Annotated in this window: 45 protein-coding genes and 2 riboswitches (1 of these 47 only partly in view); of the genes, 21 read left to right on the forward strand and 24 right to left on the reverse strand. The window is 61.1% G+C overall.

Annotated features, from left to right (window positions below):
- Positions 1 to 3,393 carry the 5' portion of a methionine synthase gene (gene metH / locus CAF74_RS04870; RefSeq protein ID WP_085745491.1) on the reverse strand. The gene continues 318 nt to the left of window position 1, outside the view, so only the first 3,393 of its 3,711 coding nucleotides appear in the window; it begins with the start codon at positions 3,391 to 3,393; its stop codon lies beyond the left edge, outside the window.
- 158 nt (positions 3,394 to 3,551) lie between these two features.
- On the opposite strand from metH, the gene CAF74_RS04875 reads away from it, so the two are divergent.
- The 3 genes from CAF74_RS04875 (at position 3,552) to nfuA (ending at position 7,583) form a co-directional block, all read left to right on the forward strand.
- On the forward strand, positions 3,552 to 5,846 hold the full coding sequence (locus CAF74_RS04875) for a fatty acid cis/trans isomerase (protein WP_085745492.1): 2,295 nt from the start codon (positions 3,552 to 3,554) through the stop codon (positions 5,844 to 5,846).
- Between the two features lie 59 nt (positions 5,847 to 5,905).
- The gene (locus tag CAF74_RS04880; RefSeq protein WP_085745493.1) at positions 5,906 to 6,907 is read left to right on the forward strand and encodes an acyltransferase; all 1,002 of its coding nucleotides are present in this window, start codon (positions 5,906 to 5,908) and stop codon (positions 6,905 to 6,907) included.
- A gap of 91 nt (positions 6,908 to 6,998) precedes the next feature.
- Positions 6,999 to 7,583, forward strand: a complete 585-nt coding sequence (nfuA, locus tag CAF74_RS04885) for a Fe-S biogenesis protein NfuA (protein ID WP_007959519.1) — start codon at positions 6,999 to 7,001, stop codon at positions 7,581 to 7,583.
- 119 nt (positions 7,584 to 7,702) lie between these two features.
- Here the strand turns inward: nfuA and cobM are convergent, their stop codons facing one another.
- The 4 genes from cobM to CAF74_RS04905 form a co-directional block, all read right to left on the reverse strand.
- Positions 7,703 to 8,449, reverse strand: coding sequence for a precorrin-4 C(11)-methyltransferase (gene cobM, locus CAF74_RS04890; RefSeq protein ID WP_085745494.1), 747 nt, complete (start codon positions 8,447 to 8,449; stop codon positions 7,703 to 7,705).
- A gap of 91 nt (positions 8,450 to 8,540) precedes the next feature.
- On the reverse strand, positions 8,541 to 8,954 hold the full coding sequence (locus tag CAF74_RS04895) for a cobalamin biosynthesis protein (protein ID WP_085745495.1): 414 nt from the start codon (positions 8,952 to 8,954) through the stop codon (positions 8,541 to 8,543).
- Positions 8,951 to 9,652 carry a CbtA family protein gene (locus tag CAF74_RS04900; RefSeq protein ID WP_085745496.1) on the reverse strand — a complete coding sequence of 234 codons (702 nt, stop codon included), beginning with the start codon at positions 9,650 to 9,652 and terminating at the stop codon, positions 8,951 to 8,953. Before CAF74_RS04900 ends, CAF74_RS04895 begins: the two co-directional genes overlap by 4 nt.
- Positions 9,653 to 9,663: 11 nt before the next feature.
- A complete protein-coding gene (locus CAF74_RS04905) occupies positions 9,664 to 9,861 on the reverse strand; it encodes a CbtB domain-containing protein (RefSeq protein ID WP_007959524.1) in 198 nt (65 codons plus the stop codon).
- A gap of 120 nt (positions 9,862 to 9,981) precedes the next feature.
- Positions 9,982 to 10,204: riboswitch (cobalamin riboswitch) on the reverse strand.
- A 932-nt stretch (positions 10,205 to 11,136) separates the two neighbouring features.
- Positions 11,137 to 11,347: riboswitch (cobalamin riboswitch) on the forward strand.
- Positions 11,348 to 11,445: 98 nt separating this feature from the next.
- Between CAF74_RS04905 and cobW the strand changes: the two genes are divergently transcribed.
- The 6 genes from cobW to CAF74_RS04935 all read left to right on the forward strand — a co-directional run bounded on the left by cobW (position 11,446) and on the right by CAF74_RS04935 (position 21,658).
- Positions 11,446 to 12,519: a cobalamin biosynthesis protein CobW gene (cobW, locus tag CAF74_RS04910; RefSeq protein ID WP_064381326.1), complete on the forward strand. Its 1,074-nt coding sequence runs from the start codon at positions 11,446 to 11,448 to the stop codon at positions 12,517 to 12,519.
- Positions 12,520 to 12,522: 3 nt separating this feature from the next.
- A complete protein-coding gene (cobN, locus tag CAF74_RS04915) occupies positions 12,523 to 16,404 on the forward strand; it encodes a cobaltochelatase subunit CobN (RefSeq protein ID WP_085745497.1) in 3,882 nt (1,293 codons plus the stop codon).
- A gap of 8 nt (positions 16,405 to 16,412) precedes the next feature.
- Entirely contained in the window at positions 16,413 to 17,414 is a 1,002-nt protein-coding gene (locus tag CAF74_RS04920) for an ATP-binding protein (RefSeq protein ID WP_085745498.1), read from the forward strand.
- Entirely contained in the window at positions 17,396 to 18,079 is a 684-nt protein-coding gene (locus CAF74_RS04925; RefSeq protein WP_176240476.1) for a VWA domain-containing protein, read from the forward strand. The genes CAF74_RS04920 and CAF74_RS04925 overlap by 19 nt, the downstream gene beginning before the upstream one ends.
- A 40-nt stretch (positions 18,080 to 18,119) precedes the next feature.
- Positions 18,120 to 19,766 (forward strand): phospholipase D-like domain-containing protein, encoded by a 1,647-nt coding sequence (locus CAF74_RS04930; RefSeq protein WP_085745500.1) that lies wholly within the window; start codon positions 18,120 to 18,122, stop codon positions 19,764 to 19,766.
- Between the two features lie 335 nt (positions 19,767 to 20,101).
- Positions 20,102 to 21,658 carry a TerC family protein gene (locus CAF74_RS04935; protein WP_007960262.1) on the forward strand — a complete coding sequence of 519 codons (1,557 nt, stop codon included), beginning with the start codon at positions 20,102 to 20,104 and terminating at the stop codon, positions 21,656 to 21,658.
- A gap of 5 nt (positions 21,659 to 21,663) precedes the next feature.
- Here CAF74_RS04935 and CAF74_RS04940 read toward each other — a convergent pair whose 3' ends face one another.
- The 6 genes from CAF74_RS04940 to CAF74_RS04960 all read right to left on the reverse strand — a co-directional run bounded on the left by CAF74_RS04940 (position 21,664) and on the right by CAF74_RS04960 (position 29,699).
- Positions 21,664 to 22,740, reverse strand: coding sequence for a GGDEF domain-containing protein (locus CAF74_RS04940; protein ID WP_007960261.1), 1,077 nt, complete (start codon positions 22,738 to 22,740; stop codon positions 21,664 to 21,666).
- The gene (locus CAF74_RS04945) at positions 22,724 to 23,602 is read right to left on the reverse strand and encodes a DUF4434 family protein (RefSeq protein ID WP_085745501.1); all 879 of its coding nucleotides are present in this window, start codon (positions 23,600 to 23,602) and stop codon (positions 22,724 to 22,726) included. Before CAF74_RS04945 ends, CAF74_RS04940 begins: the two co-directional genes overlap by 17 nt.
- Positions 23,602 to 26,760, reverse strand: coding sequence for a phage receptor (locus CAF74_RS04950; protein WP_085745502.1), 3,159 nt, complete (start codon positions 26,758 to 26,760; stop codon positions 23,602 to 23,604). The genes CAF74_RS04945 and CAF74_RS04950 overlap by 1 nt, the downstream gene beginning before the upstream one ends.
- Positions 26,757 to 28,931: a cyclic di-3',5'-guanylate-activated glycosyltransferase NrfB gene (gene nrfB, locus CAF74_RS04955; protein ID WP_085745503.1), complete on the reverse strand. Its 2,175-nt coding sequence runs from the start codon at positions 28,929 to 28,931 to the stop codon at positions 26,757 to 26,759. The genes CAF74_RS04950 and nrfB overlap by 4 nt, the downstream gene beginning before the upstream one ends.
- Positions 28,928 to 29,092 (reverse strand): hypothetical protein, encoded by a 165-nt coding sequence (locus CAF74_RS28915; protein ID WP_158247720.1) that lies wholly within the window; start codon positions 29,090 to 29,092, stop codon positions 28,928 to 28,930. Before CAF74_RS28915 ends, nrfB begins: the two co-directional genes overlap by 4 nt.
- Positions 29,093 to 29,267: 175 nt before the next feature.
- Positions 29,268 to 29,699, reverse strand: a complete 432-nt coding sequence (locus CAF74_RS04960; protein WP_085745504.1) for a co-chaperone YbbN — start codon at positions 29,697 to 29,699, stop codon at positions 29,268 to 29,270.
- Positions 29,700 to 29,901: 202 nt separating this feature from the next.
- Between CAF74_RS04960 and CAF74_RS04965 the strand changes: the two genes are divergently transcribed.
- The 9 genes from CAF74_RS04965 (at position 29,902) to CAF74_RS05005 (ending at position 36,958) form a co-directional block, all read left to right on the forward strand.
- On the forward strand, positions 29,902 to 30,048 hold the full coding sequence (locus CAF74_RS04965) for a hypothetical protein (RefSeq protein ID WP_256578341.1): 147 nt from the start codon (positions 29,902 to 29,904) through the stop codon (positions 30,046 to 30,048).
- Positions 30,049 to 30,321: 273 nt separating this feature from the next.
- Complete coding sequence (locus tag CAF74_RS04970; protein ID WP_007960245.1) at positions 30,322 to 31,170, forward strand: transporter substrate-binding domain-containing protein; 849 nt, start codon at positions 30,322 to 30,324, stop codon at positions 31,168 to 31,170.
- Between the two features lie 51 nt (positions 31,171 to 31,221).
- Entirely contained in the window at positions 31,222 to 31,884 is a 663-nt protein-coding gene (locus CAF74_RS04975; RefSeq protein WP_085745505.1) for an amino acid ABC transporter permease, read from the forward strand.
- Between the two features lie 9 nt (positions 31,885 to 31,893).
- On the forward strand, positions 31,894 to 32,556 hold the full coding sequence (locus CAF74_RS04980; RefSeq protein ID WP_085745506.1) for an amino acid ABC transporter permease: 663 nt from the start codon (positions 31,894 to 31,896) through the stop codon (positions 32,554 to 32,556).
- Positions 32,553 to 33,350, forward strand: coding sequence for an amino acid ABC transporter ATP-binding protein (locus CAF74_RS04985; protein WP_085745507.1), 798 nt, complete (start codon positions 32,553 to 32,555; stop codon positions 33,348 to 33,350). The genes CAF74_RS04980 and CAF74_RS04985 overlap by 4 nt, the downstream gene beginning before the upstream one ends.
- Positions 33,351 to 33,381: 31 nt before the next feature.
- Positions 33,382 to 33,771: a RidA family protein gene (locus tag CAF74_RS04990; protein WP_007912330.1), complete on the forward strand. Its 390-nt coding sequence runs from the start codon at positions 33,382 to 33,384 to the stop codon at positions 33,769 to 33,771.
- Positions 33,772 to 33,998: 227 nt separating this feature from the next.
- Entirely contained in the window at positions 33,999 to 34,763 is a 765-nt protein-coding gene (locus CAF74_RS04995; protein WP_085745508.1) for an IclR family transcriptional regulator, read from the forward strand.
- Between the two features lie 39 nt (positions 34,764 to 34,802).
- A complete protein-coding gene (locus CAF74_RS05000) occupies positions 34,803 to 36,023 on the forward strand; it encodes an amino acid deaminase (RefSeq protein ID WP_085745509.1) in 1,221 nt (406 codons plus the stop codon).
- Positions 36,023 to 36,958, forward strand: coding sequence for a sugar kinase (locus CAF74_RS05005; RefSeq protein ID WP_085745510.1), 936 nt, complete (start codon positions 36,023 to 36,025; stop codon positions 36,956 to 36,958). The genes CAF74_RS05000 and CAF74_RS05005 overlap by 1 nt, the downstream gene beginning before the upstream one ends.
- Positions 36,959 to 37,006: 48 nt before the next feature.
- Here the strand turns inward: CAF74_RS05005 and CAF74_RS05010 are convergent, their stop codons facing one another.
- Positions 37,007 to 37,282, reverse strand: a complete 276-nt coding sequence (locus CAF74_RS05010) for a peptidylprolyl isomerase (RefSeq protein WP_007952044.1) — start codon at positions 37,280 to 37,282, stop codon at positions 37,007 to 37,009.
- 50 nt (positions 37,283 to 37,332) lie between these two features.
- Positions 37,333 to 39,870, reverse strand: a complete 2,538-nt coding sequence (locus tag CAF74_RS05015; RefSeq protein WP_085745511.1) for a PAS domain-containing sensor histidine kinase — start codon at positions 39,868 to 39,870, stop codon at positions 37,333 to 37,335.
- A 125-nt stretch (positions 39,871 to 39,995) separates the two neighbouring features.
- Here CAF74_RS05015 and CAF74_RS05020 point away from each other — a divergent pair, with 125 nt between their 5' ends.
- Complete coding sequence (locus tag CAF74_RS05020; protein WP_085745512.1) at positions 39,996 to 41,105, forward strand: PilT/PilU family type 4a pilus ATPase; 1,110 nt, start codon at positions 39,996 to 39,998, stop codon at positions 41,103 to 41,105.
- Positions 41,106 to 41,111: 6 nt separating this feature from the next.
- Here CAF74_RS05020 and CAF74_RS05025 read toward each other — a convergent pair whose 3' ends face one another.
- The 10 genes from CAF74_RS05025 to CAF74_RS05070 all read right to left on the reverse strand — a co-directional run bounded on the left by CAF74_RS05025 (position 41,112) and on the right by CAF74_RS05070 (position 53,955).
- Positions 41,112 to 43,067 (reverse strand): acetoacetate--CoA ligase, encoded by a 1,956-nt coding sequence (locus CAF74_RS05025; RefSeq protein ID WP_085745513.1) that lies wholly within the window; start codon positions 43,065 to 43,067, stop codon positions 41,112 to 41,114.
- A gap of 63 nt (positions 43,068 to 43,130) precedes the next feature.
- Positions 43,131 to 43,904, reverse strand: coding sequence for a 3-hydroxybutyrate dehydrogenase (gene hbdH / locus CAF74_RS05030; protein WP_085745514.1), 774 nt, complete (start codon positions 43,902 to 43,904; stop codon positions 43,131 to 43,133).
- A 7-nt stretch (positions 43,905 to 43,911) separates the two neighbouring features.
- On the reverse strand, positions 43,912 to 45,303 hold the full coding sequence (locus CAF74_RS05035) for a GntP family permease (RefSeq protein ID WP_007952055.1): 1,392 nt from the start codon (positions 45,301 to 45,303) through the stop codon (positions 43,912 to 43,914).
- A 273-nt stretch (positions 45,304 to 45,576) separates the two neighbouring features.
- The gene (locus CAF74_RS05040; RefSeq protein ID WP_085745515.1) at positions 45,577 to 46,992 is read right to left on the reverse strand and encodes a sigma-54-dependent Fis family transcriptional regulator; all 1,416 of its coding nucleotides are present in this window, start codon (positions 46,990 to 46,992) and stop codon (positions 45,577 to 45,579) included.
- Between the two features lie 40 nt (positions 46,993 to 47,032).
- Positions 47,033 to 48,607 (reverse strand): ABC transporter ATP-binding protein, encoded by a 1,575-nt coding sequence (locus CAF74_RS05045; protein ID WP_007952057.1) that lies wholly within the window; start codon positions 48,605 to 48,607, stop codon positions 47,033 to 47,035.
- Positions 48,608 to 48,620: 13 nt separating this feature from the next.
- On the reverse strand, positions 48,621 to 49,643 hold the full coding sequence (locus tag CAF74_RS05050; RefSeq protein ID WP_085745516.1) for an ABC transporter permease: 1,023 nt from the start codon (positions 49,641 to 49,643) through the stop codon (positions 48,621 to 48,623).
- Positions 49,643 to 50,704: a microcin C ABC transporter permease YejB gene (locus CAF74_RS05055; RefSeq protein WP_007952064.1), complete on the reverse strand. Its 1,062-nt coding sequence runs from the start codon at positions 50,702 to 50,704 to the stop codon at positions 49,643 to 49,645. Before CAF74_RS05055 ends, CAF74_RS05050 begins: the two co-directional genes overlap by 1 nt.
- Positions 50,704 to 52,572: an extracellular solute-binding protein gene (locus CAF74_RS05060; protein ID WP_085745517.1), complete on the reverse strand. Its 1,869-nt coding sequence runs from the start codon at positions 52,570 to 52,572 to the stop codon at positions 50,704 to 50,706. Before CAF74_RS05060 ends, CAF74_RS05055 begins: the two co-directional genes overlap by 1 nt.
- Before the next feature lie 134 nt (positions 52,573 to 52,706).
- Positions 52,707 to 52,988, reverse strand: a complete 282-nt coding sequence (locus tag CAF74_RS05065) for a peptidylprolyl isomerase (RefSeq protein ID WP_007952068.1) — start codon at positions 52,986 to 52,988, stop codon at positions 52,707 to 52,709.
- 97 nt (positions 52,989 to 53,085) lie between these two features.
- Complete coding sequence (locus tag CAF74_RS05070) at positions 53,086 to 53,955, reverse strand: triacylglycerol lipase (protein WP_085745518.1); 870 nt, start codon at positions 53,953 to 53,955, stop codon at positions 53,086 to 53,088.
- 337 nt (positions 53,956 to 54,292) lie between these two features.
- Here CAF74_RS05070 and CAF74_RS05075 point away from each other — a divergent pair, with 337 nt between their 5' ends.
- Positions 54,293 to 55,411 (forward strand): hypothetical protein, encoded by a 1,119-nt coding sequence (locus CAF74_RS05075; protein WP_085745519.1) that lies wholly within the window; start codon positions 54,293 to 54,295, stop codon positions 55,409 to 55,411.
- 64 nt (positions 55,412 to 55,475) lie between these two features.
- On the opposite strand, the gene CAF74_RS05080 is transcribed toward CAF74_RS05075, so the two are convergent.
- Positions 55,476 to 56,546, reverse strand: a complete 1,071-nt coding sequence (locus tag CAF74_RS05080) for a 3-deoxy-7-phosphoheptulonate synthase (RefSeq protein WP_085745520.1) — start codon at positions 56,544 to 56,546, stop codon at positions 55,476 to 55,478.
- A 649-nt stretch (positions 56,547 to 57,195) separates the two neighbouring features.
- On the opposite strand from CAF74_RS05080, the gene CAF74_RS05085 reads away from it, so the two are divergent.
- Positions 57,196 to 57,639: an N-acetyltransferase gene (locus CAF74_RS05085; RefSeq protein WP_085745852.1), complete on the forward strand. Its 444-nt coding sequence runs from the start codon at positions 57,196 to 57,198 to the stop codon at positions 57,637 to 57,639.
- The last annotated feature ends 32 nt before the right edge of the window (positions 57,640 to 57,671 follow it).

The raw sequence follows: 57,671 nt of genomic DNA on the forward strand, positions 1-57,671 counted from the left end.
TTTGATCAGCGCCTCGTTGTCGAGAGCTTCATCCTTGGCGTAACCCCAGTGCTCTTTACGCACCTGCTGGTGCAACCACTCGGCGCACGCCTCGGCGAGACGGTCTGCAAGAGCCTTGACCATGATCGAGTTGTAATCGTCGCCAGCGTCCTGATAAGCCTTGGCCACTTCTTCGGCACCGATGCCAGCGGTGGTGATGAAACCACCGACGTAGTCGGTCACTTCGCTGTCCTTCGGCGCGACGAAGTCGGCCAGCGAGAAGTTCGGTTTGCCGTCGGTCTTGATGATCTGCTGACGCAGGTGATGCAGGCGCGCCATTGGCTTGCCGTCATCGCCGTACAGCTCGATATCGTCGTCATGCACCTGATTGGCCGGCCAGAAGCCGAACACCGCACGGGCGCTGATCAGCTTCTCATCGATCAGCTTGGTCAGCATCTCGCGGGCGTCCTTGTACAGCGAGGTTGCCGCTTCACCGACCACTTCGTCTTCAAGGATGCGCGGGAACTTGCCGGCCAGATCCCAGGAGATGAAGAACGGCGTCCAGTCGATGTATTCGGCCAGTACGTTGAGGTCGATGTTGTCCAGCACGCGGGTGCCGGTGAAGGTCGGTTTGACCGGAGTGTAAGAGGCCCAGTCGAACTGGGGTTTTTTTGCGATCGAAGCGGCGTAGCTCAGGCGTTCGGTACGGGCGCTGCGGTTGGCGGTGCGTTCGCGGACGTCGATGTACTCTTCGCGAGTCTTCTGGACGAAACCGGCTTTCAGTTCCTTGGACAGCAGCTGTGTCGCCACGCCCACGGCGCGGGAGGCGTCGGTCACGTAGACCACCGCGTCATTGCTGTACTTCGGCTCGATCTTCACCGCCGTGTGCGCTTTGGAGGTGGTCGCGCCGCCGATCATCAGCGGCAGGTGGAAGTCCTGGCGCTGCATCTCGCGGGCCACGTGGACCATTTCATCCAGCGACGGGGTGATCAGGCCGGACAGACCGATGATGTCGCACTTCTGCTCCTTGGCCACCTGCAGGATTTTCTCGGCCGGGACCATCACGCCGAGGTCGACGATGTCATAGCCGTTGCAACCCAGCACCACGCCGACGATGTTCTTGCCGATGTCGTGCACGTCGCCTTTCACGGTGGCCATCAGGATCTTGCCCTTGGCTTCCGGCTTGTCGCCTTTTTCCAGTTCGATGAACGGGATCAAGTGGGCCACGGCCTGTTTCATCACACGGGCGGATTTCACCACCTGTGGCAGGAACATTTTGCCGGCCCCGAACAGGTCGCCGACGATGTTCATGCCGGACATCAGCGGGCCTTCGATCACTTCGATCGGGCGGGCGAACGACTGACGGGATTCTTCGGTGTCTTCGACGATGTGGGTGGTGATGCCCTTGACCAGCGCATGCTCCAGACGTTTGTTGACGTCCCAGCTGCGCCATTCTTCGGTCTCGGCTTCCTTGACGCTGCCGTCGCCCTTGTACTTGTCGGCGATGCCGAGGAGGGCGTCGGTGCCTTCCGGCGTGCGGTTGAGGATCACGTCTTCAACGGCGTCGCGCAGTTCCTGCGGGATCTGGTCGTAGATCTCCAGCTGACCGGCGTTGACGATGCCCATGGTCAGGCCGGCGCGGATCGCGTACAGCAGGAACACCGAGTGAATCGCCTCGCGCACCGGGTTGTTGCCGCGGAACGAGAACGACACGTTGGACACGCCGCCGGAGCTCAGGGCGTACGGCAGCTCGTCGCGGATGTAGGCACAGGCGTTGATGAAGTCAACAGCGTAGTTGTTGTGTTCTTCGATGCCGGTGGCTACGGCGAAGATGTTCGGGTCGAAGATGATGTCTTCCGGCGGGAAGCCGACTTCGTTGACCAGAATGTCGTAGGAGCGTTTGCAGATTTCTTTCTTGCGCGCTTCGGTATCGGCCTGGCCGACTTCGTCGAACGCCATCACCACCACGGCGGCGCCGTAGCGCTTGCACAGTTTGGCGTGGTGGATGAACTGCTCGACGCCTTCTTTCATGCTGATCGAGTTGACGATGCCCTTGCCCTGAATGCACTTGAGGCCGGCTTCGATCACTTCCCACTTCGAGGAGTCGATCATGATCGGTACGCGGGAGATGTCCGGCTCGCCGGCAATCAGATTGAGGAAGGTCACCATGGCCTTCTTCGAATCGAGCATCCCCTCGTCCATGTTGATGTCGATCACCTGGGCGCCGGCCTCGACCTGTTGCAGGGCGACTTCCAGGGCTTCGGTGTAGTTGTCTTCACGGATCAGGCGGGCGAATTTCGCGGAGCCGGTGATGTTGGTTCGCTCGCCGACGTTGACGAACAACGAACTGCGATCGATGGTGAACGGTTCCAGACCCGACAGGCGGCAAGCCTTGGGAATGTCCGGAATCTGCCGTGGCGCATAACCGGCGACGGCTTTGGCGATGGCTTCGATGTGGCCTGGCGTGGTGCCGCAGCAACCGCCGACAATGTTGAGGAAACCGCTCTGGGCGAATTCTTCGATGACTTTGGCGGTGTCCACCGGCAGCTCGTCGTACTCGCCGAATTCGTTCGGCAGGCCGGCGTTCGGGTGCGCCGAAACGTGGGTGCTGGCCTTGTCCGACAGCTCTTCCAGGTACGGACGCAGTTCGCGGGCGCCGAGGGCGCAGTTCAGGCCCACCGAAATCGGCTTGGCGTGGGCCACGGAGTTCCAGAACGCTTCGGTGGTCTGGCCCGACAGGGTCCGGCCGGAGGCGTCGGTGATGGTGCCGGAGATCATGATCGGCAACTCGAAGCCCAGTTCTTCGAACACGCCTTGCACGGCGAAGATCGCGGCTTTGGCGTTGAGGGTGTCGAAGATGGTTTCGATCAGGATCAGGTCGGCGCCGCCCTCGATCAGGCCTTTGGTGGCCTCGGTGTAGTTTTCCACCAGCTCATCGAAGGTGACGTTGCGATAGCCCGGATTGTTGACGTCCGGCGACAGCGAGCAGGTGCGGCTGGTGGGACCGAGCACGCCGGCGACGAAGCGCGGCTTGGCCGGGTTCTCGGCGGTCTTGGCGTCGGCGACCTTGCGCGCCAGTCGTGCGCCTTCTACGTTGAGTTCGTAGGCCAGTTCTTCCATGCCGTAGTCGGCCATGGAAATCCGGGTGGCGTTGAAGGTGTTGGTCTCGAGGATGTCGGCACCGGCATCCAGGTAGGCTTTTTCGATGCCGCCGATAACATCAGGTCGGGTGATGACCAACAGGTCGTTGTTGCCCTTGACGTCGCTCGGCCAGTCGGCGAAGCGTTTGCCGCGATAATCCTGCTCTTCGAGCTTGTAGCTCTGGATCATCGTGCCCATGCCGCCGTCGAGAATCAGGATGCGCTCTTTGAGAGCTTGCTTGAGAGCTTGAAGACGGACGCTGCGATCGGACATTGGGACTACTCGAAAAAGACCATGACGAAGGAGCGGGATCATAACAAACCTGTGCCGATTTAGAGCATGTGGCGCTTTTGCATGAATATCGCTCATGTTGGTACGGGCGTCATAACGGTAGAATCGCGGCGTTTTTCTTCAGGATCAGGATCAGGGATATGTCGTACCGCGTCATCAGCATTGCATTGCTGTTTTTAAGCTTTGGCGCGGCGGCGCAGAGTCCCGCTATTTCTTCTTCTATCTCCTACACCCGAGACATCCAGCCGATCTTCACCGAGAAGTGCGTGGCCTGCCATGCGTGCTACGACTCTGCCTGTCAGTTGAACCTGGGCAGCGGCGAAGGCGCGGCCCGTGGCGCGAGCAAGATGCCGGTCTACGATGGCGAACGCACCCAGGCGGCGCCGACCACCCGGTTGTTCTATGACGCCTTCGGCAAACGCGCCTGGCAGCAGAAAGACTTTTATTCGGTACTCGACGCCCAAGGCAGTCAGGCCGCTCTGATGGCACGCATGCTGGAGTTGGGACACAAAACGCCGCTGACACCCAACGCCAAACTGCCGGAAGACATCGTGCTGGGCCTCAACCGCGAGAACCTGTGCGCGATGCCCGCCGAATTCGACGGCTATGCCGGCGCCCACCCGAAAGAGGGCATGCCGCTGGCGGTGACCGGCCTGACCGATCAGCAATACCAGACGCTGCAACGCTGGCTGGCGTCCGGCGCCCCTATCGACGAGCAAGGTCTGGCGCCGAGCACCAAGGAAGCGATGCAGATCGTCCAGTGGGAAAACCTGCTCAACCAGCCCGGCGCTCGGGAAAGTCTGGTCGGGCGCTGGCTGTACGAGCACTGGTTCCTGGCGCACATCTATTTCAAGGACGGCGAGCCGGGGCATTACTTCCAGTGGGTGCGTTCGCGCACACCGACCGGCCAGCCGATCGATCTGATCGCCACGCGTCGCCCGAACGACGATCCGGGCACCCAGGTGTATTACCGCCTGTGGCCGGTGCAGGGCGTGATCGTGCACAAGACCCACATCACCTATCCGCTGAGCGCGGCGAAGATGGCGCGGGTCAAAAGCCTGTTCTACAACGGCAACTGGCAGGTCAATGCCTTGCCGGGCTACGGGCCGCAGAGCCGGGCCAACCCGTTCGCGACCTTCGAGGCGATCCCGGCGCAGGCGCGTTATCAGTTCATGCTCGATAACGCCGAATACTTCGTGCGCACCTTCATTCGCGGCCCGGTGTGCCGTGGACAGATCGCGACCGACGTGATCCGCGACAACTTCTGGGCGCTGTTTCAGGCGCCGGAACATGATCTGTACATCACCGACCCGAACTATCGGGGCCAGGCCACGCCGTTGCTGGCGATGCCGGGGCAGAACGACGACGTCGGCAGTGTCCTGAGCCTGTGGCACAACTACCGCAACAAGCGAAACAAATACGAAGCCCTGCGCCGTGACAGCTACGCCGACCTGCCGGCGCCGAGCTGGTCGACCCTGTGGGCCGGCAACGACAACGCCTTGCTCAGCATCTTCCGCCACTTCGACAGCGCTTCGGTGACCAAAGGCTTGATCGGCGAAGTGCCGCAGACCATGTGGCTGTTCGACTATCCGCTGCTGGAGCGCACTTATTACCAGCTGGCGGTGAATTTCGATGTGTTCGGCAATGTCTCCCATCAGGCGCAAACGCGCCTGTATTTCGACCTGATCCGCAACGGCGCAGAACAGAACTTCCTGCGCCTGATGCCTGCCGATTCCCGCGAGAGTTACCTCGACGATTGGTACCAGAGCAGCGGCCAGTTCAAGATGTGGCTCGATTACGAAGCCATCGACGACGACAAGCCGACTGCGTTGAAACTCGACGAGAAAGACCCGAAACGCGATTTCGCCATGCAATTGCTGGCGCGTTACGGCGATCTCAACGCGCGTCCGGATCCGATCAACCGCTGCGAAGATGCCTATTGCTCGCGCCCGAACATCGACCCGGCCCTGCAGAACGCCGAGCAGGCGCTGAGTCGCCTGACCTCGCGTCCGGCAGCGGGCCTGAAAGTGATCGATCAATTGCCGGAAGCGACGATGCTGCGGGTCGAAACCCGCAGCGGCAAACGCGAGGTCTACAGCCTGCTGCGCAACCGCGCCCACAGCAACGTGGCGTTCCTGCTCGGTGAATCCCTGCGTTATCAGCCAGGGCTGGACACGCTGACGATTTATCCGGGCGTGCTCAGCAGCTACCCGAATTTCATGTTCAACATCCCGGCGGATCAGGTGCCGGCGTTTGTCGATGCCATGGAAGGTGCAAGGGACGCGGCGCAGTTCGAGAAAATCGTCGAACGTTGGGGCATCCGCCGCAGCCATCCGCAGTTCTGGTTCTATTTCCATGACCTGAGCCAGTACATCCACGAAACCGATCCGGTGGAAGAGGGCGTGCTGGACATGAACCGGTACGAGAATCTTTGATCGTTTGAGCGATGGCGGTTGTCCCAATCCTGTGAAGTACGGGATCGGGAGCGCCATCGATGTTGATTTCAGTGCAGGCCCTGCGAGCGCTCGCCGCGTGGGCGGTGGTCTGCCATCACTTCATGCAGATTTTCTTCGATTTCGAGGCGCGCGGGCCAATAGGGCAGCTGTTCATCGACAAGGGCGCCGTGGGCGTCGATATCTTTTTCGTGATCAGCGGGCTGGTGATTTTCCTGTCCACCGAAGGCAAGGCACTGCCGCCGGCGCGGTTTCTGTTGTATCGACTGTTTCGGATTGTTCCGGCGTATTGGCTCTACACCGTGCTGATGGCGTTGCTGGTGGTGTTCGCTCGACCGTTGCTGCCGGATCAGACGGTGGACTGGAGTCATTTGCTGCTTTCGTTGCTGTTTATCCCGACGGAAAACCCCGGCGGCTACGGGATCTATCCGACCCTGAATGTCGGCTGGACCCTGAATTACGAAATGCTGTTCTACGTGCTGTTCGCCTGGGCGCTGCTGTTCCGGCTGCAAGTACGTTTGCTGGTGGTTGCGGCGCTGCTGTTTGCGGTGTGTCAGGCCTGGACCGGGTTTGGCTGGGTCAGCGAGTTTTATCGCTCGGACATCGTTTATGAGTTCCTGCTGGGGATCGGCATCGGCATGCTTTACCGTCGCGGCTGGATCGGGCCGGCGCTTTGGCTGCCCTTATTGGGGATCGGCGCGGCGTTGCTGGCGATCTATCACCTGCCGCCGGAACCCCGATTGCTGAACTGGGGCGTGCCCAGTGCGGTGCTGGTCATGGCCAGTATGGCGCTGGAGCGGCATGTCGAGCGCAACAGGCTGCTCAAGCTGCTGGGCGACTGTTCGTACTCGGTGTATCTGATGCATGTGCTGGTGTTGTCGGCCGGCGGTTATCTGGCCCGACGCTATGGGATCAACCCGTATTTGATGTTTGTCGTCTGTGCGCTGGCCATCGCTATCGGTTCGTGGCTGAGCTACGAATGGGTGGAAAAACGCAGTTATCAATGGCTTAAAGCGCGGATTGACGGTGAACCTGGCACCTAGCCGATTTGCGAACTATTCCTACGTAAATACTAGGACTTTGTGCCGCGCGCCGATTGGCGTAAACTCCGCCTCAAGCCTGCGAGGAGTCTCCATGACCGCTATTACCATTACCGACGCCGCCCATGATTACCTGGCCGATCTGCTCTCCAAGCAGAACACCCCGGGCATCGGCATCCGCGTTTTCATCACCCAGCCTGGCACCCAGTACGCCGAAACCTGCATTGCCTACTGCAAGCCGGGCGAAGAGAAACCTGAAGACACGGCGCTGGGGCTGAAAAGCTTCACCGCTTACATCGACTCGTTTAGCGAAGCGTTTCTCGATGATGCCGTCGTCGACTACGCCACCGACCGCATGGGCGGCCAGCTGACCATCAAGGCGCCAAACGCCAAAGTCCCGATGGTCAACGCCGACAGCCCGATCAACGAGCGCATCAACTACTACCTGCAAACCGAAATCAACCCGGGGCTGGCCAGCCACGGCGGTCAGGTCAGCCTGATCGATGTGGTTGAAGACGGCATTGCCGTGCTGCAGTTCGGCGGCGGTTGCCAGGGCTGCGGCCAGGCGGACGTGACCCTGAAGGAAGGCATCGAGCGCACCTTGCTCGAGCGCATTCCGGAGCTCAAGGGCGTTCGCGACGTGACCGACCACACGCAGAAAGAAAACGCCTACTACTAAGGTGTTCGCTGCGGCATGAAAAACGGCGCCCCGTGAGCGCCGTTTTTTTATGCGTGAGATTCAATTGATCGTTCCCACGCTCTGCGTGGGAATGCAGCCGTGGACGCTCCGCGTCCCATTCACGGTCTGTACAGGTGCGCATGCCCCGCGCGATACAGCGACGACTCGCTAAAGTGATCGCTACCCAACACCCGCCCAACCAGAATCAACGCCGTACGCCGAAACCCCTTGGCCGCCACCTTCCCGGCAATATCCTCAAGCGTCCCGACCACCCAGTCCTGATCCGGCCACGTCGCCCGGTGAATCACCGCGATCGGGCAATCCGCGCCGTAATGCGGCAGCAGCTCAGCCAGGATCTTCTCCAGATGATTGACCCCCAGATGAATCGCCATGGTCGCCCCGTGCTGCGCCAGATTGCCGAGCTCTTCACCGACAGGCATCGCGGTCTTGTCCGCATAACGGGTCAGAATCACGCTTTGCGAGATGTCCGGCAGGGTCAGTTCTGCGCCCAACAGCGCGGCGCACGCGGCGGTGGCGGTCACGCCGGGAATGATCTCGAACGGAATATCCAGCTCGCGCAAATAACGAATCTGCTCGCCAATGGCGCCATAAAGGCTCGGATCGCCCGAATGCACCCGCGCCACGTCCTGGCCCTTGGCATGGGCGGTCTTGATCAGGTCGATGATCTGTTCCAGGTGCAGCTCGGCGCTGTTGACCAGGGTTTCAGCGCAATGACCTTCCAGCACCGCCGTCGGCACCAGCGAACCTGCGTAGATGATCACCGGGCAACTGCGGATCAGCCGCTGGCCTTTGACAGTGATCAATTCCGGGTCGCCGGGGCCGGCGCCGATGAAGTAAACGGTCATCGTTGGATCCTGTAGAAAAGGGGCAGGGCGGTGCTTCACAAGCCTTTCAGATGAAGAATGCTCATGATCGAAAGCGGGGATTATCGGGATTTTAAGCCGCGCCGGCCAATGCCAGAGTTGCCTGAGCGTACTTTTGCCGGGAAATCAGCAGTTTTGCCGGGCCGCTGATCAACTGTTCGGCGAGCGCCAGAGCAGCACTTTCCGCTACGCCGTAGCAACCGGTGCGTTCGAAGGCGATCTGCGAATGGTGACTCAAACGTTGCTGATAACTGGCCAGTTCCTCGCTGCTGAAATACAGCAACGGCAGCGCCAGTTGGGCGGCGAGTTCCTGCAAACCGGGTTCATCGCGCTTGAGGTCGATGCTGGCGAGCGCCTTGACCTTCTCAAGATCAATTCGATGCGCCTGCAACGCCTGATCAAGCAATGCACGCAGCGTGCTGGCCGGGCAGCCGCGCTGGCAGCCCAGGCCGACCACGAAGGTCGGCGCTGCGCTGTCATTGGTCATGCGTGGTACTGACCTTCGCTTTTGCGGCGGAACAACCAGGCGCTGATCAGGCCCAGGGCCAGCCAGAACGCGACGTTGGTCAGCTGCGAAGCGATTTTGAACTGGGCTTCGAGGGCTTCCGGGGCGAGCATCGAATGCACTTCCGGTTGCGGCGCGCCGATCACGTGCGGCACGGCAAGGATCGCCACGCCGAGGATCTTCATCAGCCAGTTACGGCTGAACGCGATCAAGGCCAGGCCGACAGCGGTGGAGGCCGCAGTGCCGATCCACCACATCTGCCGCGAGGCCAGATCCGCAGCGGCAGTGCCCGGCAGCTCAGGTGGCAGGCCCATGGTCGGGGCGAGCACGAAGGTCGCGTAACCGGCCAGGCCCCAGAGCAGGCCTTGCGAAGTCCTGGTCGGCGCACGCAGGGTGTACAGGCCCGCCAGCATCAGGGCGAAACCCACGGCAACCACCAGATTGCCGCCGGTGGTGGAGACCACGCGCTGCCAGCCGTCTTCCGGCTCCCAGGCTTCGGCATCGTGGGTGTGGGCGGCGGTGCCGGCGGCGTGTTCGTGAACTTCGGCAACCGGTTCGGCTTTCTCGAAGGTTTCGGCCTGCAAAATCAGCGGCGAAACCCAGAAGCTTTGCAGCAACGTCAGGAGCAGGGCGGCCAGAAGGCCGGTGAAACCTGCGGTCTGCGCAATACGCTTGATCATGTCGTCAGGTCTCAGTGGCACGGGAACGCGGCGCTGTGGCGGGTATCGTGCGCGGCGTTGTGCACCGCTTCGATGTGCGAGAAACCGGCGAAATACACGAGGCAGGCACCGAGGATAGACGCGCAGACGGCGGCGGTCAGGCGTTGGCTCAGGGTGGTGGTGCTGGAGATCTTGTCCGAATTGCTGCCGGTGCTGCTGATGATCGACATGGCGCTTCCCTCTGGAGTGTCAGCGGGTGAATAGAGCGCATGAAAACCCCTGCGGCCGGGCACGCAGAGGTTCGAACAGCGCCCGCCCACCGCGGGTTTGTTATGTTCAGTAACGCAAGATGCGCACTGTGTGTTGCGGGCCGGTCTCCGGGCTCACGAGGGGTTGGCGTCTGGCCGACCTGCAAGCGTCACCTTCCCATGCCTGTGGGCACAGTGGATCTGACGCTTCGCTCGCTTACCGTTGCGGGGGCAGCACCGGACTGACATGGCTTTAGAGTAAAGCACATGATTCACCGGTTTCCCGTTTCACCCTGTGAAGGGCACCCGTAACAAGTTGTGTAGGAGACCATGCGCGGGGGATTTGAGTCAATTGGGATTGGGATTGGGATTGGGGGCAGATCCGTTGCTGCGGTTATGGCTGCTTAGGGTTCCGCCCTTACGGCGGGTCACTTTTTCCAAACGCCGAAAAAGTAACCAAAAAGGCTTTACCCTGACGTTCGGCCCTCGCTGTGGCTCGGGTTCCTTCGCTCCGGGATTGATCCGGGGGCATCGCCTACGGTTTGCTTCGCTGCACCTCCTCTCGATGTGTTTGGCTTCGCCAAACGGTCGCTGCGCTCCCACCCCCGGATCAATCCCTCCACTCAGCCTGCCGACGGGCCCTGCGATCAAAAGCGGTACTCGAGCTAACGCTCATCGTTTTGAGTGGGGGGAGCTTGGGGTGTTCGGCTTTGGTTTTTTGGTGGGTTTACCCCTCACCCCAGCCCTCTCCCCGAGGAGAGGGAGCCGATTTTTGTGCTTTTCAAAGCCTGAGGTCGACTCGGTATTGCACGTCGGCGTAGCTCCCGCAAACACCTCGGTCAGTTCCCTCTCCCTCCGGGAGAGGGTTAGGGTGAGGGAAGGCTCTTGATCTGGCCTTTGCTCTGGCTCTGGCTCTGGCTCTGGCTTTTGATTTTTTGCCCCTTCGGCAGGCCGAGCGGAGGTGTCCATCAGGGGGTAGGCGCGCAGCGCCGTGCGGCGAAGCCGCATACATCGAGAGGAGGTGCAGCGAAGCAAACCGTAGGCGATGCCCCCTGATGGACACCGTAGCGAGGGAACACTGAGCCTAGGCGAAGTGCCGTACGCCGGGGCTCAGCCTTTTTGGTTACTTTTTCGGCGTTTGGAAAAAGTGACCCGCCGTAAGGGCGGAACCCTAAGAAGCCGTTACCGCAGCAACGGATATGCTCACAAATCCCAAAACCAAAAAACAACGGCCATTGACCCATCACGAACCCATGCGTAGCCTTGCGCTTTCGAGGTTCTTCGGCCCACGCCGAAGCTAAGAAGGGAACGCGGTCCAAGCCGCGGCTGCCCCCGCAACTGTGAACGGTGCTGTTCGCTGCCACGCCACTGCCAACTCAATCCAGAGCCAGCGGGAAGGCGCAGCGGATACCGGGCCAAGGCCCGAACACCGTCAGCCAGGAGACCTGCCTCGTCACAGATTCTCACTTTCAACCGGGCGGGGTGATCCGGTGGCGAACTCTCCAGGCACGCACCCGCGTTGCCGGTCTCGTCCCGTATGCCCGCCACCTTGCCAAAGGGCATCCGATGAAAACACTGGCCAAACTCCCCGTCACCATCGTCACCGGCTTCCTCGGCTCGGGCAAAACCACCTTGCTGCGGCACATGCTCGATAACGCTCAGGGCCGCCGCATCGCGGTGATCGTCAACGAGTTTGGCGAGCTGGGCATCGACGGTGAAATCCTCAAGCAGTGCACCATCGGCTGCACCGAAGAAGAAGCCACCGGCCGCGTCTACGAACTGGCCAACGGCTGCCTGTGCTGCACGGTGCAGGAAGAGTTTTTCCCGGTGATGCGTGAACTGGTGGCCCGTCGCGGCGACCTCGACCACATCCTGATCGAAACCTCGGGCCTGGCCCTGCCAAAGCCGCTGGTGCAAGCCTTCCAGTGGCCGGAAATCCGCAGCGCCTGCACCGTTGATGCGGTGATCACCGTGGTCGACAGCCCGGCCGTGGCCGCCGGCACTTTCGCCGCGTTCCCGGATCAGGTCGATGCCCAGCGCAAGCTCGACCCGAACCTGGACCACGAATCGCCGCTGCACGAACTGTTCGCCGACCAACTGGCCAGCGCCGACCTAGTGATCCTCAACAAGGCCGACCAGACCAGCCCCGAAGACCTCGCGCGCGTCCGTCTGGAAGTCGCCGAAGAGCTGCCGCCAGCAGTGAAAATCATCGAAGCCAGCAACGGTCGTCTGCCGCTGGACGTGCTGATCGGCCTCGGTGCCGGCTCCGAAGAACACATCGACAGCCGCCACAGCCATCACGATCACCACCACGGTGAAGGCGATGACGATCACGACGACCACGATCACGACGCCTTCGACTCGATCTCCATCGAGCTGCCGCAAGCCGACGAAAGCCTGTTGCTCGACGCGCTGACGCAACTGGTGGTTCAGCACGGCATTCTGCGGGTCAAAGGCTTCGCGGCGATTCCGAACAAGCCGATGCGTCTGCTGATCCAGGGCGTGGGTACGCGTTTCGACAAGCACTTCGACCGTCAGTGGGGCGCCGATGAGGTGCGCGTGACGCGTCTGGTGTTGATCGGTCAGGAACTGGATGCCGCTCAACTCGAAGCGCAACTGCGCGCCGCGCTCAGCGTTTAAGCCATGCACCTGCTCAGGACCCAGCCCGGCGGTTTCGTGTCGGACGACAACATTGCCGACCTTGGACAAACCCCCGCCGAACTGGTGATCCTGTGCAGCGGCGATTCCAGCCTGGCACTGCTCGCCGAAGCCGCGCAGCAACTGCCCGAGGATTACCCGAGCGTGCGCCTGGCCAACCCGATGCAGGTGCAGAACCATGCGTCGGTCGACCTCTACGTCGATGAAGTGCTGCGCCACGCCAAGGTCATTCTGATTTCGCTGCACGGCGGCATCGCTTATTGGCGTTATGGCGTCGAGCGGCTGGTCGAGTTGTCCGAGCGTGGCGTGCAGGTGATTCTGGTGCCGGGCGATGACCGGCCCGACCCGGAGCTCAGCGACCTGAGCACCGTGGGCGCCGAGGATCGCGACCGGCTCTGGCAGTTTTTGCGTCAGGGCGGCATGGGCAATGCGCTGGACTTTTTCCGGTGTCTGGCCAATCGCTGGCTGGAACGGGATTACGTGTGGGGCGAGCCGCAAACGCTGCCGCGCACGGCGATTTATCACCCGAACAAAAACACCGCCGCACTGAGTGACTGGCAAGCCGATTGGCTGCCCGGTCAACCGGTCGCGGCGGTGTTGTTTTATCGCTCGCATTTGCAAGCGGCGAACACGGCGTTTATCGACGTGTTCTGCCAACGGCTTCAGGTGGCGGGACTCAATCCGCTGCCGATTGCCGTGGCCAGTTTGAAAGAGCCTGGCTGCTTGTCGGTGGTCGAGGACTGGCTGGATGAGGTCCAAGCCTCGGTGATTCTGAACACCACCGGTTTCGCCCAGTCCAGCCCGGAAGCGCCGCATCTGCGGCCGTTCCGTCGCAACATTCCGGTGATCCAGGCAATCTGTGCCCAAGACAACGAGCCCGGTTGGCGCGAGAGCGAACAGGGCCTCGGTCCGCGGGATCTGGCGATGCACATCGCATTGCCGGAGCTGGACGGCCGGATCATCAGCCGACCGATCAGCTTCAAGGATCTGGCCTGGCGCAGCGAGCGCAGTCAGTCCGACGTGGTGTGTTATCGGGCCCAGCCCGAGCGTATGGATTTTGTAGCCGAACTGGCGCGGCGCTGGGTCGATCTGGCGCGGGTGCCGAACGCTGAAAAGCGCATCGCGCTGATTCTCGCCAACTACCCGACCCGGGACGGACGCATCGGCAACGGTGTCGGCCTCGACACGCCGGCTGCTGCGCTGAATATCCTGCGGGCGTTGCAGGCCGAAGGTTATCCGCTGCCGGCCGAACTGCCGGACAGCGGCACCGAACTGATCCGGCAATTGCTCGGCGGCGTCAGCAATGACCTCGACACCCTTGATCAGCGCCCGTGCCAGCAAAGCCTGGCGATGAACGACTACCTGACGATGTTCAACGCACTGCCCGAAGCCAATCGCGCGGCGGTGCTGGAACGTTGGGGTTCGCCGCAGAACGATCCGATGTGCCGTGACGGGCGGATGATGATCGCTGGTCTGCGTTTTGGTCTGACCTTCGTCGGGATTCAACCGGCGCGGGGTTATCAGGTCGATCCGAGCGCGGTGTATCACGACCCCGATCTGGTGCCACCGCACGCGTACCTCGCGTTCTATTTCTGGCTGCGCCGGACCTACGGGGCTCATGGCGTTATCCACGTCGGCAAGCACGGCAACCTCGAATGGCTGCCGGGCAAGGGCGTGGGTCTGTCGGAGAATTGCTGGCCGGACGCGCTGCTCGGGCCGCTGCCGAATATCTATCCGTTCATCGTCAACGACCCGGGCGAGGGCGCCCAGGCCAAGCGTCGCACTCAGGCGGTGATCATCGATCACCTGATGCCGCCGCTGACCCGCGCAGAAACCTACGGCCCGTTGCGCAATCTGGAGCTGTTGGCGGACGAGTATTACGAAGCACAATTGCTCGATCCGCGCCGCGCCCGGGAATTGCAGCGCGACATTCTGCAACTGGTGCGTGACACGCAGATCGATCGCGAACTGCAACTGGATGCCGCCCTCGACAGCGATGCCGACGCGGCGATCTGGCTGCCGCGCCTGGACACCTATCTGTGTGACTTGAAGGAGTCGCAGATCCGCGATGGTCTGCACATCTTTGGTGAGTCGCCGACCGGGCGTTTGCGTATTGATACCTTGCTCGCGTTGCTGCGCATCCCGCGTGGCGATGGCAAAGGGGCGCAGTCGAGTCTGTTGCGGGCGTTGGCCAAAGCGTTTCAGTTGGGGTTCGATCCGCTGGATTGCGCACTGGCTGATCCCTGGGCCGGCCCGCGTCCAATGGAGTTGCTGTCGGTCAGCGACGAGGTCTGGCGCACGGCGGGGGATACCCGCGAGCGTCTGGAGCTGTTCGCGGCGCAATTGATTGAGCAGACACTCAACCAAAATCAAGCCTTGCACAATCCCTGTGGGAGCGGGCTTGCCCGCGAAGGCGTCGTGTCAGTCAATATCTCTTTCACTGACATATCGCTTTCGTCGGATCGCCGCCCGGGGGAAAGCCCGCTCCCACAGGGACCGCGCTGGGTTGAAGTCGGTGCAATCCTCGACAACCTGCGCGAAGTGATTGCCCCACGCCTCGATGCCTGCGGCCCGGCCGAAATGCACGGCTTGCTCGACGCGTTGAGCGGCCGATTCGTCCCGGCCGGCCCGAGCGGCGCGCCGAGTCGCGGTCGCCTCGACGTGTTGCCGACCGGGCGCAATTTCTACTCGGTGGACGTGCGCAATCTGCCGACCACCACGGCGTGGCGAATCGGTTTCCAGTCGGCCACGCTGATTCTGGAGCGACACCTGCAGGATCACGGCGACCACCTGCGCCAGCTCGGCCTTTCGGTCTGGGGCACCGCGACCATGCGCACCGGCGGTGACGACATCGCACAGGCCATGGCGCTGATGGGCGTGCGTCCGGTGTGGGCCACCGGTAGTCAGCGGGTCGATGATTTCGAGATTCTGCCGCTGAGCCTGCTCGACCGACCTCGGGTCGATGTCACGCTGCGGGTCTCCGGATTTTTCCGCGATGCGTTTGCCAACCTGATCCGCCTGTTCGACGCCGCCGTACAAGCCGTGGCGGAGCTGGACGAGCCGGACGACCTCAACCCGCTGGCCGCCAAAGTGCGTGCCGAACGTGAGGCGCTGCGCCAGTCCGGGCTGGATGAAGACGCTGCCCGACGTCAGGCCGGCTGGCGGATCTTCGGTGCCAAACCCGGTGCTTATGGGGCGGGTGTGCAGGGGGCCATCGATGGTCGCCTCTGGCAAACTCGCGAGGATCTGGCCGAGGTCTACCTGAACTGGGGCGCCTACGCTTACGGCGGTTCCGACGAAGGCACTGCCGCCCGCGAGCAATTCGTCCAGCGCCTGAGCCAGGTGCAGGCGGTGCTGCAAAACCAGGACAACCGCGAGCACGACCTGCTCGATTCCAATGATTATTACCAGTTCCAGGGCGGCATGCTCGCTGCCGTGGAAAGTCTGCGCGGCGAAGCAGCGGCCAGTTATCACGGCGATCACAGTCAGCCGGATCTGCCGAAGATCCGCACCTTGAAAGAAGAACTGAACCGGGTCATCCGCTCCCGGGCGGCGAATCCGAAATGGATCGACGGGATCAAGCGCCACGGCTATAAAGGCGCGTTCGAACTGGCGGCGACGGTCGATAACCTGTTTGCCTTCGACGCCACCACGCAACTGATCGATGATCACCAGTACGCGTTGCTGGCCGATGCGTATCTGCTGGACCCGGCGACCCGCGACTTCGTGCGCGAGCATAATCCCCACGCCTTGCGCGACATGACCGAACGCATGCTCGAAGCGCAGCAACGCGGGATGTGGCAGGAACCGGGCGCCTACAAAGAGGCGCTGGAAAACCTGCTGCTGGACATAGAAGAAGAGAGCTGAGACTGAACATGACCGACACCCCGCATTTCCCGCTCTCCGCCGTGGTCGGCGCCGAGGATCTGAAGCTGGCGTTGTACCTGACGGCCATCGACCCGAAAATTGGCGGCGTGCTGATCGAAGGCCCCCGCGGCATGGCCAAGTCGACTCTGGCCCGGGGCCTTGCGGATTTGCTGGCCAGCGGTCAGTTCGTCACCTTGCCGTTGGGGGCGACGGAAGAGCGGCTGGTTGGCACGCTGGATCTGGACGCGGCGTTGAGCGACGGTCGTGCGCAGTTTTCTCCGGGCGTGCTGGCCAAGGCTGATGGCGGCGTGTTGTATGTCGATGAAGTGAATTTGCTGCCGGATCATCTGGTGGATTTGCTGCTTGATGTGGCTGCCAGCGGCACCAACCTGATCGAGCGTGACGGGATTTCCCATCGGCATTCGGCGAAGTTCGTATTGATCGGCACGATGAACCCGGAAGAGGGTGAATTGCGTCCGCAATTGCTGGATCGCTTTGGTTTGAACGTCGCACTGAGCGGTCACACAGCGCCGGTCGAGCGTGGTCAGATCATTCGTCGTCGACTGGATTTCGATAGTGATCCGCAGGCGTTCTGTGCGCAGTGGGAGGCTGAGCAGCAAGCTCTGCGTCAGCGCTGCGAGAACGCCCGCAAGGTTTTACCGGGTATTCCGCTGGATGATGCGGCGTTGGCGCAGATCACCGAGCGCTGCTTCGCGGCTGGCGTCGATGGTTTGCGCGCCGATCTGGTCTGGCTGCGTGCGGCGCGTGCTCATGCGGCGTGGCGCGGGGCTGAAGCCATCGCCGAGCAAGACATTGATGCCGTGGCTGAGTTTGCCTTGCGTCATCGTCGTCGCGAGCAGTCTTCACCCTCTGCACAGCCACCGGCGCAATCGCCGTCCGGCACTAACGCCGAGCCGAGTGAAGGGCAGGGCCAGTGGGGCGAAATGCCGGCGCCGGCCCTCGCCACCGGTGCTCGCCGCGAAGTGCCGACCTGGCCAAAAAAGCCTTAGGCATTCGCCCCCGATCCGACGCGGGGGCGAATGCCAGACCCCGCGCCGGACGCCTCGATAACGGTCGCCAGGGCAAGCGTCACGCGGCTCGCAGTGGCTCGGTGAACTGGCCCGGAACCTTGCTCAATGGTCGCCCCAAAGTCCGCGCGGATCTGCTGTTTCAACTGCGCACCCGCACGCCCCATGAACTCTGGCTGGTGATCGTCGACGCCTCGGCCTCGACCCGTCGCCATCAAGCCTTGATCGATGCCAAGGGCGTACTCGCGCAACTGTTCGACGACGCTTACCGGCAGCGCGCGCGCCTTGCGTTGTTGACCGCGAGCGGCGCGGCGCCGAAATGGCAGGTGCAAGGGCTGAAGGCCTCCAGAGGGTTACGCACATGGCTCGATGGATTGGGCGCGGGAGGCGGCACGCCTCTGTTGGCAGCGCTGACGGAAGCCGGGCATTGGCTGGCGGTGCGGCGCAAGCGTTTCCCCGCCGAACAGCAACGGTTGCTGGTGATCACCGATGGCCGGTTGAAAGACTGTCCGGAACTGCCAGGGCTCGCGTGCCCGGGCCTGTTGATCGATATCGAGCGCGGGCCGATTCGGCTGGGCCGCGCGAAACGATTGGCGACAGCACTGGACGCCGATTACCGGCATATCGACGAATTGTTGTCGGTCTGAGAGCTATGCTGCAGTGAGGCCAAATCACAGGAAGTGAATCATGCGCGTACTGGTCGCCAATCCGCAGGACGATTTTCGCGTCAAGGCCTACGCCGGCACCAACGGCGTGCTGCTCGCGATGGACCTCGCCGAACCCCGCCGCAAAGGCCTGCTGGGGTTTGCCATCGAAAAGCAGCAGGGCGACAAGCCGTGGCTGTTCCTGTTCAACAGCCTGACTTTTCCCGGCAAGGTTCACACGTTCCCGCAGTTTCACGCCACGCCGAGCGACAAGGCACCGTTGCAGAAATTTCGCTGGGCCGATTACGCGGTCAATCCAGGCATGACGATTAACTATCGCGTGCACCTGGCGTATGGCTCGCCGGATGCGCCGCAACTGGGTGAAGCGCTAGAGCTGACGATTTGTTCCGACGACGGTCATCCCGCCAATCAGTGCGTGATCTTCAACCGCGCCGTGGCTGCCAGTCAGGCGTTTCAGCGCAAATTTCCCGATCTCGACGCACAGATCAGCGCCAACAAAAACATGCCCATCGAAGCATGGCCCGATGCGGCGCGTCAGTGGCTGGAGAACGGCCTGCTCGGGCGTCTGCAGGGGTTTATCGAGCGTGCGGTGGACGGGCAGTGGGCGCTGGACATCGCGATCTACGAATATCAGTTACAAGCCATCATCGACACGGTGAACGCGGCGTTCGAACGAGGTGTTCAGGTGCGCGTGCTGTATCACGCCCGGCCCGACGACGAAGACACGACGATCAACGAAGCGAGCCTTGCGAAACTGCCGTCGACCAGCAAGCGCGGGCGGGTCACTCATAACATTTTCCATAACAAGTTCATCGTCCTCAGCCGCCTGGACGGAGGCGGTGAGCGCCAGCCGCAAGCGGTGCTGTGCGGCAGCACCAACTTCACCGCCAACGGCGTGTACCGCCAGGCCAACGTGGTGCATGTACTGGACGATTCGGCGATCAGTGCGAGTTACCTGAAAACCTTCGAGCAGATCTGGGCCGAGCCGGCGGACGTCGGCGCCACCCGCGACTGGATCACCCAACACAACCCGATGAACCCGGCGCAGCCCTTGTTCGCCGGGTTTTCACCGCGTACCGGCGGCGCCGATCTGCGGGAGTTCGTCGATATCATCGAAGGAGCGAAAAAAGACCTGCTGTTCGTCACCGCATTCGCCTTGCCCGACGCGATTCTCAACGCGTTGCTCGGCCAGCCCCACGACGACATCCTGCGTTACGGCCTGCAAAACACCGTCAGCCGCATCACCGGGTTTCACGCCGACCGAACCGCCGAGTTTGCCGCCACCGCGTTGCTCAACACCGGGCTGGAAGGCTGGCTGCGGGAAAACATGAAAGGGCAGAAAGGCAACCTGCTGGTGCACACCAAAGCCGTGGTCACCGACTTCACCAGCGACAGCCCGACCCTCATCAGCGGCAGCCATAACCTCAGCACTTCCGCCAGCAACGGCAATGACGAGAACTATCTGATCATTCGCGGCGACACCGATCTGGCGGACCGCTATGGCCTGGAGCTGCTGCGGTTCTACGAGCATTACCGTTTTCGCTACTTCGCGAAAAAACTGGCGTTGAAGCAGGTGCAGCCGCTGGCGGCGGATGACAGCTGGACCAATGACTACTACGTCGAGGGCGATCTGCGCCAGTTGTCTCGCCTCAGGTTTGCCGGGCGTTAGCCCTTACACATCCGTTGGTTGCCGATGCTGACGGGGACGGCGATAAGCTGGCGGCGTACAGATTTTGAAATGATTTCCAGCTGTAGGAAAAGTCATCAGAGCCTGTACGCTTCAAGGCCTTTTTTCATTCAGGATTTGCATGAACACCCTCTCGGAGCCTCCCAGTTCTATTCCAGGAACCACGTTCCCCTCGCGCCACGGCGCGCTCTTGACGCACTTCCAGCATCCAGTCTTCCGACTACCGACTATCGTTGTTGGCGCAGCCTTCGAGCTTGCGCGCCGCACTTTGCCGTGTCCGGCAGCCTGAATTCACTGACGAGAGATAGAGAAAGATTATGGAATGGTTAGCGGATCCCACGGCATGGTTGGGCTTGTTGACACTGATCGTGCTGGAACTGGTACTGGGTATCGACAACCTGGTGTTCATCGCGATCCTGGCGGACAAACTGCCGCCGCATCAGCGCGACCGCGCGCGGATCATCGGCTTGAGCCTGGCGCTGATCATGCGTCTTGGCCTGCTGGCGAGTATTTCCTGGCTGGTCACCCTCACGGCACCGTTGTTCGAAGTGTTCGGCAAGAGCTTCTCCGGCCGTGACCTGATCATGCTGTTCGGTGGTGTGTTCCTGTTGTTCAAGGCGACCATGGAGTTGCACGAACGGCTGGAAGGCCATATCGGCGAGCGCTCGACCAACACCGCTTATGCGCTGTTCTGGCCGATCGTGGCGCAGATCGTTGTGCTCGACGCGGTGTTCTCCCTGGACGCGGTGATTACCGCTGTGGGCATGGTCGATGAACTGGCGGTGATGATGATCGCGGTGGTCGTGTCCATTGGTGTGATGATCGTTGCCAGCAAGCCGCTGACCCGCTTCGTCAACGCCCATCCGACGGTGATCATGCTGTGTCTGGGCTTCCTGATGATGATCGGTTTTGCCCTGACGGCCGAAGGCCTGGGCTTCCACATCCCGAAAGGTTATCTGTACGCGGCCATTGGTTTCTCGATCCTGATCGAGATCTTCAACCAGATCGCCCGCGCTCGTCGCAAGCGCTCGATGCAGGGCTTGCGCCCGATGCGCGAGCGCACGGCCCACGCGGTGATGCGTCTGCTGGGCGGTCGCAAACTGGCGGTGGAGGAGGTTGGCGAGGAAATTTCCGACTTGCTGGATAACGGTGAAGCGCCGAGTGCGGAGCTGTTCGACCGTCGCGAGCGGGTGATGATCAGCGGCGTGCTGCAACTGGCTGAACGCCCGATTCGTGCCTTGATGACGGTGCGCGCCGATGTCGATCACATTGATCTGGCCGACGATGCCGAGGCTATTCGTACACGGTTGATGCATTCGTCCTACTCGCGCTTGCCGTTGATTCGTAACGGCGCAGTGGATGAGCCGTTGGGCTTCGTGCACAAGAAGGAATTGCTCAAGGAGTATCTGGCCGGCAACGAGCCGAACCTTGAACACCTGGCGCGCAAGACCGTCAATCTGCTGGACAGTTATTCGATCCTCAACGCACTGGAACAAATGCGTGCGGCCTCGACCCACATTGCCTTCGTGGTCAACGAGTTCGGTGACTTTGTCGGCGTGTTGACCATGACCGACATTCTCGAATCGATTGCCGGTGAACTGCCGGATGCCAGCGAAATCGCCGGCCCGGACGTGGTCGAGGAGCAGGGCGGGTACATCGTCAACGGTGCGCTGAACCTGACCCGTATCCGCGAGCACACCGGTTTTCGCGCCGAGCCGACCGAGGATTACCAGACCCTCGCCGGGCTGGTGATGAGCCTGCTGGATCGCCTGCCGATGAAGGGCGATCGACTGGAACATGAAGGTTGGGGCATGACCGTGATGGCGGTCGAAGAACGTCGCGTGACGCGAGTATTGCTGGTGCGTGAGGCCTGACGGCCTCACTGATGAAAAGTGTACCGGTCCTTGCCGGTATGCTTTGACTCGTACAGTGCTTCGTCAGCCTTGATCAGCGCCTGGTTGAGGGTGTCGCCATCTTCGACCCGGGCCAGACCGATGCTGATGGTCACCGGGTGCCGGGTCGGTTGCTCACGCACCACCCGGCACAATTCTCCGGCCAGCGCCTCGACATCCTCGCGGCGCACACCGGCCAGATAGATCGCAAACTCCTCACCGCCCAATCGTGCATATTCGAAGCGTGACATCACGGTTTTGATGTCCGCCGCGATGCGCTTGAGCACCTCATCGCCGATGTCGTGGCCGTACACATCATTCACTTTCTTGAAGTTGTCGATGTCGATCATCGCCAGGTAATGGTCGTGTTCGCGCGGCACGGCTTGCAGGGTTTTTCCGGCGCGGGTCATGAATGAGCGACGGTTGGGAATTTCGGTGAGGGTGTCGTTATAGGCCTGGTCCAGCAACAGCTTGGACATGATGTAGTTGTAGAGCTTGGCCTCGCGCAGCTTCAAAAACGTATAGATCGTCAACCCGCAGAGAAACACGGCGTAAGCGATGGTCATCACGCCTTTGAGTTCGAACAGCCCGACTTCGGTACCAAAAAACGGATTGAGCACCAGCCATATCACCCCTTGCGAGGTGTAGAACGACCAGCGACTGATGGGCAGAACCGAAATGCTGTAAAGCATGCTCGAGGCGCCCAGCACCAGCCACGCAGGTTGAAAACTGGCGGGCAGGCCGTCGATCAGCAGTCGCACACCAACGGTCATGGCAACGACGAACAGGATGTTCAGGATGTCGAAATGGGCGGCCTTTCGCGTGAACAGCAGAATGACCGCCTGAATCGAAAACACCGTCAGAAACACCATCGATCGCCAGGTAAAACCCTGGCCTCCAAGGAAACTGACGATCAGATCGAAGACAATCCAGACACTGATGCTTGCCAGATAAATCAGCAGGCAGAATGTGTGCAGCCGCTCGAATTCATGCTGAATGAACTCGCTCCACAGTTCGGCGGGCGCGGTCTTCTTCAGGACTTCGTCTTCAATGGTTTTGTACATTGCTGCCCGGATGCTTGCGTTGATTATCGAGGATGACCGAACCCCACGGTCGGTAGCGCAGGGAAAACACCGCGTTCTGATGGCAGCCGGTCGAGGTCGCATCCGGGCTGGCCGGCTCGGCACGGAAGGGTTCGCCCTCGCGGCTGACCTGCCGGAAGGCTTCGCGCACGATACCCACGGAGCAGGGCAGTGCACTGGCGTAACCGTTGCGCACCAGCGGTGACAAACGACCGGTGCCCGCGCCGTCCTGCCACCAGATCTGCGCACCCGCCGCCGTCAATTCGCCCAGCCATTGACCGTTGACCGCCGGGGCCAGCTTGCCGGCACTGAAGGCGCTGACATGCAGCGGCGCATCCAGCTTCGCGGCAAAGTCCTTCAATTGGCGCTGAAGTGTGGCCCGTCGATCTGCCGCCAGAAAGTGCAGGTCGTCCAGTTCCAGCGGCAGATACCACCCGCTGACCTGCAGCTTCCAGTCCTGGCGGAGCTTCTGCTGCTGGGCCAGTGACTGGCCCAGTTGTGCCTGCCAGTAGGCGCCGAGACCGGCGCTGTCCAGTTCATCGATGCGTTTGTAGTAGGCCGGGTCCATCGCCAGGCCGAGCACCAGTTGCAGACCTTCCCGCTGAGCGAGTTTCAGGCTGTTGGCGAGCCAGCCATTGGCGCCGCCGAAGTCCGAGTCGCCATAGGCCGTCCACTGGACGATCACGGTTCGCGTGCCTTGTTTCGCGGTGTCTTGCCAGACCTTCTGCCACTGCGCCTGGGTCAGGCCGGCATCGACATTCAGCGGCTGATAGAAGACACGCTCATCGGCCTTGGCGACAGTGGCACTCATCAGCAGACACAAACACAACATCCATCGAGCCATCAGAAATTCCACTCCACGCCCAGCAGCACACCGTTGCCGCCTTCATACAGATTGCCGCCCAGCGACTGTTGATATTCGGTGCGAACCGTCAGTTTCGACCGGTAGGCGTTGTAACGATCCTCGTCGTACCACCATTGCCAGCGCAGACCGACACCGGTGCGCAGGTCCTGGCGCCAGTCGTTGCTCGGGTCCTGGCTGGCAAACTCGAGGAAGCCGTAAGGCATGATCGTCTGGGCGCCACTGTCGAGAAGTTTCCAGGCGTGACCTTGCTGGAAGCGCGACAGCCACTGGTGATCGCCGGCCTTGGTCCACCACGCGGCGTCGAGGTAGAGAAAACGCTCGTCCCAATCGTTTTCATCGACCCGCCAGTCGTTGCGGTACTTGCCCTGATCGAGGAATGAGGCGGTGGCGCGCAGCAGGTAATCAGTGGTGGTGTGACCGTCCTTGCGGTGATCGTTGACCTGATCGAACAGCTTTTCCGGCACCAGCATCTGGCCGAGGCTCAGGCTGTGACTGTCGTCATCGTCGAGCTGGCTCTGCTTGTAGATCTCGCCGTAGAAGTTGATGTTCTGTGTGCCCCACGGTTTGTAGCGCAGGCCGACACCGGCGGCGAGGGACTCGGCGTAACTTGAGCGACCTTGTCCGCCCAGCAGGACGCGACCGTACACCGACAGCGTGCTGCCGGCGCGGCTTGGTTCTTCGCCCAAGGCGTGGTCCCACATTGCCAATTGCACATTCTGCGAATCCGAGCGACGGCGTGAACCTTTGCTGTCGTCCGGGCGCACGAAGTCGTTGGTCGAGATCCCGGCCGGCGACCAGGTGCTGGCAATCGTCCGGCTGTCACGCCGTGACAAGGTTTCATGGGCACGGCGCTGGCGATAACGGCGGGCCTCCATGCTGCCGTCTTCGCCATCGGCCGCCACCGGGTTCTGCTCCAGATCGATCACCCGGCGCAGTTCCTTGCGCGCGGAGGCGCTGTCTTCGACTTCGTCGTAGCGCCAGGCCAGGGTTTCGCCGAGGCGGTAATCCTCGGGGAAATCGCGGGTGGCCTGTTGCAGATACGGAATCGCCGTGGCGCGTTCTTCGCGGGTTTCGGCGCCGGCCAGACGCATGCCGTAGTCGGCGCGATAACGCGGATTGTTCGGCTCGCGGCGTACCGCTTCGGCCAGCCATGCAGTGCTTTGCGGCAGGTCACCGGCCTTTTGCGCGGTGACCGACGCGGCGTAGAAGTGCCCGGCATCCGGTGCCTGCTGCAGGGCCTGGCGCTGACGTTGCAGTGCCTGGGCGTGATCACCCCGTGCGTCGGCGATGGCTGCGCCGAGGGCCCATTCATTGGCACCGCGAGTGGTGCTCTGTTGCCAGTAGGTTTCGGCGGTCTGGCTGTCACCAACATTCAGGGCGCTGCGACTGGCTGTCAGACGCGCGTTGTCGCTGAGTTCGGCGGTCGGGATGCTGCGCCAGATCGTCAGTGCACCGGCAGAATCACCGGCCGCTTCCAGGGCATAGGCCAGCGGCAGACGACTGCCGCGATCGCCGAGCTTTTCAGCCTGCTGGTAATAGACGACGGCTTCACCCGGGCGATCAGGCATGGCGCAGCGACCGAGCGCGCGGTAATCGCCAGCCGCTTGCGGGTGGCTGCCGATGGCTTGCTGCACGGCGTCGCACTGGCCGGTCTCCGCAAGTTGCGCGAGCAGTTGGCCGCGCGTGGCACCGTCCACCCGGTTGAGCAGGAGCGCCATGCGTCGCTGTTGCTCCGGCGTCGTGGAGGGCGCTGCTGCATACAAGCCGGCCAGACGCTGCAACGCCGTCGCTGGCAAACGCCCGCCATGACGATCGAACGCGGATTCCAGCAACTGTTGAGCGTGCGCGCGGTCGCCGGCATTCACCGCAAGATAGGTGGCCTGATTGAGCGAGGAAAGATTGTCGGTCTGTCGGTAATGCAGTTCCCACAGGGTCTCCGCTTCGATCATCCGTCCCATGCGCTGCGTCAGTTCCGCACGGCGCTTGACGATATCGGGCGTCTGTTTCTGACCGGCCAGCCAGGCGTTGACTTCGGCACTGCGACCTTGCTCCTGCCAGATGTCGAGCACCTGTGTTTGTCGTCGACTGTCCCAGGGTGCCGGCAGACGGGTGCTTTGCAATAGATCCGTGGCTTGCAGGCGCTGGGCGAGTACCAGCCAGGTCTGTGGGTCGTCGGTCGGCGGGCAGCTGCGCAGTTGCTTGAGCGCGGCTTCCGGATCCTGGCGCGACAGCCATTCCGCGGTTTCCAGGCAAGGCCGTTGCAGATCGTTGCTCAGACGCTGCACGGTGGGCACGTCTTCGGTCTTGCGTGCCAGTTCCCACAGACGCTGACGTTGCGCCGGATCGGCGAGATCGCTGGCCGGCAACGACTGCATCCAGCGTTGGGCCTGTTGCTCGTGGCCCATGGCGATGGCGCGGTCGACCATCGCCAGGCGAATGTTGCGTGCGGCCTCGGGACTCGGCGCCTGTTGCAGCAGTTGCTGCAGCGGCTTTTCATCGAGACGCTGCACGTAAGCGTTGGCCAGCCGTTGCCAGCCTTCGGCGTCCAGTTGTTTGCGTGCGGCCAGCGGCGCCAGTTGGTCGATGGTGCCGCTCCAGTCGCGCAGTTGCTCCGACCAGTTGGCGCGGGCCAGGCGCAAGATGTTGTCGTCACCCTTGGGCGCCAGTTGTGCCAACCAGTCATGGGCCTTGGCCGCGCCGCCGAACTTGGCCAGGCTCAGGCTGTAGGCCTGCCACAGACGCACACGGTCATTCAGGCTGCTGGTGGCCATCCAGCTTTCAACTTGCGTGCTGGTCGGCGGATCCTGTTCGATCCAGGTCAGGCGCAGGTCGAGCAGGGCATCGCTGTTGTCCGGCAATGCTTGCAGCGCTTCCTTGTAACGGCGTTGATTGGCCAGTGACTCCACCAGCAGTGCCCGCGCCTCATCGTTTTTCGGGACCTTTTCCAGCAAGTGGCGCATCAGTCGTTCGACTTCTTTCCAGTTGCCCTTTTTCGCCTCGCGATAGCTGCGGTCCATGTAGGGGTAGCTGCGGAACTGTTCAAAGTCGCTCAGCGGTGCAGCCTGCAGCGGATACGCGGTGCTCAGGCCCAGCAGCAGGCTGCCCATCAGCAAGGTTTGACGATGCACAGGCTTCATGCGACCTCCCGGACAATGCGGTAGGCGGCTTGCTGTTCGCTGGCCTGATCGGCCAGGGCCTGTTCCAGTACTTCCTGGGTAATCATGCCCCGGGAAATCAGGTGTTCACCGAGTGACATCTTCTCGGCATCGAAGTCGATCAGCGCCTGATTGAACAGGGTCGGCGGAACCATGCCGCGCACCTGCAACAGATTGCCCAGCAGCACTTGATGGCGGCTGACCCGTTCCAGCAGGGCTTCATCGTCCTGATGGCGCTCAAGCACTTCGAGCATATGACGCACTTCCTCATTCTGGCGGGGGCTGGCGTACCAGTAACGAATCCCCAATGTGACTCGGCCCTGAGGTGCGAGACGGCTGCGCACCGGGCGTTTCAATTGACGGCTGATGGCGCCGAGCGAGACCTGACTGACCGGGCCTTCGGAGGCCAGAATCAGGGTGTCGCCTTCTTCGGCCACCGGCAAAATGCCGTAATGGGAGGCGACCCGGCGCGGTACGGCATCGATCAGGCGCTTGTCGAGCTTGAACGGATTGAGTGGCGCCCATTCCAGATCAAGCTGTTCGGCCAGGGTTTGCACGAGTTGGGTGCTGTTGATGTATTCACGCAACAGCAGTTCGCGCCCGAGGCGCCGGCGTACCGGGCTGGTGATCGCCGCTTCCAGTTGCTCTTCGGTAAGCAGGCCTTTTTCCACCAGCCGATGGCCAAGTGGAGTGCGCTGGGCCTTGGTCAGCGCCGGGAATTCGTGAGTGGTTTTGTCCCAGGCCACACGCCGCGAATCGCCCATTTCCATGACCTGACGCAAGGCGCGCAGGTTGGCGAAGAAATTGACGAAGTTGCTCCACATCATGCGCGGCGCTGACAGCAGACCTTCAACCAATCCGTAGTAACGAGTGACGAACCAGCCGCGCTGGAACAGGCGGTTGAGCAGCATCAGGCCGTTGAGCCACAGCAGCACTGAGAGCAGCGAGCTGTCGGCGAGAATCGAGGGGTAGCGCCAAGAGTCCGGGGAAATGATCGTCACCGCCCACATCGCCAGCAGTACCAGGAACAGCAGGTTCACCAAAAAACTCAGCAGGTAGGCGATCAGCCCGCGACGGTCGCGCCACAGGAAGTAGTTGAGAAGACCCTTGCGGCTCCAGCCGAGGTTCTTTGTCCCTTGGAACACGATGCCGACAATCCACCGCGACTTCTGCCGGATCGCATGTTGCAGGTCACGGGGAAAGTGCTCGCGCACGCAGATCACCTGGGAGAATTCGCGGTTCATGCCGAACACCCAGGGTTGCTCCAGCGCCAGTTTCGGATCGCTGACCGAATAGCGGGCGAAGATGCATTTCATGCCTTTCTGTTTGAGGCGGAAACCGATGTCGTAGTCCTCGGTGAGACTCTGCACATCGAAGGCAATGCCATCGCCGTCTTCCAGCAGGGCGCTGATGGCTTTACGGCTGAAGCAGGTGCCGACGCCGGCGCTGGGCACCTGGCCGGTGAGGGCTTCGCGGACGATCACGTCCTTGCCGTGGTTCTCGGCGAACTCATCGACGTAGTGCCCGGCGGTGAAGCCTTTCCACTCCGGCGCGTAGGGGTAGACCGGTATCTGGATCAGGTCTTTGTTCGGCAGCAGGTAGTTGTAGAGGCGCAATTCCATCGGCGAAATCACGTCTTCGGCGTCGTGCAGGATGAACCCGGCGAACTGGATTTTCGCCTCGCTCTCGAAGCGCAGGATCGCGTCGATGATGTTGTTCAGGCAGTCGGCCTTGCTGGTCGGGCCGGGGCGGGCGCACACCACTTTGTGCACGTTGGGGTAGTGCTGGCACACCGCGTCGACATCGGCCTGGGTTTCGGCATCGTTGGGGTAGGTGCCGACGAAAATCTGATAGTTCTCGTAGTCGATGGTCGAGGCGGCCAGACGCGCCATTTCACCGACCACGCCGACTTCGTTCCACGCCGGCACCATGATTGCCAGCGGTTTCTCGGGAATCGAATACAGGCGTTCCTCGTCGGCACGCTTGAATTTCTCGTAGATCCGCCAGCGCCGGATGAATTTGCGGCTCCAGTAAACGAGGTCGATGAACAGGTCATCGAGGCCGAGGATGAACATCAACAGGGCGAGGGCAATCGCCACATATTTGAGACCGAACAGCACATACGCGAAAAAATCGACCCAACCCAGACTCATACCCCTTTACCCGCCGCCGAGCGTGCGCTCAGCCAGGCGTAGAGGCGGTTGGAACAGATGTTGAGTGTGATGTCGGGCCACTGACGCAGAACCCGGGCCAGCGGGGCCATTTTGATGGCCTCCGGGCGAGTACCGAAAACCATCATGACATTAAAGGACATTGACCCCTCCTGGGACGAAGCAAGGCCGCGGCCAAAGGGCCGGCAGCACTTATCTCTTTCTGAGAACTAAAGAAAAGCAGCCGGATGGGAGCTTGTCCAATCCGGCTTCGAGGCTAGTTGTTACAGATCAATTGGAACGACGGTGCCATTTCCTGATGGCTCTTAGGTGGCACTTTCAGGAAAAGTTCCATCGTTTTGCGCGGGGGATGGTGCAGAGGGTGCTGAGGGTTTGGTGCAGCCAGGAGAGGGTGTGTCGGGGTTTGCGGCAAGTGGCGGGTGCTTTCACCTTGCCGATGTGTTCGGCGAAATGCTCATGAAGGGATCTTTCATCTCCAATGCCTTTGAGTTTTTTCCGCAGTTTCCCGTCCTGAAAGAAAAGCACCGTAGGGAATCCGTCGACATGAGAAATATTGGGCGACTTTTCCGCTTCGAGCATGTAGATGTTCGCCCGAAGTCGATAAGGCTCCGCGATTTCACGAAAAACCGGGCTGGCATAGGTACAGGCACCGCAGTGCTCGCTGTAGAAATACAGAATCACTGGACGCCATCCCTTCAACACTTTGCGGTAGGCGGGGTGCAACGTTGTGTGGGGGGGACGGGTTCTCATTGGAGCCTCCTTTTCAATGAGTCTGGAAGGCCTTTGACGTTAAAGCAGGGCAAAACGGCGGTCTACTGTCAGAAATTACAGGTAGGTCCTACAAAGGATGATTTCGTCCTACTTTGATGCAAGAGCATTCCCTCAGAAGACTCAGATCCGCGGAGGCCAAGCAGCTGGTATCGTTTTCAGACATTTATCAAAGGAGCTCCTGATGGGCAGCGACGCAGGTTTTAAAGCAGTTTCCGTAGTACAAACTGATGAGGAGCTTATGAATCGCCTTGAGGATCTGGAGCTGATAGCTCTCTGCAAGGAGCGGGAAAATGATCCGACCATAAAAGTTTCGATAGACGACTTTTGAGCTTGGTTCTCGGAAATAAACACTGCCCCTGAATCGATCACCCGTGCACCGACTGGGAACCTGCTACCCGCATTGTTGTAGCCAACGGTAGCGCACGCTCCGCTCTCTCACTGTCTATCTATTTTTTCTTTTTACATATCTCTTTGATTCCTCAGAATTTTCAATCCTTTGCAGATTCCCCGCGAATCCTGTGGCACACTTTCTGCTGTCTATTCCGTAGTAACAAACCGTGTTCCGGTATAGCGGAATAAACAATTCTCTGGAGTGCTTGCCATGCATCGCCGACCTTCCTTGTTCAAAGCGTGTGTTTTTGTTCTCGCGGCTTCGTCCGCTGTCATGGGTATGGCCCAGGCGGCTGACAGCAAGCTCGACAGCGTCCTGGCCCGTGGAAAACTGATTGTGGGCACCGGCAGCACCAATGCGCCGTGGCACTTCCAGGGCGCGGACGGCAAGTTGCAGGGCTTTGATATCGACATCGCCCGGATGGTGGCCAAAGGTCTGTTCAATGATCCGAGCAAGGTCGAGTTCGTGGTGCAGTCGTCCGATGCGCGGATTCCCAACCTGCTGACCGACAAGGTCGACATGAGCTGCCAGTTCATCACTGTCACCGCCAGCCGTGCGCAGCAAGTGGCGTTCACTCTGCCGTACTACCGCGAAGGCGTCGGCCTGCTGCTGCCGAACAACAGCAAGTACAAGGAAATCGAAGACCTGCAGGCCGGTGGTGACGGCGTGACCGTCGCCGTGTTGCAGAACGTGTACGCCGAAGAACTGGTGCATCAGGCGCTGCCCAAGGCCAAGGTCGATCAGTACGACAGCGTCGATCTGATGTACCAGGCGGTGAACTCCGGCCGCGCCGATGCTGCCGCCACTGACCAGTCTTCGGTCAAATACCTGATGGTGCAGAACCCTGGTCGCTACCGTAGCCCGACTTATGCCTGGAGCCCGCAGACCTACGCCTGCGCCGTCAAACGCGGCGATCAGGACTGGCTGAACTTCGTCAACACCGCCCTGCATGAAGCCATGACCGGCGTCGAGTTCCCGACTTATGCCGCGTCGTTCAAGCAATGGTTCGGCGTGGATCTGCCATCGCCTGCCATCGGTTTTCCTGTCGAATTCAAATGATCCCGTGAGAGTGGGGCGCCCTGATGCGCCCCGCTCAAGGTACTGCCGACCATGAACTATCAGTTGAACTTTGCTGCCGTGTGGCGCGATTTCGACACCTTGCTGGCGGGGCTCGCTCTGGGCCTCGAACTGGCGCTGGTGTCGATCGCCATCGGTTGCGTGATCGGCCTGCTGATGGCGTTTGCCTTGCTGTCCAGGCATCGCGCCTTGCGGGTGCTGGCATCGGTGTATGTGACGGTGATCCGTAACACGCCGATTCTGGTGTTGATTCTGTTGATCTACTTTGCGTTGCCGAGCCTGGGGATCCGGCTGGACAAGATCCCGTCGTTCATCATCACCCTGTCGCTGTATGCCGGGGCGTACCTGACCGAAGTGTTCCGCGGTGGTTTGTTGAGCATTCCCAAGGGCCAGCGCGAAGCGGGGCTGGCCATTGGGCTGGGCGAGTGGCAGGTGAAAGCCTACGTCACCGTGCCGGTGATGTTGCGCAACGTGCTGCCGGCGCTGTCGAACAACTTCATTTCGCTGTTCAAGGACACCTCGATGGCCGCCGCAATCGCGGTGCCGGAGCTGACCTACTATGCGCGCAAGATCAACGTCGAGAGCTACCGGGTGATCGAAACCTGGCTGGTGACCACGGCGTTGTATGTCGCGGCCTGTTACCTCATTGCCATGCTGCTGCGTTACCTCGAGCAGCGTCTGGCGATTCGCCGATAGGAGGCTGCGATGTACCAATCCCCCAGTTGGTTGCATGAGTTGTGGATTGCCCGCGAAGTCTTGTGGCAAGGCTTTTTGACCAGCGTGCAGGTGTCGGCGCTGGCCATTCTGTTCGGCACGGTCATCGGCGTTTTCGCCGGTCTGGTGCTGACCTACGGCAAGTTCTGGATGCGCGCGCCGTTCCGCTTTTATGTCGACCTGATTCGCGGTACGCCGGTGTTCGTGCTGGTGTTGGCGTGCTTCTACATGGCTCCGGCGCTTGGTTGGCAGATCAGCGCATTTCAGGCCGGCGCATTGGGTCTGACGCTGTTTTGCGGCTCCCACGTGGCCGAAATCGTGCGCGGCGCGTTGCAGGCGTTGCCACGCGGGCAGATGGAAGCCGGCAAGGCCATTGGCCTGACGTTCTATCAGTCCCTCGGCTACGTGCTGTTGCCTCAGGCGCTGCGGCAGATCCTGCCGACCTGGGTCAACTCGTCCACGGAAATCGTCAAGGCCTCGACCTTGCTGTCGGTGATCGGCGTGGCCGAGCTGTTGCTCAGCACCCAGCAAATCATCGCCCGGACGTTCATGACCCTGGAGTTTTACCTGTTCGCCGGTTTTCTGTTCTTCGTCATCAACTACGGCATCGAATTACTCGGCCGGCACATTGAAAAGCGGGTGGCCCTGCCATGACTCAAGCTCAAGTTTCCAACGTCCAGAACGGTCAGCCGCTGCTGGACATCCGTGGCCTGCACAAACAATACGGCGCGGTCGAAGTGCTCAAGGGTGTCGACCTGAGCATGCAGCGCGGCAATGTGGTGACGCTGATCGGTTCCAGCGGCTCGGGCAAGACCACGCTGTTGCGCTGCGTGAACATGCTCGAGGAATTCCAGGGCGGACAGATCCTGCTCGACGGCGAATCCATCGGCTATGACGAACTCAACGGCAAGCGCGTGCGCCACCCGGAAAAAGTCATTGCCCGTCATCGGGCGATGACCGGCATGGCGTTCCAGCAATTCAACCTGTTCCCGCACCTCACCGCGTTGCAGAACGTCACGCTCGGCCTGCTGAAAGTCAAAAAGATGCACAAGGACGAAGCCGTGGCCCTGGCCGAGAAATGGCTGGAGCGGGTCGGCCTGCTGGAACGGCGCAATCACTTTCCCGGTCAGTTGTCCGGCGGTCAGCAACAGCGCGTGGCGATTGCCCGGGCGATTGCGATGAACCCTAGCCTGATGCTGTTCGACGAAGTCACTTCGGCCCTCGATCCGGAACTGGTCGGCGAAGTGCTGAACGTGATCAAAGGCCTGGCCGAGGACGGCATGACCATGTTGCTGGTGACCCACGAAATGCGTTTTGCCTTCGAGGTCTCGGACAAGATCGTTTTCATGAATCAGGGGCGCATCGAAGAGCAGGGGCTTCCCAAGGAACTGTTCGAGCGTCCGCAATCGCCGCGGCTGGCGGAATTTCTCAAAAGCACGCGGTTCTGACTTTTCACTTTTTCAATCAGGAGAAACACCCATGAGCATTACTCGTTACGGCACCGGCAGCACCGCCGCTGGCGGCCAGCCGCGTCCATTCGCCCGCGCCGTTGAAGCCGATGGCTGGCTGCACGTTTCCGGGCAGGTGCCGGCGGTGGATGGCGAGATCATTGTGGGCGGCATCGTCGAGCAGACGCACCAGACCATGAAGAACCTGATCGCGATTCTCGAAGAGGCCGGTTATGGCCTGGAAGACGTGGTACGCGCCGGCGTGTGGCTGGACGATCCGCGGGATTTCAGCAGTTTCAACAAGGTCTTCGGCGAATACTTCAAGCCTGAACACGCACCGGCCCGGGCCTGTGTGCAGGCGAGCATGATGGTCGACTGCAAGGTCGAGATCGACTGCATTGCGTACAAGAAGAAAGCTTGAGAGGTGTGGCGTTGCTGAGCCCATAGCCCCCTCACCCTGGCCCTCTCCCCCAGGAGAGGGGACTGATTTCCATCGATGCAGATTGTTGTGTCAGACGCTGGCATTTGCATCGATGCGATCAGGCTCCCTCTCCCCCTGGGAGAGGGCGGGGGGTGAGGGCTGCGATCCAACTGACACAACGCCAAGGGCCAGTTACCATCCCGGCATCTTTTAAGGGAACCACAGAAATGACCGAAGACACCATCAAGCGCCGGGCACGCGGTCTGGACCGGGCGTTCGATATCCTCGATTTCCTCAAGGAAATCGGCCAGCCACTGCGCCCGAACGACATCGCTAACGGCATCGGCAGCCCGAAATCCACGGTCTACGAGCTAGTGGCGTCATTGCTCGAGCGGCGGATTCTGGAGCCGGTGGGCAAGGACGGTCACGTCTATCTCGGTCGTCAGCTGTACTTCCTTGGCCAGGCGCACTTGCGCCATTTCGACCTCAGTCGCGAGGCCGATCACGCGTTGCAGGAGATTGTCAGCCAGACCCGGGAAACGGCGCAGATGTGCCTGCTCAACGGGCGCAAATACACGGTGGCGCTGATGAAGGAGGGCGAGCGGCATTTCCGCATTTCTTCCGATATCGGTGAAAACGCGCCGATCCCGTGGACCGCGTCCGGGCGCCTGCTGCTGGCGCACTTGAGCGATCAGCAGATCAGTGACCTGATCGACCCAGACGATTTCATTCTGCCGGGTGGCGAACGCCTGCCGATGGAGACGTTTCTGGCGGAAATCCGTCAGGCCGGCATCGACGGTTTCTTCTCCTTCGACAGTGTCGCCGACACCTTTACCCATTGCTTCGCCGCCCCGGTCAAAGACCCTCAAGGCGTGGCCATCTGCACCCTGTGCATCGTCGCCCCGCGCGCCGATGCCAAGACTAATTACAACGACTATCGCCGGGTCTTGATCGAGAGTGCCAACAGCCTCGCCCGGCGAATCAACGAATAACCGCGCCTGCCTGCGGGCGCGACTGTGAGGAGTTCGACCATGACGACTGCCAACAACACTGCTGCCGTGGAAAAGGGCGATGCCGCCGTCGGCGCGCAACTGGTGCGTGACATCAGCCTGCCGGCGCTGGTGCTGCACCGCGAAGCGCTGGAACACAACATCCGCTGGATGCAGAAATTCGTCAGCGACAGCGGCGCCGAACTCGCGCCCCACGGCAAGACCAGCATGACCCCGGCGCTGTTTCGTCGTCAGCTCGACGCCGGCGCTTGGGGCATCACCCTGGCCAGCGCCACCCAGACCCGCGCTGCATACGCCCACGGCGTGCGCCGGGTGCTGATGGCCAACCAACTGGTCGGCACACCGAACATGGCGCTGATCGCCGATCTGCTGGCGGCCGATTCCGGCTTCGATTTCTATTGCATGGTCGATCACCCGGACAACGTCGCCGATCTGGGCGCTTATTTCGCATCGCGCGGCGTGCGGCTTAACGTGATGATCGAATACGGCGTGGTCGGCGGCCGTTGCGGTTGCCGCAGCGAGCAGGAAGTCATCGAACTGGCCAAAGCCATCGGCGCGCAATCGGCGCTGGCCCTGACCGGTATCGAAGGTTACGAAGGCGTGATCCATGGCGATCACGCGGTCAGCAGCATCCGTGAGTTCGCCGCCTCGCTCGTGCGCCTGGCGGTGCAGTTGCAGGACAGCGGCGCGTTCGCCATCGCCAAGCCGATCATCACCGCGTCGGGTTCGGCGTGGTACGACCTGATCGCCGAATCATTCGAAGCGCAGAACGCTGGCGGGCGTTTCCTCAGCGTGCTGCGTCCCGGCAGTTATGTCGCTCACGACCATGGCATCTATAAAGAGGCGCAGTGCTGCGTGCTCGACCGTCGCAGCGACCTGCACGAAGGCCTGCGCCCGGCGCTGGAAGTCTGGGCGCACGTGCAGTCGCTGCCGGAGCCGGGGTTTGCGGTGATTGCCCTGGGCAAGCGTGACGTGGCGTTCGATGCCGGGATGCCGGTGGCGTTGCTGCGTTACAAGGCCGGCGTGCTGCCGGCAGTGGGCGACGATGTCGGCGCCTGCAAGGTGACGGCGGTGATGGACCAGCACGCGTTCATGACCGTGGCGCCGGGCGTGGAGTTGCGCGTCGGAGACATCATTTCCTTTGGCACTTCGCACCCATGCCTGACCTTCGACAAGTGGCGCGTATGGCTGCTGGTGGACGAGCAGCTGTCGGTGATCGAAACCATGGAAACCTGTTTCTGATGAACACGCTCAGTCCATTGGGTCCGAACACCCCGCGCATCGCGCTGATCGGCGAATGCATGATCGAACTCCAGCAACGTGCCGATGGCAGCCTGCAACAGAGCTTTGGCGGTGACACGCTGAACACGGCGGTCTATCTGTCCCGCGCCATGGGCGACAACGCGGAGGTCGATTACGTCACGGCGCTGGGTGATGACAGCTTCAGTGACGCGATGTGCCGCATTTGGGCCGACGAAGGCATTGGTCTGGATATGGTCCAGCGTTTACCCGGTCGTTTGCCGGGCCTGTATTGCATCCAGACCGACGCCGCCGGCGAACGTCGTTTTCTGTACTGGCGCAACGAAGCCGCCGTTCGCGACTGCTTCACCACGCCGACGGCCGCGCCGATTCTGGCGGCGCTGCCGGATTACGACGTGCTGTATTTCAGCGGTATCACGCTGGCGGTACTCGGTGCGCAGGGGCGGGAAAAACTGATCGAGACCTTGATCGAAGCCCGTCAGCGTGACGCGCGAATCGTCTTCGACAACAACTACCGCCCACGCCTGTGGGCTTCGGTGGAAGAGGCGCGGGTGGCGTATCGCAGCGTGTTGCCCCATGTCGATCTGGCGTTGCTGACGGTGGACGACGAACAGGCGCTGTTCCATTTCGAAGACTGTGACGCGGTGTTTGAAGCGTACGCGCAGATCGGCACGCCGGAAGTGGTGCTCAAGCGTGGCGCTGAAGCCTGTCTGATCCGTTGCGACGGGGAAGCGTTCGAAGTCCCGGCGCAGAAGGTCGAGAAGGTGGTGGACACCACGGCAGCGGGGGATTCGTTCAGTGCGGCGTATCTGGCGAGTCGCTTGTCCGGCGCAAGCCCTGTGCAGGCGGCGGAGGCGGGGCATCGCTTGGCCAGTCAGGTCATTCAAGTGCCTGGGGCGTTGATCCCCAAGGATTGATGCCGATCCCTGAAGGCGCTGCCGAAAGCCGCGCCTTCGGGCACTGGATCAGTCGCGGTAAAACACCTGTACCAGGTGATACCCGAACTTGCTCTTGATCGGCCCGTGCACGGTGCGCAGCGGTTTTTTGAAGATCACCGCATCGATCGCACCGACCATCTGCCCCGGCCGCACTTCACCCAGATCGCCGCCGCGCTTGCCGGACGGACAAGTCGAAAATTTCTTCGCCAGGACATCGAACGCCTCACCGTTGGCGATGCGTTGTTTGAGTTTTTCAGCCTCTTCGGCGGTCTTCACCAGAATGTGGCGGGCTTGGGCTTTCATCGTGCAATACCTGTAGCGGGGTGACGGCGGGTCGCGGATTATGCCTCAAGTCACGGGTTTTGGCTGATCATCGTGCGGATCTTGCCGGCCAGCTGTTCGATGGAAAACGGTTTGGCGACCATGTCCATGCCGTCTTCGAGGAAGCCCTGGCGCTCGGCGGCTTTCTGCGCGTAACCGGTCATGAACAACACCTTGAGGCACGGACGATGCTGCCGGGCGATCTCCGCCATTTGCCGGCCGTTCATGCCCGGCAGGCCGACATCGGTTACCAGCAGGTCCACCCGCAGGTCGGATTCCAGTAGCGGCAAGGCTCCCTTGGCGTCTTCGGCCTCATGGGCGCGATAACCCAACTCCTTGAGCAGGTCCATGACCAGCATGCGCACCGCCGGATCGTCCTCGACCACCACCACGGTTTCGCCGGTCGCCACAGCGGGGGCCTCGGCAACCGCTTCGATTGCCGGCAGCTCCGCTTCCAGTGCATACAAGCGCGGCAAGTACAGGCGCACGCAGGTGCCCTGACCCGGCAGGCTGTCGAGGCTGACGTGCCCACCCGATTGCTGGGCAAAGCCATAAATCATCGACAAGCCGAGCCCGGTGCCTTGCCCGATGGGTTTGGTCGTAAAGAACGGATCGAACGCTTTGGAACGTACTGAAGGCGTCATGCCGGTGCCGTTGTCGCTCACCGCCAGCATCAGGTAATCACCGGCCTTGACCGGTTCGAGGGTAGTGATGTCGTTGCCGTCGAGGTAGACGTTGGCCGTTTCGATCAACAGCTCGCCGCCGTCGGGCATGGCGTCGCGGGCGTTGATCACCAGGTTGAGCAGGGCGTTTTCCAGTTGGCTGACATCGGTGCTGACCGGCCATACATTGTCGGCCAGGCGCAACTTGAGCTCGATCGGATCACCCTTGGTGCGGCGGATCAGGTCTTCCAGCGAGTGGATCAGCTCGTTGACGTCGAGGGTCTTGCGATCCAGCGACTGACGCCGGGAGAACGCCAGCAGACGGTGGGTCAGTGCCGCCGCGCGGTTGGCCGAGGACACCGCCGCGTCAGTGAAACGGCCGATCTCATCGGCGCGGCCATTGGCGATGTAGCGCTGCATCAGGTCGAGGCTGCCGATGATGCCGGTCAGCATGTTGTTGAAGTCATGGGCGATGCCGCCGGTGAGCTGGCCGACCGCTTCCATTTTCTGCGCGTGGCGCAAGGCATCTTCGGCGCGCTCGCGTTCGAACATCTCGTTCTGCAAACGCTGGTTGGCCTGGGCCAGTTGTTCGGTGCGCGCACTGACGCGTTCCTCAAGAGTTTCATTGAGGTTGCGCAGGGCTTCTTCGGTCTTTTTGCGTTCGGTCTCGTCGATCACGAAGATGTAGAAACCGTTCACTGCTCCATCCGCACCGTGGCGCGGCAGGTAGTTCATCAAGGCGTGCCGCTGACTGCCATCACGGTGCGGCGTGTACAGGCTGAACGAGCAGGGCCGACCGGCGAGTGCTTCGGCGATGTACGGCGCCCGCAGGAAATAGGCCTCTTCGCCGATCACCTCACGGATCGTGCGACCGTACAGCTCTTGCGGCGTGAGCCCGTACCAGTCGAGGTACGCGGCGTTGTTCAGGCGAAAGCGTTCTTCGTGGTCGACATAGCTGATCAGGATCGGCATGGCGTTGATGATCAGTTGCAGCTCGGTCTGGCTTTGCCGCAGTGCCTGTTCGGTGTGCTTGCGTTCGGTCAGGTCCAGCGCCGCGCCGAGAAAACGTATCGGCCGGCCGTGATGATCCTTGTAGCAGCGCCCGCGGGCGAACACCCAGCGCAGCTCGCCATTGGCTTGCAGCAGGCGGTATTCCTCAGCGTATTCGGTGCCGTGGGTAATGCAATGCTTGATACTGCGGGCGATCATAGCGCGGTCTTCGGGGTGCACGCCGTGCAGGTACTCGCTGATCGGCAACTGACCGGCCAGGGCCGGATCGACACCGTGCAACTGGGCGAAATGCGCATCGGCGATGAAGCGGTCTTCGCCAATGTCCCAATCCCAGGTGCCGACCGCATCGGTGGCCGCCAGCGCCAGTTGCAGGCGCTCTTCGCTTTCGCGTTGGGCCTTGAGGCTGTCTTCGGAGCGCTGCTGCAGTTCCAGGGCGATGCGCCGGCGTTCGTTGGTTTCGATGGCGGTGACCAGAATCCCGGCCACTTGCGCGCTTTCGTCGCGGATCGGGCTGTAGGTCAGGTCCAGCCAGAAGTCGGAGTCCTGGCCGTCCCGTTGCAGGGTAAAGCGCCGTTCGCTGTAGGTTCGCACCTGGCCTTGTAGGACGGCGCTGTAAATCGGGTCGGTAAAGTCTCTAAGTTCCGGCCATATCTGGTGCGCCGGTTGTCCGAAAGCGTGCGGATGCTTGCTCCCGGCGAGCAGTGCAAAGCCGTTGTTATAGATCTGGGTGAGTTGCGGGCCCCACAACAGCAGCATCGGCATCGGCGAGTGAATCACGATGTCCACCGCGGTGCGCAGGCTCTGTGGCCAGGTGCCAGCGGCGCCCAGCGGGCTGCGGCTCCAGTCGGTGCGGGCAATCAATGCCTGGGCGTCGTTGGTGTTCGGTACAGCGTTCATCACATCAATCCTGGGCGTCGGTCGGTGAGGCGGCGTCTACTATCCTAGTGCGGTAGACGCTGTAAGGCACGTCGCGTCACGGCGCGGTCTTGTGTTCATTGAAAGCTTCGCAGGTGCTTTTGGCCATGGAAATCGATGCATTGCTCAAACAACTGGCGAGCCGCCACGGTTCGGATCTGTTCCTGTCCACGGGCGCACCACCCAGTGCGCGGTTCGACGGGGTGCTCACGCCCTTGAGCGAGCAGCCCTTCAAACCCGGTGAGGTGGCCAGTATCGCGGTCTCCCTGATGGACGCCGAACAACGACGGGAGTTCGACCGGGATCTGGAAATGAACCTGGCGATTTCCCGCACCGGGATCGGCCGCTTCCGGGTCAACATCTTCAAACAACGCAATGACGTGTCGATCGTTATTCGTAACGTCAAACTCGACATTCCGCGATTCGAAGATTTGAAACTGCCGCCGGTATTGCTCGATTCGGTGATGCTCAAGCAAGGCCTGATCCTGTTCGTCGGCGCCACCGACTCGGGCAAGTCGACGTCGCTGGCGGCGCTGATCGACCATCGCAATCGCCACAGCAGCGGGCACATCATCACCATTGAAGACCCGGTGGAATACATCCATCGCCACAAAAAATCAATCATCAACCAGCGCGAAGTCGGGGTCGATACCCGCAGCTTTCACGCTGCGCTGAAAAATACTCTGCGCCAGGCCCCGGACGTGGTGCTGATCGGCGAAATCCGTGATCGCGAGACCATGGAACATGCGCTGGCCTTCGCCGAAACCGGGCATCTGGTGCTGTCGACATTGCACGCCAACAACGCCAATCAGGCGCTGGACCGGATCATCAATTTCTTTCCCGAAGAGCGCCGCCCGCAATTGCTGCATGCCTTGGGCAATCACCTCAAGGCGTTCGTCTCCCAGCGTCTGGTGCGAACCCGGGACGGTCAGCGACGGGCCGCCGCCGAGGTGATGCTGGGCACGCCGACGATTGCCGACCTGATCCGGCGCAATGATTTTGGTGAGCTGAAAACCATCATGGAAAAATCGGCGGAACTGGGCATGCAGACCTTTGACGGTGCACTGTTCGCGCTGGTAGCAGAAGGGGTGATCGATGAAGACGAGGCCCTGAAAAATGCTGATTCGGTGAATAACCTGCGCCTGCGTCTGAAGCTGCACGCCGACACCATGCCGTCCCCACCGCCCTCGACCGGCGAATGGGGACTGATGGACTGACAGGCTTCAGTCGCGAAGTTCGACCCGGTCGCGAAACTGCTCAAGCGCTTGCGGATTGGCGAGGGCATCGGTGTTTTTCACCGGATCACCGTGCACCACATTGCGCACGGCCAGCTCCACCACCTTGCCGCTGATGGTGCGCGGAATGTCAGTGACCGCGACGATCTTCGCCGGCACATGGCGCGGTGTGGTGTTGGCGCGGATCACCTGGCGGATCTGCTGTTGCAGTGCCTCATCCAGCGTTAGGCCGTCCTTGAGGCGTACGAACAGCACCACGCGCACGTCGTCCTGCCACTGTTGGCCGATGGCGACGCTGTCCAGCACTTGCGGGACTTTTTCCACCTGCCGGTAGATCTCCGCCGTGCCGATGCGCACGCCGCCGGGGTTGAGGACAGCGTCGGAGCGGCCGTGAATCAGCATCCCGCCGTGGGGCAGTTGTTCGGCATAGTCACCCTGGGCCCAGACGCCGGGGAACTGGCTGAAATAGGATTTGCGCAGCTTTTCGCCATCGGGATCGTTCCAGAGTCCGATGGGCATCGCCGGGAATGGTCGAGTGCATACCAATTCACCTTTTTCGCCGATCACCGGTTGTCCGGCGTCATTCCACACTTCCACCGCCATGGCCAGGCTCTTGCCCATGATCTCGCCCCGGCGAACCGCCGACATCGGGTTACCGTTGACGAAGCAGGACACGATGTCCGTACCACCGGACATCGAGGACAGGCACACGTCCGGTTTGAAGTCGCGATAAACGAAGTCATAACTCTGCGGCGACAGCGCGGAGCCGGTGCAAAGCAGGGTTTTCAGGTGGCTCAGGTCGTAGCTTTCGCGCGGCTTGATGCCGCTGCTTTCCAGGGTCGCGAGGAATTTCGGGCTGGTGCCGAACACGCTGACCTGCTCGTCGTCGAGCAGCTCCAGCAATCGCTCGTTGTCCGGATAAAACGGTGAGCCGTCATACAGCACCACCGCGCTGCCGACCGCCAGTGCCGAGACCAGCCAGTTCCACATCATCCAGCCGCAGGTGGTGTAGTAGAACAAGCGGTCGCCGGGGCCGAGATCGACATGCAGCCCATGTTCCTTGGCGTGTTGCAGCAACACGCCGCCGGTGCTGTGAACGATGCATTTCGGCACGCCGGTGGTGCCGCTGGAATACAGCACGTACAGCGGATGATCGAACGGCACCGGGACGAACTGCGGCTCATCGCCCGGTTCATAGAAGTCGTCCCACAGCGTGACGTTGGCGGGTGTCCGGTAATCCGTGGCATGGGCCTGAGGTCGCGCGTAGGGCACGATGATCAACTGCTGCAAGGTCGGCAGTTGTTCGAGGATTTCATTGATCTTGACGGTCTGGTCGATCTCTTTGCCGGCATAGCGGTAACCGGCGCAGGTGATCAGCACTTTCGGTTCGATCTGGCCAAAGCGGTCGATCACGCCGTGGGTGCCGAAGTCCGGCGATGAGCACGACCAGATTGCGCCGAGACTGGTGGTCGCGAGCATCGCCACCAGGGTTTGCCAGGTGTTGGGCATGCAGGCGGCAACCCGGTCGCCGACCACGACACCGGCTGCTTGCAGACTGGCCTGGAAGCCGGCGACTTGCTGGGCCAGTTCGGCCCAGGTCAGCAGTTCACGCTGGCCGTTTTCCCCGATAGCGATCACGGCGATGGCATCGTCGCGGCGACTCAGCAGGTGTTCGGCGAAATTCAACGTGGCGCCGGGAAACCATTCGGCACCCGGCATTTTCAGGCCTCCACGCAGAACGGTGTCCGGTTGGGTGTGAAATCTGATGCCGAAGAAATCCACGATCGCCTGCCAGAACGCTTCGCGCTGGTCGATGGACCATTGATGCAGGGCGGGGTAATCGTCGAGGTGCAGGTGATGGCGTTGATTGATGAAGTGCCGAAAGCCGTCCATGCGGGACCGGGCAATGCGTTTGGCATCGGGCTGCCAGAGAATGTCGGACATGGTTTGCCTCTTATTGTTGGTCAGAAGGCTCCCACGACAGCGTGGGAGCGATCAATTGCAAGCTTATTGCGCGAGCCACCCGCCATCGATATTCCACGCGGCACCACGCACTTGGCTGCCGGCCTCGCTGCAGAGAAACAACACCAGCTCACCCAGATGTGCCGGGGTGACGAACTCCAGCGACGGCTGTTTCTCGGCCAGCAGATCGTGCTGCGCCTGCTGCGGGTCGACACCCTTGGCTGCGCGATCGTCGATCTGTTTCTGCACCAGCGGCGTCAGCACCCAGCCCGGGCAGATCGCGTTGCAGGTCACGTTGCTGGCGGCGGTTTCCAGGCCGACCACCTTGGTCAGGCCGATCACGCCATGCTTGGCCGCCACATACGCAGCTTTACCGGTGGAGCCGACCAGGCCGTGCACCGAGGCGATGTTGACGATCCGCCCCCATCCCTTGGCGCGCATGCCCGGCAGGCTCAGGCGAGTGCTGTGAAACACCGACGACAGGTTGATCGCGATGATCGAATCCCAGCGCTCCACCGGAAATTCTTCCACCGCTGCGACATGCTGGATACCGGCGTTATTGACCAGAATGTCCACGCCGCCAAACTCGCGGTCGGCGTAGGCGATCATGTCGGCGATCTGCGCCGGATCGCTGACGTCTGCCGGGTGATGGCCGACCTTGCCGCCGAACTGCTCGACTTCGGCGATCACCTTGGAGGCGTCGCCAAAACCGTTGAGGATCAAGTTGGCGCCGGCCTTGGCCAGCGTCAGGGCGATGCCCAGCCCGATGCCGCTGGTGGAACCGGTAACCAGTGCGGTCTTGCCAGAAAGAGTCGTCATCAATACCTCACACAATGCCAGTGGCGTAGAAAGTGCCGATCACCACGAAAACCGCCAGGGTCTTGATCAGCGTAATACAGAAAATGTCCTTGTAGGCCTCACGGTGAGTCAGGCCGGTGACGGCGAGCAGGGTGATCACCGCGCCGTTGTGCGGCAGGGTGTCCATGCCGCCGCTGGCCATCGCGGCCACCCGGTGCAGCACTTCCAGTGGAATGTTGGCGGCGTGGGCAGCGCTGATGAATTGCTCCGACATCGCCGCGAGCGCGATGCTCATGCCGCCCGAAGCGGAACCGGTGATACCAGCCAGCAGGGTCACGGTGATCGCTTCGTTGACCAGCGGATTGGGGATGCTTTTGAGCCAGTCGGCCAGCACCAGAAAACCTGGCAGTGAGGCGATGACTGCGCCGAAACCGTATTCCGACGCAGTGTTCATCGCCGCCAGCAGCGCACCGCTGACTGCGCTTTTGCTGCCTTCGGCGAGCTTGCTTTTGATCGCTTTAAAACCGAATGCCAGCACCATCAGAATGCCGACCAACAGGGCTGCCTGCACCGCCCAGATCGCCGTGAGTTTGGCGATCTCGGTAGTGACCGGCGCGGCCATTCCCGGCAGCGCGAGGCTGTGGGTCTTGCCGTACCACTGCGGAATCCATTGGGTGAACAGCAGGTTCATGATGCCCACCGCCAGCAGCGGCGACAGGGCAATCCACGGGTTCGGCAGCTTAAGGTCTTCGGCGGTTTCCGGTTCGTTGCGCAGTTCGGTGCCGTAGCCTTCACCGGCACGCTGCGCCTTGTTGCGTTGGCGCTGCAGGAACAGCATGCCGGCGCAGAACACGAAAATCGTGCCGATCACACCCAGCCATGGCGCTGCCCACGCCGTGGTGTTGAAAAAGGTGCTGGGGATGATGTTCTGGATCTGCGGCGTGCCGGGCAGGGCGTCCATGGTGAACGAAAACGCGCCGAGGGCGATGGTCGCCGGAATCAGGCGCTTGGGGATGTTGCTCTGGCGGAACATTTCCGCTGCGAACGGGTAGACCGCGAACACCACCACGAAAAGCGAAACGCCGCCGTAGGTCAGCAGGGCGCAGACCAGCACGATCACCAGCATCGCCTGGCGGGTGCCGAGCAGACGAATCGCTGCCGCGACGATCGAGCGGGAGAAACCCGACAGTTCGATCAGCTTGCCGAACACGGCGCCGAGCAGGAATACGGGAAAGTAGAGTTTGATGAAACCGACCATCTTCTCCATGAACACCCCGGTGAAAGCAGGGGCGACGGCAGACGGGTCGGTGAGCAGGACGGCGCCGAGGGCGGCGATCGGGGCAAAAAGGATAACGCTGTAGCCACGGTAGGCCGCGAGCATCAGCAGCGCGAGGGCTGCCAAGGCGATGATCACACTCATGGTGTGCTCCTTCGATTGTTATTTTTGTGGGTGGAACGGGTGTGGGGAGGGCAATAGCGAGATCTGTGCCAGATAGTTAAGTTATTGAAGTAAAAGGAATTAATTTGATGTTTGGCGGTTGTTTTCGTGGTTTTGTCTCTATTTTGAGACTGCTATGACTGTGAGGACGCTTTCGCGGGCATGCCCGCTCCCACAGTTGGGCGCATTCTCCTGTGGAAGCGGGTTCGCCCGCGATGCTTTTGATATTGTCTCTTTATGGGGAATTGTGTCTCTTTATTGAGACTCTGCGATCCCAAGCGCAATCATCTTCTTGTAAAGCGTCGACCGACCCAGTCCCAGCCGCTCAGCCGCCTCGATCACCTTGCCCCCGCATTGCGCGAGGGTGGATTGAATCAACTGCCGGTCAAACCGCTCGCGGGCCTGACTGAAAGTCTCGTGGATTGCGGGCTCTGACAGAGGCGCCAGCGCTCGCTCAACCGGTGTAAACGTGCCAATCGCGGCACGAATGTCATCCGCCGTCAGCATCAAGTCATCACTGAGCAGTGCTGCTCGCTCCAGCACGTTGCGCAACTCGCGGATATTCCCCGGCCACGCGTGCTGTCCCAACAGCTCCAGCGCTTCGCGGTTCAACTCGTGCTGACTGCGCAACTCCTCAAGAATCGCTTCACTGAGCGCCGGCAGATCATCCAGCCGCTCCCGCAGCGGCGGCACCTGAATCGGCAACACGTTGAGGCGGTAGTACAAATCCGCGCGGAACTCGCCGCGCTTGATCGCCGCTTCCAGATCCGTCGAGGTCGCGGCAATCACCCGCACATCGCTCTGGATTACTTCATTGGAACCGACAGGTTCGAATTCCTTTTCCTGCAACACCCGCAGCAATTTGCTTTGCAGCGGCAGTGGCATGTCGCCGATCTCGTCGAGAAACAGCGTCCCGCCCTGAGCGATCTGCAACTTGCCGGTGCGACCCTTGCGATCGGCGCCGGTGAAGGCGCCGGGGGCGGTGCCGAAGAACTCGGCTTCGAGCAGCGCTTCGGGAATTGCCGCGCTATTGATACTGACAAACGCCTTGTGCGCCCGAGGTGAAGCGCCATGGATCGCCTGGGCCAGCAATTCCTTGCCGCTGCCGGTTTCGCCCAGCAACAGAACCGGCGACTCGGCGCTCGCGCTGCGACGGGCACGGCGCTTGACCTCGAGGCTGGCAGCGCTGGTGCCGATGAAGTGGGCGAAGTTGTATTTGGTCTGGCGGGCACGCAGCAGCGAGCGGGTCGAGGCCAGCTCTTCCTGCATGCTCAGGTAGCGCTTGAGCATCGGCGACAGCGTGCGCAGTTCGTCGAACAGGGCAAAACCGATGGCGCCGATCACCGCGCCGGCGTCGTCATGAATCGGCAGGCGCATCACCACCAGCGGTTCTTTCGGGGTGTCCTGCATGTCCAGCAGAATCGGCCGCCCGGTGCGCACCACTTCGCGCAGCAGGCTGCCGGGGATCACGCTTTCGCAAGGCTTGCCGATGGCCCCGGCGGCGGAGTCGAGCCCGAATCGCCGGGCATAGCGCTCATTCATCCAGACGATGTTCGCGTCGCGGTCGACAATCACCGTGCCTTCACTGGATTGCTCGATGATCTCGAACAACGAACGGATCGCCAGCGTGCGAACCCGTTGGTAATCCTTGAGGCTTTCGGTGGTGTTCATGGCGGCGTCCATTGGCGGAAGTCAGGTGGCGCGATTATGCCTATCCCGGATGCGCCGCCGCCAACAGCTCTTTGGTATAGGGATGCTGCGGTGAGTCGAACACGTCATGGCTGGCGCCGCTTTCGACCACCTTGCCGTCCTTGATCACGATCATGTCGTGGGCCAACGCCCGCACCACGGCCAGATCGTGGCTGATGAACAGATACGTCAGGCCATGTTTTTCCTGAAGCTGGCGGAGCAGGGCGACCACCTGTTTCTGCACGGTGCGATCCAGTGCCGAGGTCGGTTCGTCGAGCAGGATCAGCGCGGGTTTGAGTACCAATGCCCGGGCGATGGCAATGCGCTGACGCTGGCCACCGGAGAATTCGTGGGGATAGCGATGACGGCTTTCGGGATCGAGCCCTACTTCCTTGAGCACGCGGATCACCTGGTCGTCGCACTCGTCGGCAGTGGACTGGCAATGCACTTCCAGCCCTTCGCTGATGATCTGCGCCACCGACATGCGCGGGCTGAGGCTCCCGAACGGGTCCTGGAACACCACCTGCATCTGCCGGCGCCACGGCCGCATCTGTTTCTGGTCGAGGCCGTCGAGGGCCGTGCCCTGGAAGCGGATGCTGCCCTTGGAGTCGAGCAGCCGTAGAATCGCCTGCCCGAGGGTCGACTTGCCCGAGCCGGACTCGCCGACAATGCCCAGCGTCTTGCCGCGCTGGATGTTCAGGCTGATGCCATCCACCGCGCGCAGGTATTGCTTGCGCTGGAACAGCCCGCCGCCGACCGTGAAATCAACCCGCAGGTCATCGACTTCCAGCACGTTCTCGCGTTCGTCCCGGGGCAGTGCTTCGCCTTCCGGTTCAGCGTTGAGCAACACGCAGCTGTAAGGGTGTTTCGGTTCGGTGAACAGGGTTTCGCACGGCGCCTGCTCGACGATTTCCCCGGCCTTCATCACGCACACCCGTTGGGCGATGCTGCGCACCAGATTGAGGTCATGGCTGATCAGCAGCAGCGACATGCCCAGGCGCCGTTGCAGGGACTTGAGCAGCAACAGGATCTTGCGCTGTACGGTCACGTCGAGGGCGGTGGTCGGCTCGTCGGCGATCAGTAATTCAGGTTCGCAGGCCAGGGCCATCGCGATCATCACCCGTTGGCGCTGGCCGCCGGAAAGTTGATGCGGATAAGCCTTCAGCCGTTCTTTCGGTTTCTGGATGCCCACCAGTTCGAGCAGTTCGAGGATTCGCGCCTGAGCTTCCTTGCCACCGAGGCCACGGTGCAGCAACAGGGTTTCGCCGATCTGCTTTTCAATCGTGTGCAACGGATTGAGCGAGGTCATCGGCTCCTGGAAAATCATGGCGATGCGGTTGCCTCGCAGATCGCGAAGGGTCTTGGGATCGGCGCCGACCAGTTCCTGTCCGCGATAACGAATACTGCCGGTGGTCCGGGCATCGCATTCGGGGAGCAGTTGCAGGATCGAGTGGGCCGTCACCGACTTGCCCGAACCCGACTCACCGACCAGGGCCAGGCACTCGCCGGGGCGGATGTCCAGGCACAGGTTGCGCACCACGGTCTGGCCATGGAAGGCGACGCTGAGGTCACGGATTTCGATCAGGTTGTCAGTCATATCAAATATCCGTTCATGAGCGCGGGTCAAAGGCATCGCGCAGCGCTTCGCCGATGAATACCAACAGGGAAAGAATCAGCGCCAGGGTGAAAAATGCGGTCAACCCGAGCCACGGCGCTTGCAGGTTCTGCTTGCCCTGACTGATCAGCTCGCCCAGTGAAGCGCTGCCGGCGGGCATGCCGAAGCCGAGGAAATCCAGCGCGGTCAGGGTCGAAATCGCCCCGGTCAGAATAAAGGGCAGATAGCTCAGGGTTGCGTTCATCGCGTTGGGCAGGATGTGCCGGACAATCACCTTGCGATCGCTCAAGCCCAAGGCTCGGGCAGCCTTGACGTACTCGAGATTACGACCGCGCAGAAACTCGGCGCGTACCACGTCCACCAGCGCCAGCCAGGAGAACAGCGCCATGATCCCCAGCAGCCACCAGAAGTTCGGCTCGACGAATCCCGAAAGAATGATCAGCAGGTAAAGCACCGGCAGTCCTGACCAGACCTCCAGCAATCGCTGGCCGAGCAGATCGACCCAGCCGCCGTAATAGCCCTGCAGGGCGCCGGCCGCGATGCCGATCAGGGCGCTGACGAAGGTCAGCATCAGGGCGAACAGGATCGACACCCGCGCGCCGAAGATCACCCGAGCCAGTACGTCACGCGCCTGATCGTCGGTGCCCAGCCAGTTGACCGAAGTCGGCGGGCTCGGTGCCGGTTTGTTGAGGTCGTAGTTCGGGGTGTCGTCACTGAATGGAATCGGCGGAAACAATAGCCAGCCACCGTCCTTGCGGATCAGCTTCTGCACGTAGTCGCTGCGGTAGTCGGCCTGGAACGGCAGTTGTCCGCCGAACTCCTGTTCGGTGTGTCGCTTGAATACCGGGAAGTACCATTGGCCCTGATAACTGACGACCAATGGCTTGTCGTTGGCTATCAGTTCGCCGCCGAGGCTAAGCAGAAACAGGCCGATAAACAGCCACAGCGACCACCAGCCCCGGCGGTTTTTCTTGAAGCGTTCGAAGCGGCGACGGCCCAGAGGCGAGAGCTTGAACATCAGGCGTTCCTCGCGGCGAAGTCGATGCGCGGGTCGACCAGCGTGTAGCACAGGTCGCCGATCAGTTTTATCAGCAGGCCGAACAGGGTGAAGATGAACAGCGAGCCAAACACCACCGGATAGTCACGGGACACGGCTGCTTCGTAACTCATGCGCCCGAGGCCGTCGAGCGAGAAGATCACTTCGATCAGCAACGAACCGGCAAAGAACACGCTGATGAACGCCTGGGGAATGCCCGACACCACCAGCAGCATCGCGTTGCGGAACACATGCCCGTACAGCACCCGGTTTTCGCTCAGGCCTTTGGCGCGAGCGGTGACCACGTATTGGCGGGTGATCTCATTGAGGAAGGAGTTCTTGGTGAGGATGGTCAGGGTGGCGAAGCCGCCGATCACCAGCGCCGTGACCGGCAATACCAGATGCCAGAAGTAGTCGGTGATCTTGCCCAGCGTCGACAGGGATTCGAAGTTATCGGACACCAGACCGCGCACCGGAAACCAGTTCAGCGAGGTGCCACCGGCGAACACCACGATCAGGAACATCGCGAACAGGAATGCCGGCATGGCGTAGCCGATGATGATTGCCGTGCTGCTCCAGATATCGAAATGACTGCCGTGGTGCACGGCTTTGCGGATACCCAGCGGGATCGACACCAGATAAGTGATCAGCGTCGCCCACAGGCCGAGGGAAATGGTCACCGGCATTTTCTGCAGGATCAGGTCGGTGACCGTGGCGCCGCGGAAGAAGCTCTTGCCGAAATCCAGCTGCGCGTAGTTCTTGAGCATCAGCCACAGGCGTTCATGGGCGGGTTTGTCGAAGCCGTACTGTTTTTCGATGTCCTTGATCAGCTGCGGATCGAGGCCGCGACTGGCGCGGGACGTGCCGCTCATGGTCTCGCTCGCACCGCCGCCGACACTGGCGCCGCCGATGCCTTGCAGGTGGGCGATGGCCTGTTCGACCGGACCACCCGGCGCGGCCTGGATGATCACAAAATTCACCAGCAGAATGATCACCAGCGTTGGAATGATCAGCAGCAGGCGTCGCAGTATGTAAGCCCACATCAGTGCGGCCCTCCGGGTCTGCCACGGCTGATTTTCTCGGCCGTCATCTGCTGGTTGGTCAGCGGCGTGCTGCTGATTTCCCACCAGCTCTCGATCGCTTCGTCATTGCTCGCCTGCACGGTGGGAATGCCGAAGCGGTTCCACCACACGGTCGACGTGCCCGGCGGGTAATAGTTGGGAATCCAGTAGTAGTTCCATTGCAGCACCCGGTCCAGCGCATGGGCATAACGCAGCATGTCGGCCTGGGTCGAGGCGCGGATCAGGCCGTTGATCAAGGTGTCGACCGCCGGGTTCTTCAGCACCATGTAATTGTTGGCGCCGGGATCGTTGGCCGATGCCGAACCGAAGTAGTTCAACAGTTCGCCGCCGGGGGAGGTGGTGACCGGGTAACCGGTGACGATCATGTCGTAGTCGCGGCTCATCAGGCGATTGACGTACTGCGAGGAGTCGATGCGACGGATGTCGAGGTTGATGCCGATCTGTTTCAGCGTGCGCTTGTAAGGCAGCAGCAGACGGTCCATCCCGTTCTGGCTGACCAGAAAAGTAAAGCTCAACGGCTCGCCGCGGTCGTTGACCAACTGGTCGCCATCGGGTTTCCAGCCGGCCTGTTCCAGTAGCTCCAGCGCTTGCAGTTGTTTGTCGCGAATAATGCCGCTGCCATCGGTCTTCGGTGCTTCGAAGACCTGAGTGAACACTTCGTCGGGAATCTGTCCGCGCAAGGGTTCGAGAATCTTCAGTTCGGCGGCATCCGGCAACTGGCGGGCGGCCAGATCAGTATTGGAAAAGTAACTCTGCTGGCGGATGTACATGTTGCGCATCATCTGCCGGTTGCTCCATTCGAAATCCCAGAGCATGGCCAGTGCCTGACGGACGCGGCGATCCTGGAATATCGGCTTTTGCAGGTTGAACACGAAGCCCTGTGCCGACTGCGGTGCTTCGGTGGCAAGATGAGCCTTTTGCAGACGACCGTCGCTCAGGGCCGGGCTCTCGTAGCCGATGGAGTAGCCGGTGGCGGAGAACTCACGGTTGTAGTCGTAGGCGCCGCCGCGCAGGACCTGGCGGGCGACGTCGGTGTCGCCGAAGTACTCGATGCTGAAGTGATCGAAGTTGTACAGGCCACGGCTGACCGGCAGGTCCTTGCCCCACCAGTCGGGATTGCGTTCAAAGGTGATGCTGCGCCCGGAGTCGACCTTGCCTACCCGATACGGGCCGCTGCCCAGCGGCGGTTCATAGCCGCCACCGCCGGCGAAATCACGGGTCTTCCACCAATGCTCGGGAAATACCGGCAGGGTCGCGATGTCCAGGGGCAGGGTGCGGTTTTCGTTGCTCTTGAAATCGAAACGTACGGTGAGCGGGGCTTCGACTTCGACGCCTTTGACGTCGGCGAACTGGGTGCGATAACGCAGGCTGCCTTGGGTCATCAGCAAATCATAGGTGTAGCGCACGTCTTCGGCAGTAATCGGCTTGCCATCGGCGAAGCGGGCCTTGGGATTGATAAAGAAGCGCAACGACAGGCCGTCATCCGAGCGTTCCATTTTCTGCGCCACGAGGCCGTATACGGTGTAGGGCTCGTCGAGCGAGCGCTGGGCCAACGGGGAATACAGCAGGCCGTCGATCTGGCTGACGCCGATGCCTTTGTCGATGTACGGCAGGACATGGTCGAAGTGGCCGATCTCGATGGCCGAGCGGCGCATCGTCCCGCCCTTGGGCGCCCGGACGTTGGTGTAATCGAAGTGACTGAAACCGGGCGGGTATTTTGCCGGTTCGCCATAGACGGTCATCGCATGCTGCGGTGCGGCGTCCACACCGGTGATCCCGAGCAGCAGGGTCACGGCAGTGAACATCAAAGTCGGGAAAGCCAGTCGCATTGTCAGCCTTAAAGCCGGGTAATCGATAAGCGCAATTTGTACGCGAGCGGCGCGCCGTTCGCCAGCGGTGTGGTGTAACCAAAACAAAACGGCCCGCCATCAGGCGGGCCGTTGCACAGCAGGTCGGGCTGAAATCAGTCCTGACGGCTGGTGACTTCCAGCAGGTGGTAGCCGAACTGGGTCTTCACCGGGCCTTGCACGACGTTGATCGGTGCGCTGAATACCACGGTGTCGAATTCCTTGACCATCTGGCCAGGACCGAACGAACCCAGGTCGCCGCCCTGACGGCTGGACGGGCAAGTGGAGTTGGCCTTGGCCACTTCGGCGAAATCAGCGCCACCTTCGATCTGGGCCTTGAGTTCGTTGCACTTGGCTTCGCTGGAAACCAGGATGTGGCGGGCAGTGGCTTTAGCCATGGGGAAACTCTCCAATCAAATCAGTAAAGGGGGGAGCCTACCGGATTCAGTGGCCGATTTCTCGCCAAAGTTCCATTCGCTCGTCTGATACCGGCCCCTAGAGATTAGCTGCTTGCAGGCGCAGGGCGTGTTCGATGTAGAGCTCGACGGGATCGTTTTCTGTGGTGCGCTGGCCGATGCCCCGACGCAGGCTGCGCAAATGGTCGAGCGGATAATCGGAGCGGATCACGGTGCCGAGGTGAGAGCTGAAACGGCCGACAAAACCGTCGTTCTGTGCGGGTTCTGTAATGAAATATTCCGACAGGGCCAGGCAGATGCCTTGCACCGGGTCGAGGGACTGCACGGTCAATTCCGGCACAACGCCACTCCACGAATAATAGCGAACGCCATCGACCCGCTCGGCACCCTGGCCACCCCAGGTTTCGGGAAGGCCCTGCGGGTATTTGTCATTGAATTTGCCAACGCCCTCTGTCGTCAGCGCGTTGAGTGCAGCCAGCGCATTGCGAGGCAGTTTTTCTTGCCCGCTGACCAATGACAGAAAGTCGGCAAACAGCGTGGCAACGTTCTGGGCAACGGCCTCCGGCAGTCGTCCGGGGATCAACGCCTTGCGCAGGAAGTCTGCCAGCTCCGAGCCGTGGTTGGGGCCGCTGACCGAAGTCACGGACGCGACCTTGTGTGGGGCAAGCGCTGCAGCATATCGAGCAGACAGTGCACCCTGGCTGTGCCCGACCAGGTTGACTTTGGTGGCACCTGTGCCTCTTAGCACACATTCGATTTGCGATAACAGTTGCTCGCCTCGCATTTCGTTGTCATGGACGGCCGACAAGTGCGGCACGAATACCTGTACTCCGGCAGCCTTGAGTGCCTGTTTGACGTCATGGAACAGTTCGAAAGGGCCGATGCGCTCGAATCCGAACAGACCATGCACCAGCAGAACGGGATAAAGAGTCGTTGCATTTCGTTGCATTTTTCGTCCTTGATCGCAGAGATTCATCGAAGTTGTCTGCGTGCCACTCTAAAACAGTCGCTGCGCTTGCGATGCCTGAAGAATCCTCCTAATGCGTTGGAATCTGGATCAGTGTGTGTATGAAATTTCACTTTTGAATGAGGTCCCGTTCTGAATATTTGGAGGGTTCTCGCCTTATCAAGCGTGTTTTTCCTTTTTTTGCCTACTCGCTTCAGTGCAGTTAACCCTGTCCCGCCGGGTGTGGGGCTGACATCGGGTGATCGATGAAGCGCGTTAAATAGAGGCTCTTTCACGCTGCTCTTCGGCGGCGTGTCACTTCCAGGGAATGGAGCAGCTAATGAACATGACGGATGCACAGGCAACAGCTTCGCGGGAGCGAGCCAATGGGATGGATGCTGAAAGAGTCGGGGCGTTCGAGCATTGTCATGCACGCGAGCAGTCTTTATCACTGCCCGTACCCTCAATCGATTCGTTGGAGGGTGCTGTCCTTGATCCCTCACTGAGCCGGGTTGTCGTGCGGATTGCTCCCTATCCGGGTATGGCATGCGGGGACCGGATCGTGTTGAGCTGGCGTGGCCACGATATCGAAGGTCTGCCTTATCACCATGAAATACCGCGATTTATCAGCGAAGCCCAACTGGGAAGGGCGATCGTTCTGGTCGTCCGGGGCGCACACGTGGCAGCGCTGGACGGAGGTTCGCTGGAGATGTTCTGGACATTGACCAGTGCCGCGCGGCCGGAACCAGTGATTTCCTTGCGCAGGCAACTGGATGTCGGAGACGTTCGGTGCAGCCTGCTGCCAGCCACTCTCGAGGATGCCGTTGGGGGCAGCCTCGACCCCGCACGTGTGATCGATGGGACATCGGTCACGCTTCAGCCTTATGCGGGTATGAGTGCTGGCGACCGGGTGCGGTTGATCTGGGAGGGGGCCGTGCAGGGAGCATCACTTCGAGACACGCTGATCGTCGAGTCCTTTGCTGTCGGTCGGCCTCTGGTGCTGGGGATCGCGCCCGAATTCATCACGCCGCATCTCGGCGGGGAGGTGGTGGTCCGATACTGTGTCGAACAGCAGAGCGGCGCGATTCGAGAATCAGGTGAGACTCGAATCAGCATCGCTCCTCTTGAAAGAGGTGTATTGGCGGCGCCCCAAGTACTCGAAGCCGATGACGGAGTGCTCAACGTGGAGGATGCAATCGACGGCGTGAGTGTGCTGATCAGCGATGCGCGGGTGGAAGAGGGTGAGCTGGTTTATCTCAAATGCGACGGCGAGTCATTCTTTCACCGCGATGATCGCGAAATAATCAACGGAATGGCGATGCAGCCGTTGATTTTCATCGTGCCGTATCGATTCTGGCGCGAACATGTGGACACCCTTGTGCAAGTGTCCTATTCGGTCGAGAGGCTTGATGATGTGAGTCAAATGTCCGGCGTGAAGCTGCTGCGAGTAAAGGGTTGATGTGTCGACATTGAGCATCGGCTGGCCCTCCGGGTGAATGACACACCGGAGGGCGGCTTGGCTGTCAGGACTGTTGTCGAATGCGTTGCGCGGCATCCAGCAACAAGCGTTCTGTTGCATCGAACCCGAGACAGCCATCTGTCACCGAAACGCCATAACGAAGCGACTCGCTCAGGGGCTGGCATCCCTCGAACAGGTGCGACTCGAGCATCATGCCGATCAACGAGCGGTTACCTTGCAGTCGCTGCTCCAGCACATCGTTGAACACGCCCGGCTGGCGGAGCGGGTCCTTGCCACTGTTGGCATGGCTGCAATCGACCATGATCCGGCTCGGAATTTTCAGGCGGTTCAACTCGGTATTGATGACGGCAACGCTTTCGCGGTCGTAGTTCGGCCCTTGGTGACCTCCACGCAGCACCAGGTGGGTGTCCGGGTTGCCCGGGGTCTGGATGATCGCCGGGTGGCCCTGGCTGTCTACGCCGAAATGGCGATGGGCATGGGCTGCCGAACGCATTGCGTCAACGGCGACGGTCACACCGCCATCGGTGCCGTTCTTGAAGCCGACCGGCATGCTCAGTCCGCTGGCCATTTCCCGGTGGATCTGTGACTCGGTTGTGCGGGCGCCAATGGCGACCCAGCTCAGCAAGTCATCGAAGTACCCGGCAGCCATGGGCTGCAGCAGTTCGGTGGCAATCGGGAGCCCGAGGCGGATCATTTCCAGCATCAGTTCGCGCGACAGCGTGAGGCCGGCAGCCATGTCGTCGCTGCCATTCAGATGAGGGTCGTAGGCAAGGCCTTTCCAGCCGACGGTGGTGCGAGGTTTTTCGACGTAGGCACGCATCACGAGCAGCATGTCATCACGGACTTCTTCGGCCAGGCGCGAAAGTTTGCTGGCGTATTCAAGCGCGGACTCGGGGTCGTGAATCGAGCAGGGGCCGACGATCACCAGCAGACGCGGGTCATGGCCATCGAGAATTGCGCGGACCGCCTGGCGGTGGGCGACGACTTGCTGGTTCAGCGCACTGCTCAGGGGCAATTGCTGTTTGAGTTGCAGCGAACTCGGCAGACGCAGGGTCAATGCTTCGTTGGCAGGGTTAAGAGTGGACAGTGGCAGAGCAGAAACGGACGAGTTCATATTCGGTCTTCCTGGGCGGACGGCGGGTGCTTCCCGCTCACTCGGCCCTACTGGGGTGTTCGACAATTGGCCGGATTGGCTACGTGTGTTGGCTTGCCACCTGTGGGTGACCGATCGGAGGCGGCAGGCTGTCCCGAGCGGAGGCTGGTAAATCGCCAGGCGGTAAAACTGTCGTAACGGTAATAAGTGGCGTAGTTCATTGGTTGAATCCTCAAAGTGTCTGGTGTGTTGCTGAAAAAATTAGGGCCTGAAAAAACAAAACCCCCGGTCGGGAGGCCGACCGGGGGTTGAGAAATCTCTGGTAGGCGACCCGTTCAAATGGGCGCCGGTTGGGTATCAGGCGCGCCAGTGGCTAAACCAATACCCAAAATAAAAGCTTGCAGGAGCAGCGCAGACGCCATTCGCCCGGGCAGCCGCAACCGAACGCGAGGCGCTGGCAGTACGAAGCTGTGAAAGGGCGTTGAACATGAACTGTCTCCAAAGAATGCGCCGAGCTTACTAGAGGCTGCTGCGCGTCAGCAATCAGAAAATGCTATTGAACGCTTAAGAGGGCCTCTATGGGTTGAGCGCCTGCAAAGGTGTGACACACTCTGCTTTCTGAACTTGCGCTCAAGGAAGGTGCATGAACTTGACTAAGATCGAGGCAGGAATGAGTTTTGAGTTGCGCCAGGCAACGTCCGCCGACCTGTCGTTTGTACGAGAGCTGACTTGCCGAAACATGCTCCGCTACTACATTCACTATGACTTGCTGTGGCAGGACGAGGCGTTTGATGTCGCTTGGGCTGGCCGCGAAAGCTGGTTGATCCTTCGTGATGGCGAATTGAAGGGGTATTTCAGTCTGAGTCGAGATGCGCGGGCTTTGTACATCCGAGAATTGCAGATCGTCGAAAGCGCTCAAGGCCAGGGCGCGGGATCCTGGGCGATCGATCAGGTTGTTGCGATGGCTCGGCGTGAGAGTCGCCCGGCCTTGCGCCTGACAGTGTTCAAAAATAATCCGGCGCAAAACCTGTATCGAAGAAAAGGAATGATTGTGCAGGGCGAGGACGAGTGTTTCCTGCGAATGCAGCTCGATTTCAGTACACCTGTGCTCTGAAACCCACGGCTGGCAAGCTCTCGATGAAAAGT

Origin of the sequence: Pseudomonas sp. R45(2017) (assembly GCF_002112305.1) — a bacterium.
Lineage (GTDB): Bacteria > Pseudomonadota > Gammaproteobacteria > Pseudomonadales > Pseudomonadaceae > Aquipseudomonas > Aquipseudomonas paraglycinae.

Excerpts from the sequence above, each read along its gene's own strand:
- CAF74_RS04875 (WP_085745492.1), top strand. The coding sequence starts at position 3,552 with ATGTCGTACCGCGTCATCAGCATTGCATTGCTGTTTTTAAGCTTTGGC.
- CAF74_RS04880 (WP_085745493.1), top strand. The coding sequence starts at position 5,906 with ATGTTGATTTCAGTGCAGGCCCTGCGAGCGCTCGCCGCGTGGGCGGTG.
- nfuA (WP_007959519.1), top strand. The coding sequence starts at position 6,999 with ATGACCGCTATTACCATTACCGACGCCGCCCATGATTACCTGGCCGAT.
- cobM (WP_085745494.1), bottom strand. The coding sequence starts at position 8,449 with ATGACCGTTTACTTCATCGGCGCCGGCCCCGGCGACCCGGAATTGATC.
- CAF74_RS04895 (WP_085745495.1), bottom strand. The coding sequence starts at position 8,954 with ATGACCAATGACAGCGCAGCGCCGACCTTCGTGGTCGGCCTGGGCTGC.
- CAF74_RS04900 (WP_085745496.1), bottom strand. The coding sequence starts at position 9,652 with ATGATCAAGCGTATTGCGCAGACCGCAGGTTTCACCGGCCTTCTGGCC.
- CAF74_RS04905 (WP_007959524.1), bottom strand. The coding sequence starts at position 9,861 with ATGTCGATCATCAGCAGCACCGGCAGCAATTCGGACAAGATCTCCAGC.
- cobW (WP_064381326.1), top strand. The coding sequence starts at position 11,446 with ATGAAAACACTGGCCAAACTCCCCGTCACCATCGTCACCGGCTTCCTC.
- cobN (WP_085745497.1), top strand. The coding sequence starts at position 12,523 with ATGCACCTGCTCAGGACCCAGCCCGGCGGTTTCGTGTCGGACGACAAC.
- CAF74_RS04920 (WP_085745498.1), top strand. The coding sequence starts at position 16,413 with ATGACCGACACCCCGCATTTCCCGCTCTCCGCCGTGGTCGGCGCCGAG.
- CAF74_RS04930 (WP_085745500.1), top strand. The coding sequence starts at position 18,120 with ATGCGCGTACTGGTCGCCAATCCGCAGGACGATTTTCGCGTCAAGGCC.
- CAF74_RS04935 (WP_007960262.1), top strand. The coding sequence starts at position 20,102 with ATGGAATGGTTAGCGGATCCCACGGCATGGTTGGGCTTGTTGACACTG.
- CAF74_RS04940 (WP_007960261.1), bottom strand. The coding sequence starts at position 22,740 with ATGTACAAAACCATTGAAGACGAAGTCCTGAAGAAGACCGCGCCCGCC.
- CAF74_RS04945 (WP_085745501.1), bottom strand. The coding sequence starts at position 23,602 with ATGGCTCGATGGATGTTGTGTTTGTGTCTGCTGATGAGTGCCACTGTC.
- CAF74_RS04950 (WP_085745502.1), bottom strand. The coding sequence starts at position 26,760 with ATGAAGCCTGTGCATCGTCAAACCTTGCTGATGGGCAGCCTGCTGCTG.
- nrfB (WP_085745503.1), bottom strand. The coding sequence starts at position 28,931 with ATGAGTCTGGGTTGGGTCGATTTTTTCGCGTATGTGCTGTTCGGTCTC.
- CAF74_RS28915 (WP_158247720.1), bottom strand. The coding sequence starts at position 29,092 with ATGTCCTTTAATGTCATGATGGTTTTCGGTACTCGCCCGGAGGCCATC.
- CAF74_RS04960 (WP_085745504.1), bottom strand. The coding sequence starts at position 29,699 with ATGAGAACCCGTCCCCCCCACACAACGTTGCACCCCGCCTACCGCAAA.
- CAF74_RS04965 (WP_256578341.1), top strand. The coding sequence starts at position 29,902 with ATGGGCAGCGACGCAGGTTTTAAAGCAGTTTCCGTAGTACAAACTGAT.
- CAF74_RS04970 (WP_007960245.1), top strand. The coding sequence starts at position 30,322 with ATGCATCGCCGACCTTCCTTGTTCAAAGCGTGTGTTTTTGTTCTCGCG.
- CAF74_RS04975 (WP_085745505.1), top strand. The coding sequence starts at position 31,222 with ATGAACTATCAGTTGAACTTTGCTGCCGTGTGGCGCGATTTCGACACC.
- CAF74_RS04980 (WP_085745506.1), top strand. The coding sequence starts at position 31,894 with ATGTACCAATCCCCCAGTTGGTTGCATGAGTTGTGGATTGCCCGCGAA.
- CAF74_RS04985 (WP_085745507.1), top strand. The coding sequence starts at position 32,553 with ATGACTCAAGCTCAAGTTTCCAACGTCCAGAACGGTCAGCCGCTGCTG.
- CAF74_RS04990 (WP_007912330.1), top strand. The coding sequence starts at position 33,382 with ATGAGCATTACTCGTTACGGCACCGGCAGCACCGCCGCTGGCGGCCAG.
- CAF74_RS04995 (WP_085745508.1), top strand. The coding sequence starts at position 33,999 with ATGACCGAAGACACCATCAAGCGCCGGGCACGCGGTCTGGACCGGGCG.
- CAF74_RS05000 (WP_085745509.1), top strand. The coding sequence starts at position 34,803 with ATGACGACTGCCAACAACACTGCTGCCGTGGAAAAGGGCGATGCCGCC.
- CAF74_RS05005 (WP_085745510.1), top strand. The coding sequence starts at position 36,023 with ATGAACACGCTCAGTCCATTGGGTCCGAACACCCCGCGCATCGCGCTG.
- CAF74_RS05010 (WP_007952044.1), bottom strand. The coding sequence starts at position 37,282 with ATGAAAGCCCAAGCCCGCCACATTCTGGTGAAGACCGCCGAAGAGGCT.
- CAF74_RS05015 (WP_085745511.1), bottom strand. The coding sequence starts at position 39,870 with ATGAACGCTGTACCGAACACCAACGACGCCCAGGCATTGATTGCCCGC.
- CAF74_RS05020 (WP_085745512.1), top strand. The coding sequence starts at position 39,996 with ATGGAAATCGATGCATTGCTCAAACAACTGGCGAGCCGCCACGGTTCG.
- CAF74_RS05025 (WP_085745513.1), bottom strand. The coding sequence starts at position 43,067 with ATGTCCGACATTCTCTGGCAGCCCGATGCCAAACGCATTGCCCGGTCC.
- hbdH (WP_085745514.1), bottom strand. The coding sequence starts at position 43,904 with ATGACGACTCTTTCTGGCAAGACCGCACTGGTTACCGGTTCCACCAGC.
- CAF74_RS05035 (WP_007952055.1), bottom strand. The coding sequence starts at position 45,303 with ATGAGTGTGATCATCGCCTTGGCAGCCCTCGCGCTGCTGATGCTCGCG.
- CAF74_RS05040 (WP_085745515.1), bottom strand. The coding sequence starts at position 46,992 with ATGAACACCACCGAAAGCCTCAAGGATTACCAACGGGTTCGCACGCTG.
- CAF74_RS05045 (WP_007952057.1), bottom strand. The coding sequence starts at position 48,607 with ATGACTGACAACCTGATCGAAATCCGTGACCTCAGCGTCGCCTTCCAT.
- CAF74_RS05050 (WP_085745516.1), bottom strand. The coding sequence starts at position 49,643 with ATGTTCAAGCTCTCGCCTCTGGGCCGTCGCCGCTTCGAACGCTTCAAG.
- CAF74_RS05055 (WP_007952064.1), bottom strand. The coding sequence starts at position 50,704 with ATGTGGGCTTACATACTGCGACGCCTGCTGCTGATCATTCCAACGCTG.
- CAF74_RS05060 (WP_085745517.1), bottom strand. The coding sequence starts at position 52,572 with ATGCGACTGGCTTTCCCGACTTTGATGTTCACTGCCGTGACCCTGCTG.
- CAF74_RS05065 (WP_007952068.1), bottom strand. The coding sequence starts at position 52,988 with ATGGCTAAAGCCACTGCCCGCCACATCCTGGTTTCCAGCGAAGCCAAG.
- CAF74_RS05070 (WP_085745518.1), bottom strand. The coding sequence starts at position 53,955 with ATGCAACGAAATGCAACGACTCTTTATCCCGTTCTGCTGGTGCATGGT.
- CAF74_RS05075 (WP_085745519.1), top strand. The coding sequence starts at position 54,293 with ATGAACATGACGGATGCACAGGCAACAGCTTCGCGGGAGCGAGCCAAT.
- CAF74_RS05080 (WP_085745520.1), bottom strand. The coding sequence starts at position 56,546 with ATGAACTCGTCCGTTTCTGCTCTGCCACTGTCCACTCTTAACCCTGCC.
- CAF74_RS05085 (WP_085745852.1), top strand. The coding sequence starts at position 57,196 with ATGAGTTTTGAGTTGCGCCAGGCAACGTCCGCCGACCTGTCGTTTGTA.